Source organism: Bradyrhizobium sp. LMG 9283 (assembly GCF_045571415.1).
Taxonomy (GTDB): Bacteria; Pseudomonadota; Alphaproteobacteria; order Rhizobiales; family Xanthobacteraceae; genus Bradyrhizobium.
Genome location: NZ_CP120691.1, coordinates 1993139 through 2050809, shown reverse-complemented (window position 1 = coordinate 2050809; position 57671 = coordinate 1993139). Strand labels below are relative to the sequence as shown.

The 57671-nt window shown below is 63.5% G+C and carries 49 protein-coding genes and 1 pseudogene (2 of these 50 running past the window's edge); 17 read left to right on the top strand and 33 right to left on the bottom strand.

Going from position 1 to position 57671, the window contains the following annotated elements; genetic code table 11:
• The 9 genes from P6U29_RS09485 to P6U29_RS09445 all read right to left on the bottom strand — a co-directional run.
• Positions 1-2195 carry the 5' portion of an acyl-CoA dehydrogenase gene (locus P6U29_RS09485; RefSeq protein WP_407117349.1) on the bottom strand. 73 nt of this gene lie to the left of the window's left edge, so only the first 2195 of its 2268 coding nucleotides appear in the window; its start codon is at positions 2193-2195; its stop codon lies beyond the left edge, outside the window.
• A gap of 252 nt (positions 2196-2447) precedes the next feature.
• Positions 2448-3071 carry a flavin reductase family protein gene (locus P6U29_RS09480; RefSeq protein WP_407117348.1) on the bottom strand — a complete coding sequence of 208 codons (624 nt, stop codon included), beginning with the start codon at positions 3069-3071 and terminating at the stop codon, positions 2448-2450.
• Positions 3072-3240: 169 nt separating this feature from the next.
• Positions 3241-3840 carry a TetR/AcrR family transcriptional regulator gene (locus P6U29_RS09475; RefSeq protein ID WP_407117347.1) on the bottom strand — a complete coding sequence of 200 codons (600 nt, stop codon included), beginning with the start codon at positions 3838-3840 and terminating at the stop codon, positions 3241-3243.
• Positions 3841-3874: 34 nt separating this feature from the next.
• Positions 3875-7012 (bottom strand): efflux RND transporter permease subunit, encoded by a 3138-nt coding sequence (locus P6U29_RS09470; protein ID WP_407117346.1) that lies wholly within the window; start codon positions 7010-7012, stop codon positions 3875-3877.
• A gap of 178 nt (positions 7013-7190) precedes the next feature.
• The gene (locus P6U29_RS09465; RefSeq protein WP_407117345.1) at positions 7191-8297 is read right to left on the bottom strand and encodes an efflux RND transporter periplasmic adaptor subunit; all 1107 of its coding nucleotides are present in this window, start codon (positions 8295-8297) and stop codon (positions 7191-7193) included.
• Between the two features lie 272 nt (positions 8298-8569).
• The gene (locus P6U29_RS09460) at positions 8570-9907 is read right to left on the bottom strand and encodes an MFS transporter (protein WP_407117344.1); all 1338 of its coding nucleotides are present in this window, start codon (positions 9905-9907) and stop codon (positions 8570-8572) included.
• Between the two features lie 130 nt (positions 9908-10037).
• Positions 10038-11198 carry a winged helix-turn-helix domain-containing protein gene (locus P6U29_RS09455; RefSeq protein WP_407117343.1) on the bottom strand — a complete coding sequence of 387 codons (1161 nt, stop codon included), beginning with the start codon at positions 11196-11198 and terminating at the stop codon, positions 10038-10040.
• 105 nt (positions 11199-11303) lie between these two features.
• Positions 11304-11543: a hypothetical protein gene (locus P6U29_RS09450; RefSeq protein WP_407117342.1), complete on the bottom strand. Its 240-nt coding sequence runs from the start codon at positions 11541-11543 to the stop codon at positions 11304-11306.
• A 126-nt stretch (positions 11544-11669) separates the two neighbouring features.
• The gene (locus P6U29_RS09445) at positions 11670-11906 is read right to left on the bottom strand and encodes a hypothetical protein (protein WP_407117341.1); all 237 of its coding nucleotides are present in this window, start codon (positions 11904-11906) and stop codon (positions 11670-11672) included.
• Between the two features lie 381 nt (positions 11907-12287).
• Here P6U29_RS09445 and P6U29_RS09440 point away from each other — a divergent pair, with 381 nt between their 5' ends.
• Positions 12288-12929 (top strand): OmpA family protein, encoded by a 642-nt coding sequence (locus P6U29_RS09440; protein ID WP_407117340.1) that lies wholly within the window; start codon positions 12288-12290, stop codon positions 12927-12929.
• Between the two features lie 54 nt (positions 12930-12983).
• Here the strand turns inward: P6U29_RS09440 and P6U29_RS09435 are convergent.
• Positions 12984-14402 (bottom strand): annotated as a pseudogene (locus tag P6U29_RS09435) (phospholipid carrier-dependent glycosyltransferase).
• A gap of 51 nt (positions 14403-14453) precedes the next feature.
• Here P6U29_RS09435 and P6U29_RS09430 point away from each other — a divergent pair.
• Positions 14454-15155: a FecR domain-containing protein gene (locus P6U29_RS09430; protein ID WP_407117339.1), complete on the top strand. Its 702-nt coding sequence runs from the start codon at positions 14454-14456 to the stop codon at positions 15153-15155.
• Positions 15156-15157: 2 nt separating this feature from the next.
• On the top strand, positions 15158-16282 hold the full coding sequence (locus P6U29_RS09425; protein WP_407117338.1) for a hypothetical protein: 1125 nt from the start codon (positions 15158-15160) through the stop codon (positions 16280-16282).
• A gap of 175 nt (positions 16283-16457) precedes the next feature.
• On the opposite strand, the gene P6U29_RS09420 is transcribed toward P6U29_RS09425, so the two are convergent.
• The 3 genes from P6U29_RS09420 to P6U29_RS09410 form a co-directional block, all read right to left on the bottom strand.
• Positions 16458-16946 (bottom strand): VOC family protein, encoded by a 489-nt coding sequence (locus tag P6U29_RS09420; RefSeq protein WP_407117337.1) that lies wholly within the window; start codon positions 16944-16946, stop codon positions 16458-16460.
• A gap of 36 nt (positions 16947-16982) precedes the next feature.
• Entirely contained in the window at positions 16983-17411 is a 429-nt protein-coding gene (locus tag P6U29_RS09415; RefSeq protein ID WP_407117336.1) for a VOC family protein, read from the bottom strand.
• 126 nt (positions 17412-17537) lie between these two features.
• Entirely contained in the window at positions 17538-18047 is a 510-nt protein-coding gene (locus P6U29_RS09410) for a cupin domain-containing protein (RefSeq protein WP_407117335.1), read from the bottom strand.
• A 129-nt stretch (positions 18048-18176) separates the two neighbouring features.
• Here P6U29_RS09410 and P6U29_RS09405 point away from each other — a divergent pair, with 129 nt between their 5' ends.
• A complete protein-coding gene (locus P6U29_RS09405) occupies positions 18177-18395 on the top strand; it encodes a CsbD family protein (RefSeq protein WP_407117334.1) in 219 nt (72 codons plus the stop codon).
• A 146-nt stretch (positions 18396-18541) separates the two neighbouring features.
• Here the strand turns inward: P6U29_RS09405 and P6U29_RS09400 are convergent, their stop codons facing one another.
• The 5 genes from P6U29_RS09400 to ggt form a co-directional block, all read right to left on the bottom strand.
• Entirely contained in the window at positions 18542-19006 is a 465-nt protein-coding gene (locus P6U29_RS09400; protein ID WP_407117333.1) for an FKBP-type peptidyl-prolyl cis-trans isomerase, read from the bottom strand.
• A gap of 60 nt (positions 19007-19066) precedes the next feature.
• Positions 19067-21358: a xanthine dehydrogenase family protein molybdopterin-binding subunit gene (locus tag P6U29_RS09395; RefSeq protein WP_407117332.1), complete on the bottom strand. Its 2292-nt coding sequence runs from the start codon at positions 21356-21358 to the stop codon at positions 19067-19069.
• 2 nt (positions 21359-21360) lie between these two features.
• Positions 21361-22377, bottom strand: coding sequence for an FAD binding domain-containing protein (locus P6U29_RS09390; RefSeq protein ID WP_407117331.1), 1017 nt, complete (start codon positions 22375-22377; stop codon positions 21361-21363).
• A 4-nt stretch (positions 22378-22381) separates the two neighbouring features.
• Positions 22382-22996 carry a (2Fe-2S)-binding protein gene (locus P6U29_RS09385; RefSeq protein ID WP_407117330.1) on the bottom strand — a complete coding sequence of 205 codons (615 nt, stop codon included), beginning with the start codon at positions 22994-22996 and terminating at the stop codon, positions 22382-22384.
• A 179-nt stretch (positions 22997-23175) separates the two neighbouring features.
• Complete coding sequence (gene ggt / locus P6U29_RS09380) at positions 23176-24762, bottom strand: gamma-glutamyltransferase (RefSeq protein ID WP_407117329.1); 1587 nt, start codon at positions 24760-24762, stop codon at positions 23176-23178.
• Positions 24763-24956: 194 nt separating this feature from the next.
• On the opposite strand from ggt, the gene P6U29_RS09375 reads away from it, so the two are divergent.
• A complete protein-coding gene (locus tag P6U29_RS09375; RefSeq protein ID WP_407117328.1) occupies positions 24957-25739 on the top strand; it encodes a rhodanese-related sulfurtransferase in 783 nt (260 codons plus the stop codon).
• Positions 25729-25947, top strand: coding sequence for a SlyX family protein (locus P6U29_RS09370; protein WP_407117327.1), 219 nt, complete (start codon positions 25729-25731; stop codon positions 25945-25947). Before P6U29_RS09375 ends, P6U29_RS09370 begins: the two co-directional genes overlap by 11 nt.
• Positions 25948-25953: 6 nt before the next feature.
• Here P6U29_RS09370 and P6U29_RS09365 read toward each other — a convergent pair whose 3' ends face one another.
• Together P6U29_RS09365 and P6U29_RS09360 are read right to left on the bottom strand one after the other, a co-directional pair.
• Positions 25954-27858, bottom strand: coding sequence for a diguanylate cyclase (locus tag P6U29_RS09365; protein WP_407117326.1), 1905 nt, complete (start codon positions 27856-27858; stop codon positions 25954-25956).
• A 175-nt stretch (positions 27859-28033) separates the two neighbouring features.
• Positions 28034-28249 carry a hypothetical protein gene (locus P6U29_RS09360; RefSeq protein ID WP_407117325.1) on the bottom strand — a complete coding sequence of 72 codons (216 nt, stop codon included), beginning with the start codon at positions 28247-28249 and terminating at the stop codon, positions 28034-28036.
• Between the two features lie 110 nt (positions 28250-28359).
• Here P6U29_RS09360 and hemE point away from each other — a divergent pair, with 110 nt between their 5' ends.
• The gene (gene hemE, locus P6U29_RS09355; RefSeq protein WP_407117324.1) at positions 28360-29394 is read left to right on the top strand and encodes a uroporphyrinogen decarboxylase; all 1035 of its coding nucleotides are present in this window, start codon (positions 28360-28362) and stop codon (positions 29392-29394) included.
• 173 nt (positions 29395-29567) lie between these two features.
• Here the strand turns inward: hemE and hemC are convergent, their stop codons facing one another.
• From hemC to P6U29_RS09340, 3 genes are read right to left on the bottom strand one after another with little or no spacing between them, the layout of a single operon-like run.
• Positions 29568-30548 carry a hydroxymethylbilane synthase gene (gene hemC, locus P6U29_RS09350; protein ID WP_407117323.1) on the bottom strand — a complete coding sequence of 327 codons (981 nt, stop codon included), beginning with the start codon at positions 30546-30548 and terminating at the stop codon, positions 29568-29570.
• Between the two features lie 25 nt (positions 30549-30573).
• Positions 30574-32199, bottom strand: coding sequence for a GMC family oxidoreductase (locus P6U29_RS09345; RefSeq protein WP_407117322.1), 1626 nt, complete (start codon positions 32197-32199; stop codon positions 30574-30576).
• A gap of 53 nt (positions 32200-32252) precedes the next feature.
• Positions 32253-32843 (bottom strand): TetR/AcrR family transcriptional regulator, encoded by a 591-nt coding sequence (locus P6U29_RS09340; RefSeq protein WP_407117321.1) that lies wholly within the window; start codon positions 32841-32843, stop codon positions 32253-32255.
• 99 nt (positions 32844-32942) lie between these two features.
• Here P6U29_RS09340 and P6U29_RS09335 point away from each other — a divergent pair, with 99 nt between their 5' ends.
• Positions 32943-33308 carry a nuclear transport factor 2 family protein gene (locus tag P6U29_RS09335; protein ID WP_407117320.1) on the top strand — a complete coding sequence of 122 codons (366 nt, stop codon included), beginning with the start codon at positions 32943-32945 and terminating at the stop codon, positions 33306-33308.
• Between the two features lie 351 nt (positions 33309-33659).
• The gene (locus P6U29_RS09330; protein WP_407117319.1) at positions 33660-35621 is read left to right on the top strand and encodes a putative bifunctional diguanylate cyclase/phosphodiesterase; all 1962 of its coding nucleotides are present in this window, start codon (positions 33660-33662) and stop codon (positions 35619-35621) included.
• A gap of 212 nt (positions 35622-35833) precedes the next feature.
• On the opposite strand, the gene P6U29_RS09325 is transcribed toward P6U29_RS09330, so the two are convergent.
• The 4 genes from P6U29_RS09325 to pgm all read right to left on the bottom strand — a co-directional run bounded on the left by P6U29_RS09325 (position 35834) and on the right by pgm (position 40575).
• Positions 35834-36814 carry a PDR/VanB family oxidoreductase gene (locus P6U29_RS09325; RefSeq protein WP_407117318.1) on the bottom strand — a complete coding sequence of 327 codons (981 nt, stop codon included), beginning with the start codon at positions 36812-36814 and terminating at the stop codon, positions 35834-35836.
• Between the two features lie 11 nt (positions 36815-36825).
• The gene (locus P6U29_RS09320) at positions 36826-37578 is read right to left on the bottom strand and encodes a GntR family transcriptional regulator (RefSeq protein ID WP_407117317.1); all 753 of its coding nucleotides are present in this window, start codon (positions 37576-37578) and stop codon (positions 36826-36828) included.
• A 6-nt stretch (positions 37579-37584) separates the two neighbouring features.
• Positions 37585-38634 (bottom strand): Rieske 2Fe-2S domain-containing protein, encoded by a 1050-nt coding sequence (locus P6U29_RS09315; RefSeq protein ID WP_407117316.1) that lies wholly within the window; start codon positions 38632-38634, stop codon positions 37585-37587.
• Between the two features lie 294 nt (positions 38635-38928).
• Positions 38929-40575: a phosphoglucomutase (alpha-D-glucose-1,6-bisphosphate-dependent) gene (gene pgm / locus P6U29_RS09310; protein ID WP_407117315.1), complete on the bottom strand. Its 1647-nt coding sequence runs from the start codon at positions 40573-40575 to the stop codon at positions 38929-38931.
• Positions 40576-40800: 225 nt separating this feature from the next.
• Here pgm and P6U29_RS09305 point away from each other — a divergent pair, with 225 nt between their 5' ends.
• A complete protein-coding gene (locus P6U29_RS09305; protein WP_407117314.1) occupies positions 40801-41937 on the top strand; it encodes an alpha/beta hydrolase family protein in 1137 nt (378 codons plus the stop codon).
• A gap of 48 nt (positions 41938-41985) precedes the next feature.
• Complete coding sequence (locus P6U29_RS09300; RefSeq protein WP_407117313.1) at positions 41986-42792, top strand: transglycosylase SLT domain-containing protein; 807 nt, start codon at positions 41986-41988, stop codon at positions 42790-42792.
• 10 nt (positions 42793-42802) lie between these two features.
• On the opposite strand, the gene P6U29_RS09295 is transcribed toward P6U29_RS09300, so the two are convergent.
• Positions 42803-43618 carry a response regulator gene (locus tag P6U29_RS09295; protein ID WP_407117312.1) on the bottom strand — a complete coding sequence of 272 codons (816 nt, stop codon included), beginning with the start codon at positions 43616-43618 and terminating at the stop codon, positions 42803-42805.
• Positions 43619-43911: 293 nt separating this feature from the next.
• Here P6U29_RS09295 and P6U29_RS09290 point away from each other — a divergent pair, with 293 nt between their 5' ends.
• Complete coding sequence (locus P6U29_RS09290; protein ID WP_407117311.1) at positions 43912-45072, top strand: acyltransferase family protein; 1161 nt, start codon at positions 43912-43914, stop codon at positions 45070-45072.
• A gap of 72 nt (positions 45073-45144) precedes the next feature.
• Entirely contained in the window at positions 45145-45993 is an 849-nt protein-coding gene (locus P6U29_RS09285) for an MBL fold metallo-hydrolase (protein ID WP_407117310.1), read from the top strand.
• A gap of 55 nt (positions 45994-46048) precedes the next feature.
• Here P6U29_RS09285 and P6U29_RS09280 read toward each other — a convergent pair whose 3' ends face one another.
• The gene (locus tag P6U29_RS09280; protein ID WP_407117309.1) at positions 46049-46939 is read right to left on the bottom strand and encodes an aldose 1-epimerase family protein; all 891 of its coding nucleotides are present in this window, start codon (positions 46937-46939) and stop codon (positions 46049-46051) included.
• A gap of 344 nt (positions 46940-47283) precedes the next feature.
• A complete protein-coding gene (locus P6U29_RS09275; protein WP_407117308.1) occupies positions 47284-48501 on the bottom strand; it encodes an acyltransferase family protein in 1218 nt (405 codons plus the stop codon).
• A 318-nt stretch (positions 48502-48819) separates the two neighbouring features.
• On the opposite strand from P6U29_RS09275, the gene P6U29_RS09270 reads away from it, so the two are divergent.
• The 3 genes from P6U29_RS09270 (at position 48820) to P6U29_RS09260 (ending at position 51649) form a co-directional block, all read left to right on the top strand.
• A complete protein-coding gene (locus P6U29_RS09270) occupies positions 48820-49248 on the top strand; it encodes a hypothetical protein (protein ID WP_407117307.1) in 429 nt (142 codons plus the stop codon).
• Positions 49249-49570: 322 nt separating this feature from the next.
• On the top strand, positions 49571-49861 hold the full coding sequence (locus P6U29_RS09265; RefSeq protein WP_407117306.1) for a hypothetical protein: 291 nt from the start codon (positions 49571-49573) through the stop codon (positions 49859-49861).
• 633 nt (positions 49862-50494) lie between these two features.
• The gene (locus tag P6U29_RS09260) at positions 50495-51649 is read left to right on the top strand and encodes a glycosyltransferase family 2 protein (protein ID WP_407117305.1); all 1155 of its coding nucleotides are present in this window, start codon (positions 50495-50497) and stop codon (positions 51647-51649) included.
• A 54-nt stretch (positions 51650-51703) separates the two neighbouring features.
• Here P6U29_RS09260 and P6U29_RS09255 read toward each other — a convergent pair whose 3' ends face one another.
• The gene (locus tag P6U29_RS09255) at positions 51704-52198 is read right to left on the bottom strand and encodes a thiol-disulfide oxidoreductase DCC family protein (RefSeq protein WP_407117304.1); all 495 of its coding nucleotides are present in this window, start codon (positions 52196-52198) and stop codon (positions 51704-51706) included.
• The gene (locus P6U29_RS09250; protein ID WP_407117303.1) at positions 52152-53792 is read right to left on the bottom strand and encodes a hypothetical protein; all 1641 of its coding nucleotides are present in this window, start codon (positions 53790-53792) and stop codon (positions 52152-52154) included. The genes P6U29_RS09255 and P6U29_RS09250 overlap by 47 nt, the downstream gene beginning before the upstream one ends.
• A 417-nt stretch (positions 53793-54209) precedes the next feature.
• Here P6U29_RS09250 and P6U29_RS09245 point away from each other — a divergent pair, with 417 nt between their 5' ends.
• Positions 54210-55679 (top strand): lipopolysaccharide biosynthesis protein, encoded by a 1470-nt coding sequence (locus tag P6U29_RS09245; protein ID WP_407117302.1) that lies wholly within the window; start codon positions 54210-54212, stop codon positions 55677-55679.
• Here P6U29_RS09245 and P6U29_RS09240 read toward each other — a convergent pair.
• Positions 55666-57671: the end of an Ig-like domain-containing protein gene (locus tag P6U29_RS09240; protein ID WP_407117301.1), read on the bottom strand. It continues 3232 nt past the right edge of the window; the window shows 2006 of its 5238 coding nt (coding positions 3233-5238); the start codon falls outside the window, past its right edge; its stop codon occupies positions 55666-55668. The two genes, P6U29_RS09245 and P6U29_RS09240, sit on opposite strands and share 14 nt — an antisense overlap.

Here is a 57671-nt window from a genome sequence, read left to right as displayed (position 1 = left end):
GACAGCGCATCCGGCGCAAAATCGTCGACTTCGATCACTTTTGTGACGGCTTCGCGGGCGACGGCGAGTTGCTCGCCCTCGGCTTGCGTGATCACGCCTTTTGTGACCGCCTCCTTCCAGTCGCGGATATGCGCGGCACGCAGGCGCTTGGCGATGGCGTCCGTGCTCGCGACCAGCTTGAACGCGCGCTCCAGCCGGGCAAAGCCGCCGTCGTCATCGACATGGGCCAGATCCGGCGTGAGGCGCTCGCGTGCCGCCGACGGCTCCAGCACCAGGCTCGCGCATTGGTGCACGACACGGTCGGAAGGGCCGAGCACGCGGGCACCGAACGGCTGGACCACGAGCTTGAGGAAGATCGCGACAAAGCGGTTGGGCAAATTGGCGAGGATTTCAGCAAGCCGGTTCTCGATGGTCTTGAAGCCGGCCGCCATGCACCATTCCAGCGCGGCAAAATCCTCCTTCTGCCGGCCTTCATCCTGCCAGCGCTTAAGCGCGGCCGAGAGCAGATAGAGTTCGGACAGGATGTCGCCGAAACGGGCCGACAGCATCTCCTTGCGCTTGAGTGCGCCGCCGAGCGTCAGCAGCGCCAGGTCGGCGCAGAGCGCAAAGGCCGCGGAGTAGCGCGAGAGCTGGCGATAGAATGGCGTGGCATCGCCCGCGTCGGGCGCCGGCGCGAATGCGCCAAAGGTCCAGCTGCGGCCGAAGGCGCGGAACAGCGTCCGGAAACTATGGCCAACATGCTTCCAGAACGCCTTGTCGAACGCGGTAAGCCCGCGCTCGCGATCGGTATCCGCCAGTGCATTCATCTCGCCGAGCAGGTAGGGATGCGCGCGGATCGCGCCCTGCCCGAACACGATGAGGTTGCGGGTCAGGATGTTGGCGCCTTCCACCGTGATGCCGACCGGCACGGCGCGATGCAAATTGCCGAGATAGTTTTGCGGACCGTCGATCACGGCCTTGCCGCCATGGATGTCCATGGCGTCGTCGATCGCGGTGCGCATCCGCTCGGTCGCGTGCAGCTTCATGATGCCGGAGATGACGGCGGGATGAACGCCCGCGTTGAGCGCCGCGCACGTGAGCCGCCGCGCTGCATCGAGCTGATAGGCGGTGGCGACGATGCGCGCGAGCGGCTCCTCGACGCCCTCGAACTTGGAGATGGAAATGCCAAACTGCTCGCGGATGCGGGCATAGGCGCCGGTGGTGCGCGCGGCATAGGCGGCGCCGGCGGCCGACAGCGACGGCAGCGAGATGCCGCGGCCGGCGGCGAGCGCGGTCATCAGCATCTTCCAGCCTTGCCCGAGCCGCTCCTTGCCGCCGATGACATAGTCGAGCGGGATGAAGACGTCGCGCCCCCAATTCGGGCCGTTCTGAAACACCTGCATCGACGGCAGATGGCGCTGGCCGATCTCGGCGCCAGGCAGATTGGTCGGGATCAGTGCCACGGTGATGCCGAGCTCTTCCTGATCGCCCACGAGGCGATCGGGATCGTAGGCCTTGAAGGCGAGGCCGAGCAGCGTCGCGATGGGACCGAGCGTGATGTAGCGCTTGTGCCAGTTCAACCTGAGGCCGACGACCTCGCGCCCCTCGAATTCGCCCTTACAGATGATGCCGGTATCAACCATGGAGGCGGCGTCGGAGCCGGCTTCCGGGCTGGTGAGGCCGAAGCAGGGAATGTCGCGGCCATCGGCGAGGCGTGGCAGCCAGCGCTGCTGCTGCTCCCTGGTGCCGAAGCGCATCAGGAGCTCGCCGGGCCCGAGCGAATTCGGCACCATCACGGTGACCGCAGCCGCGATCGAGCGGGTCGAGATCTTGCGCACCACTTCCGAATGCGCGTAGGGCGAGAAGCCGAGCCCGCCGAACTCCTTCGGAATGATCATGCCGAAGAACTTCTCGCGCTTGACGAAGTGCCAGACGTCCTGCGGCAGGTCGCGCCACTCCCAGAAGATTTTCCACTCGTCGAGCATGGCGCAGAGCTCGTCGACGGGACCATTGAGGAAGGCCCGTTCCTCGTCCGTTAGCGTCGCCTGCGGGACCTTCAGCAGCTTCGACCAATCAGGGTTGCCGGTGAAGAGATCGGCATCCCACCAGACGTCGCCCGCCTCCAGCGCCTCGCGCTCGGTGTCGGACATCACCGGCAATACGCCGCGCGCCCAGGAAAAGATCGGTTTTGTCAGGGTGTCGCGGCGGAAGCTCATGGCGGACCTCATGCATCGGCGCGGGTATCGGGCACTTTAGCGGAAACTGGCTAGCGGAGGCGAACATCTCGCCTGCAACATTGACGCGGCCGGGCGGCCGCCTAACGGCCATAACGGCCGGGGCGTGGTAGCGGTTCCGGGAGGAAAATGGGTCGTAACCCGGATGAGCGAAGCGCAATCCGGGAAAATCTATCGCGAGGTGAGAATCCCGGATTTCGCTTCCGCTTCATCCCGGGATACGAGTGCAACCCGCTAATCAGGCCGGATCATCTCGAACATGTTTTCCGGCTTGATCTCGAAATAGTCGCCGCGGCGGCCGGCGCGGACGATGGGGCGGGCGGCCGCGGTCTGGTAGACGCCGTCCTTGATCATGGCCTTGTCGATGTGGACGGCGACGACCTCCCCCAGCGTCAGCCAGGCGTCGGCCTCCTTGCCGTTGGCACCCTTGAGGCGGACGATATCGGAGACCTTGCACTCGAAGGCGACGGGGCTCTCGCCGACGCGCGGCACGTTGACGAGCTTGCCGGGGACGGCGGTCAGGCCCGCTACCTCGAACTCGTCGACCTCAGGTGCGACATGGGCCGCAGTCGCATTCATGTGCTTCGCCAGGTCCATCGTAGCGAGATTCCAGACGAACTCGCCGGTCTGCTGCATGTTCTCGACGGTGTCCTTCCAGTTGGTGGAGGAGAAGCCGATGATCGGCGGCACGTAGCAGAACGCGTTAAAGAAGCTATAAGGCGCGAGATTGACGTGGCCGCTGGCATCGCGCGAGGAGATCCAGCCAATCGGCCGCGGCGCGATGATGGCGTTGAAGGGATCGTGCTTGAGGCCGTGGCCCTTGGAAGGCTCGTAGAAGTACAGGTCTTTGTCGGTCACGTTCTGTTTCCTTCCCGTCATTGCGAGCGGAGCGAAGCAATCCAGCCTATCTCCGCGGAGAGATTCTGGATTGCTTCGCTACGCTCGCAATGACGGCGTGTGTTGATCCGTCCCGGGCCGCTACCGGCGACCGGTCCACGTGGTTATAAGAGGAAACCCGCCCCGCCCGTCAGTGGCGCGGGGACAGACCCGCGATGACGAAATCGATCATCTGGTCGATGGTCGGGCCCGGCTTGGTGGCGCACTGGGCGATCATCTGGGGGTGGAAGAAGCGCATCATCGCGGTGCAGGAACAGAGCGCAGCCAGTTGCAGGTCGGGAGCCTCGAACTCGCCGGAGGCCACGCCTTGCGCGATCATCTGGCCGATCAATCCGGCGATACATTCCATGTGGGTGACGCAGACGTCCCAGTCCTCCTGCATGGCGATCTCGACCATCTCATGCAGCTTATTGTCACCGACATAGCGCTCGGTGTTCATGCGGTTAATGGTCGTGAGCAACTCCCGAAAGCGCGGGATCACCGGACCGGGCCGCGCCACGATCCGCTGCGCCTCGAGCTCGACCTCGCCCATCAGGCCCCGCGCCACCGCCTGATGGATCGCCTTCTTCGATTCGAAGAATCGATACACGTTGGCGGGGCTCATCCTGAGCTCCTTGGCGATGTCGCCGACCGTGGTCTTCTGGTAGCCGATCTGACGGAACAGCCGCTCAGCCACCTCGAGAATACGATCCCGGGTGTCGCCTTCGATATGTTCCGCAACCAGTGTCATCTCTCAGGACTCGTTCGTCAGTACTTCATCTCACTTATTCAGCCGCTTCAGCAAGCGGAATTGCGCGCCGGTCATCGCTCCCATGCTGCGGCGCGGCAGGCTGCTCGGCGGTGCCGGCCTCGTCCAGGCTCTTCCTGAACCACAAGGCGTAAAGACCCGGCAGGTACAGCAGCGTCAGGAAGGTCGCGACGAACAGGCCGCCCATGATGGTGATCGCCATCGGACCCCAGAAGGCCGAGCGCGATAGCGGGATCATGGCGAGGATGGCGGCCAGCGCCGTCAGCACCACCGGACGGGCACGGCGGACGGTCGCTTCCACGATCGCCTCGCGGCGGGTCAGGCCGTGGCTGACGTCGGTCTCTATCTGGTCGACCAGGATGACCGTGTTGCGCATGATCATGCCGGCGAGCGCGATCAGGCCGAGCAGGGCCACGAAGCCGAACGGAGCATTGGCGACATTGAGGCCGAGCGAGGCACCGACGATGCCGAGCGGCGCGGTCAGGAACACCAGGATCAGGCGCGAGAAGCTCTGCAGCTGGATCATGAGCAGCGTCAGCATCACCATGACCATCACCGGGAAGAGGATGAAGATCGAGGCATTGCCCTTGGCGGACTCCTCGAACGCGCCGCCCGGCTCGATCCGGTAGGCCGGCTCGAGATGATCCTTGATCGCCTTCAGCTTCGGCGTGATCTGGTTGGTGACATCAGGGGCCTGCACTCCGTCGACGACGTCGGAGCGTACGGTGATCGCCATGTCGCGGTTACGCCGCCACATGATCGGCTCCTCGTGGGAATACTCGATTCTGGCGATCTGCTGCAGCGGCACGGCGACGCCATTGCGCGAGGTGATGGTGAGATCACCGACACCGCCGAGATCGAGGCGCTCGGAGGGAATCGCACGGGCAACCACGCCGACCTTCTCGATGCCGTCGCGCACGGTGGTGACCTGCGCGCCCGAGATCAGCATCGCGAGCGCCTGCGAGACGTCCTGCGGGGTCAGGCCCATCGCGCGGGCACGATCCTGGTCGACGACCAGCTTGAGATAGGGGGACTGCTCGTTCCAGTCGAGCTGGACGTCCTTGACGCTCTTGTTCTGCCGCATGACGTCGCGGACCTGGTAGGCGATCTCGCGCACCTTGTTCGCGTCGGGGCCGATCACGCGGAACTGGACGGGGAAGCCGACCGGCGGACCGAAGTTGAAGCGGTCGACGCGCACGCGCGCTTCGGAGAGGAAACCGTCAGCTGCCGCGTTCTCGATCTTGGCCTTCACGCGCTCGCGCGCTTCGACTCCCTTGGCGACGATGACGATCTCGGCAAAGGCCTCGTTCGGCAGCTGCGGGTTGAGGCCGAGCCAAAAGCGCGGCGAGCCCTGGCCGACATAGGCGGTGTAGGTCTCGATATCCTTGTCGTCCTTGAGCAGCGTCTCCGCCTTCTTCACCGCCTTCTCGGTGACATTGAAGGCGGTGCCTTCCGGCAGGCGCAACTGCAGGAACAGCTCCGGCCGCTCCGACAGCGGGAAGAACTGCTGCTGGACATGACCGAAGCCGGCGATCGAGGCGACGAAGATGCCGACGGTCGCGACCACCACGGTGATGCGGTGATTGACGCACCATTGCACGATCGCGCGCAGGCCCCGGTACATGCGGGTCTCGTAGACCGCGTGCGGATCGTGGTGGTGGTGGGCCTTCATGTCGGGCAGCAGCTTGACGCCGATATAAGGCGTGAAGATCACCGCGACGAACCAGGAGGCGACCAGCGCGATCGCCACGATCCAGAAGATGCTGCCGGCATATTCGCCGACGGCGGAATTGGCAAAGCCGATGGGGAGGAAGCCAGCGGCCGTGACCAGCGTTCCCGTGAGCATCGGAAACGCAGTTGATTCCCAGGCAAAGGACGCCGCGCGCATGCGATCCCAGCCCTGCTCCATCTTCACCACCATCATCTCGACCGCGATGATGGCGTCGTCGACGAGCAGGCCGAGCGCGATGATCAGCGCGCCGAGCGTGATGCGGTGCAGGTCGAGCGACATCGTGTTCATGACGATGAAGACAATGCCGAGCACCAAGGGCACCGACAGCGCGACCACGATGCCGGTGCGCCAACCGAGCGCCAGGAACGAGACGAACAGCACGATGACGAGCGCTTCCATGAAGGAGTGCACGAACTCGCCGACGGCATGCTCGACCACCTTGGGCTGGTCGGCGATCAGCTTGACGTCGATACCCTGCGGCACCGCTTTCATGAACTCGGCGGTGGCTTTCTCGACCTCCTTGCCGAGATCGAGGATGTTGGCGCCCTTGGCGGTGACGATGCCGATGCCGATCGCGGGCTTGCCTTCCTGGCGCACGACGAAGCTCGGCGGATCGACATAGCCATGGGTGACAGTGGCGATATCGCCGAGACGGAACACGCGGCCGTTGCTCTCGACCGGTGTTTCGGCGACGGCCTTGGCGCCGTCGAGCGCGCCGGTGACGCGCAGCGGAACGCGCTGCGACGACGTCTCGACCGTACCGGCCGGCGTCACGTTGTTCTGCTTGGCGAGCGAATCGAACAGCGCCTGCGGCGTGATGCCGAGGGTCGCGAGCTTGGCATGGCTGAACTCGACGAAGATGCGCTCGTCCTGATTGCCGTAGACGTCGACCTTGGTCACACCAGGCACCTTCAACAGGCGCTGGCGAAAGCCTTCGGAAACCTTCTTGAGCTGAGCATAATCCGCGCCGTCGCCGGTCATCATATAGAGGATGGAATCGACATCGGAGAACTCGTCGTTGACGACAGGTCCGAGGATGCCGGATGGCAGCTGGCCCTGCACGTCGACCAGCTTCTTGCGCAACAGATAGAAGAGATAAGGCACGTCCTTCGGCGGGGTGTTGTCGCGGAAGGTCACCTGGAGCGCGGTGAAGCCGGGCTTGGAATAGGTCTGCACCTTCTCGAAATAGGGCAGCTCCTGGATCTTCTTCTCGATGGGATCGGCGACCTGAGTCTGAATTTCCTGCGCGGTCGCGCCCGGCCACATCACGGAGACGTTGACCACCTTCACCGTGAAGAACGGATCCTCGGCGCGGCCGAGCTTCTCATAAGAGAAGAAGCCGGCAACGCCGAGCACGATCATCAGGAAGAGAACCAGCGTCGGATGGCTGACGGCCCAGGCCGAAAGATTGAAGCGCTTCATCGCACTCTCCGAAAGACGATCCAATTGCCAAAAACGACAGCCGCTTTGCTCAAACCGTCGTCGCGAGGCAGCGAAGCAATCCAGGGGGCTGGGCAGGTTCTGGATCGCTTCGCCGCTTCAGCCTTCGCATTTGCGCTCCGGCCGAAACTCACCTCACACGACGAAACTCGTAAGACGCTTAGAAGGACAGTGACGACACGATCCGCACCCGCTGGCTCGGATCGAGCTTCTGCACGCCGAGAGCGACGATCTTGGCGCCCTCTTCCACGCCGCCCGTGATGACGACGTCGTTGGTCTCGTAGGACTTCACCGTCACCGGCTTCAGCGTGACGGAGCCGTTGTCGTCGACGACGAAGAAGGACGGCTTGTCGCCTTCGTTGAACAGCGCCGACAGCGGCAGCCGGGCGACGCGCTCGGTTGCGGCGTCGGACAGCGTCAGCGTCGCGGTCATGCCGAGCGCGACCTTGTCGTCCGCTTCGGGCAGCGAGAACTTTGCAAGATAGGTACGGGTGGCCGGATCGGCCGCCGGCGCGATCTCGCGCAGCTTCGCTGCGTATTTCTTGTCCGGCTCCGACCAAAGAGTGACGCTGGCGACGCCCGACTTGGCGCGTCCAACCAGCGTCTCAGGGATCGCGACGACCGCTTCCTTCTCGGCAAAGCGGGCGACACGGATCGAAGCCTGGCCCGCGGCAACCACCTGGCCGGGCTCGATCAGCGTTGCGGTGACGACGCCGCGGGCGTCGGCAACGAGCGTCGCGTAGGAAAGGGAATTCTTGGTCAGCTCGACCGAGCGGACAGCGCGATCGAGGCGTGCGCGGGCCTCGTCGGCGGCCGCGCGGCTCGAATCCAGCTGCGCGTCGGTGGTCCAGCCCTTGGCCTTCAGGTCCTTGGCGCGCTGCTCGGCGGCGGCGGCCTGGGCCAACACGCCGGTCGCGGCAGTCTGCTCGGCGACGGCCTGCTCGGCCTGGAGCTTCAGGTCAACCTCGTCGAGGGTGGCGAGCGGCTGGCCGACCTCGACGGTCTGGCCGACTTCGACCAGGCGCTTTGCCACCTTGCCGGCGACGCGGAAGCCGAGATCGCTCTCGATCCGAGGCCTGATGGTGCCAACGAAGCTGCGTTCCGGCGTCTCGGCATCATAATGCGCGGTCGCGACCAGAACTGGCCGCGGCGGCTCCGCCTTTTCGGCGACGGTATCATTGCACCCGGCCAACGCAGCGGCCATCAGGGCCAGCGACACACCCGCCAAGAGCCTGGAATAGCTGGACAAAACCGACCGGACGAACATCGAAGGACACTCCTGCATCTCGATTGAGAGGAATGTCGAATAATCACTGATAAAAGTCAATAATCGTCAGTCATCAGGAAAGCGTGATCGTTAAGGGGTGGTGAGATTTGGGGAGGACCGTTGTTAGGCGGGTGCCATGGTACGGGGCGCACAGGTCGGTAGCCCGAATGGCGCCTAAGCGTAATTCGGGGACTTCGGACCAAGTCGCGGAGAGAGCGGTCCCGGATTTCGCTTCCGCTCCATCCGGGCTACGCAGCGGTGGGGTTTCGCCCTCACCGCCTCTCACTGAACTCGTGCTTGCTGTCGTGCCCGCCGACGAAGACCAAAATGCCGGCGATCAACGGCAGCACCGCGAGGACGAGCAGGCCGGTCGAGGTCTGGCCGGTGGCTTCCTTGACCCAGCCGATCAGATAAGGCCCGCCGAAGCCCGCGAGATTGCCGATCGAGTTGATCAGGGCGATGGCGCCGGCGGCTGCCGTGCCGGACAGCCAGGCGGTCGGCAGGGTCCAGAACACGCCGAAGCAGCAGAACACGCCGACCGCCGCCACCGTCAGCACCACCATCGTGAGGGTGGGATCGGTGAGATAAGAGGAGATGCCGAGCGCGACGGCGGTGAGCAGCAGCGGCGCGCCGACATGCATGACGCGCTCGCGACTCGCATCCGAATGCCGCGCCCACAGGATCATGGCGATGGTGCCGAACAGATAGGGGATCGCGGTGACGAAGCCGGTCTGCGCGTTGGTGAGGCCGAACGCCTTGACGATCTGCGGCAGCCAGAACTGCATGCCGTAGAGCGCGCCGACGAAGCCGAAATAGATCAGGCTGAGCGCGATCACCTTCGGCGAGGACAGGGCTTCGCCCAGCGAGGGATGCTTCACGGCCTGCTTGATGGCGATCTCGGCATCAAGCTTCGCCTTGAGCCAGGCCTTCTGCTCGGAAGAGAGCCAGTCCGCTTTCTCCGGCTTGTCGGTGAGATAAAACCAGGTGACGATGCCGAGCAGCACCGAGGGGATGCCCTCGATGATGAACAGCCACTGCCAGCCCTTCAGGCCCATCATGCCGTCGAGCCCGAGCAAGAGGCCCGAGATCGGCGCGCCGATCACGGTCGAGACCGGCACCGCAATGGCGAAGGCCGCGAGGAAGCGGGCGCGATATTCGGCCGGGTACCAATAGGTGAGATAGAGGATGATGCCGGGGAAGAAGCCGGCCTCGGCGACGCCGAGCAGGAAGCGCAGGACGTAGAAGCTGGTGACACCGCTGACCGCCGCCATCAGCGCCGAGATGATGCCCCAGGTCACCATGATGCGGGCGATCCAGCGGCTCGCGCCGAATTTTTCCAGCGCGAGGTTGCTCGGCACCTCGAAGATGAAGTAGCCGATGAAGAAGATGCCGGCGCCCCAGGAGAAGATCAGCGGCGTGAATTTCAGCTCGGCATTCATGGTCAGCGCAGCGAAGCCGAGATTGACGCGGTCGAGATAGGAGAAGAAGTAGGCCAGCACCAGGAACGGAATCAGGCGCCAGGAGATGGCGCGAATGGTCGAGGTTTCGATGTCGCTCTTGCTGGCGCTCTTGGCGCCGCCGGCGGAACCGGCATAGATGGTCTGGCTCATGGCTTCCCCCCGGGGTTGTTGCTTTTGTGGGCTGAGTGGCGGTTTTGAGCATCGCGGGCAAAGAGTCAATGGAGCGAGCAATGCACGGGGCGCAGCCGGATCAAGCCATTGCGCCGACGCAGAAGGCGTCTCACTCCGCCAATTGAAATCGCTCGAAGCGATCGAGCTCCTCTTCGATCTTCCGCTTGAGCTCCCGGCGTCCCGCCGTCTTCTTGCCCTGCCCGATCCAGGTCCATTTCTGCATCAACAGCTTCTTCGCTTGCCGGTCGGTCTTGAGATCGAGCGCGGCGACTATCTCGTCGCCGACCAGCACGGGCAGCGCGAAGTAGCCGAACTTGCGCTTGGCCTTCGGCACATAGGCTTCGAACAGGTGGTTGTAGCCGAAGATCAGATTGGTGCGTTTGCGCTGGATGATCAGAGGATCGAACGGCGAAAGGATGTGGACGAGATCGGGCGACACCTCATGCGGCTCCAGCGCTGCGAGCGAGGCCCAATGCTCCTGCTTGCCGGCGCCCTCGATCGTAACAGGCACGAGCTCGCCTCGGCGGACGCGCGAGGCGATCAGGCGCGCGACCGGCTTCTTGCGCGGCGCGTCGAGATGGCAGATCGAATCGAGGCTGACCACGCCCTGCGAGCGCAGCGCGCGGTCTAGCAGATAGGCCGTGATCTCCCTAGCCGACGCCGGCTTCGGCGGTCTGTCCCAGCCGAAATGCCGCGCCATCAGCTCATAGGTCTTGAGCATGCCCTGGCGCTCGCTGATGGTCACCGCGCCGGTATAGAAGGCGAGCTGCAACGCCCGCTTCGACGGCTTGCGGCTCTGCCAAAGATGCTCCTTCTCGACGAGCACGTCGTCATCGATGTCGCGGATCGTCAGCGGACCGGCACGCAGCAGCCGCATCACCTTGCGTGTGTCGGCCGGCTTCACCGAAGCGAACCATTTGTGCCCCTCGCGCCGATGCTCGCGCATCGCCGGCAGGAAGAAGCGGAAGTCGCTCGCCGGCACGTAGGAGAGCGCATGCGTCCAGTATTCGAACACGCTCTTGTCGGTGCTCTGGGCTTGGCGCAGATCGGCGCGACTATAGGACGGAATGCGGCTGAACAGGATGTGGTGATGGCACCGCTCGATGACGTTGATGGTGTCGATCTGCACATAGCCGAGATGGGCGACCGCGTCCGCCACGGCCTGCGCGCCCTCGCCGAACGGGCTGCGTTCGTCCAGCCGCTGGGCATGCAGCCAGATCTGCCGGGCCTGTGTCGTGGTGAGTGGAAGTGGTTTCGGCGTGCGGGACATTGCACGTGGTAATGTAGCGGGATTCGCGTTGAGGCAAACAAAGGAGGCAAAGAAAAACCGCGCTGCCATCTGCTGACAGCGCGGTCGGTCAACGTGAGGCTCGAGCTATTTCGCGCCCATCTTCTGCGCCTTCATGTAGTGCTGACAGGCACCGCGCATATTGCCTTTGCTCATCTCGGTGTTGGCTGCAGCCATTTCCTTGGCCATCGCCTGTTTGCCCGGCGAATCCACGGTTCCCATCGCGGTCACCGACTTGCCGATCGCCTCGCCTGTACAGGGCTGCATCTTTGCCGCAGAAGCGGGCGAGGCCGCGAGCGCGGCGAGCAGAACGAGCGAAAGCAACATCTTCATCGAATGTCTCCTCCGTGGAACAAAACCGGCGCCATGCCGGCCAACACAGGAGCCATTCTTCAGCGAGAGGTTAGCAGGGAGAAGACATTTTCGTTGCTGCGCCGCAACGCCAGCCCATTATTAGCGTGCGGCTTTTGGGCGCTCCCCGAGGCTTCCGGTCGCGACATCCGGCTCGCACACGGCCTTGCCACGTCCCTCCGCCTGGCAGCGATAAACGCTCCCGGTGAGGCGGTCGACCAGCCACATGTTCTCCTCGCTCGGCCCTTCGAGCCCGACAAAGCGGGAGGTCAGCCCCGTGATCAGCGTCGACAGCAGGATCGCCACTGCGATCATCGCTGCGCCGATATAGATGGGCATTGAGCTCAGGAACAATGTCCGATCCGGCGGGCCACTGCGATAGAATTGATAGTCACGCTCACTTGGCCTCGGCACTGGACGGAACTCGGCTCCTGTCGCGGACGGGACAAATTGTCGAATGATTGAAGCGTGGTAGGCGGGCTTCTGGACGAATTCTTGTTCGCGGGCGGGCCATGAGGCGACGCCCTTGCGACGAGCGGTGAACGCGCGTTCCGGGAACCCCTCGGGAGCAGTTCGAAGCAAACCGCGAACAAACGAGCCCGACCAAGAGTGACCTCGGCTCGCAGTTTCGAATGTGACCAAGATCACATCAGCGCCGTTGAACCTGCCCTAGGCTCGCAGCATCAAATCGCCATCAGGCGTAACAGCGAGGATACGACAATGACCCGTTTTGATAAGTTTTTTGGACTGAAGGCGATAACCCTCTCCGCAGCCCTGTCGATGACGGCGAGCCTTGCGCTGGCCGGCGACAACAACATCTCCGCCAGCCAGATCGTCGATGCACTGAAGCCGAAGCCGGTGACCCGCGGCCTCTCCGTCGGTCCGCAGGCCGACACGACCGCGCAGGCCAAGGAAGCGACCTTCCTGAACACCGTGCGCAACCGCTCGACCCGGTCGCTCTCGACGGGCGAGCGCGAGCAGATCGCCGAGCTCGCGGCGACCAAGCCGAAGATCGATCTGGAGATCCAGTTCGACTACAACTCGGCCGATATCGCCAAGACATCGGTGGCCTCCGTACAGGCGCTCGGCAAGGCTCTGTCCGATCCGGCCCTCAAGGGCTCGACCTTCGTTGTCGCCGGGCACACCGACGCGATCGGCGGCGAAGAATACAATCAAGGGCTCTCCGAGCGGCGCGCCGACACCATCAAGAAGTACCTGGTGCAGAACTACGGCCTCAACGGCAACGATCTGGTCACCGTCGGCTATGGCAAGACCAAGCTGAAGGATGCTGTCAACGGCGCCGACCCGATCAACCGCCGCGTCCAGGTCGTGAACATGGACACCAAGACTGCGGCGAAGTAACTCGCGGTCGTCGGCCAAAACACGCCGCCTGCCGCTTCCCGGCAGGCGGCGATGTCATATCCAGCTTTGAAACAGCATCAGCCGGTTGAATCCCTTCATCGAGGTGCCGATGAAGGCCGCGGAAATCGGCAGCATGACTGCAAAGCCGGCCGCGGCGACGCCGACATAAGCCCATAGCAGCCAGCGTGGCAGCCCCTCCCGGCGCAGCACATAGACCAGCGCCAGCGACGCTGCGGTCGCAGCCGGAAGATAGTAATAGATGAAACCTAGGGTGCGCGGCAGTAACGCCCAGGCGAGCCAGGGACCGAAATAGAATGCCGCGATCAGGAACGCGTCCGAGCGCCGCGCCACGATGAAATCGCGCAGCACCACGACGAGCGCGAGCAGCGCCGGCCATGCTACCAGCGGATTGCCGAGGAAGACGATTGCGGCAACGTGGTCCTCCGCCGTCTTGTCGAACAGGAACCACACCGGCCGCGCGAGCAACGGCCAGGATGGCCATGCGCTCATATAGGTGTGGCCAGCGATGGCCGTCGTGGTGTTGTCGGCAAAGATCCGCCGCTGCGCCTCGATCAAATCCGCCAGCGACAAGCCGTAAAGCGGCACGAAGGCGGCAAGATAGGCCACCGTCGGCAAGACGGCAAAGCAGAGCGCTATATGATGCGGTTTCAGGCTTGGCCAAAGCTCCGGCCGATACCAATCGTCCGGCTTCGGGTCGGCGAACAGCGTGCGCCAGCCCTGCATCAAGCGGATCACCGCAATGATGACGATGCAGACGCCAAGCGGAAACAGGCCACTCCATTTGCAGGCTGCAGCACAGCCGAACAGGCTGCCCGCGAGCGCAAACATCGCCTGCGGCCGCTCTCTGCGAAAACCATGCATGAAGGCGGCAGTCGCGAGCAGGCCGAAGCCGAGCGCAAAGATGTCCAGCATGGCAATGCGCGCCTGCACATAGACCATCTGGTTGAAACCAGCGATCAGCGCCGCGGCGATCGCGGGCAAACAGCGCGAGGCCGCACAGATAAATCGCGACGATCGCGAGCGCGCCGAACACTGTCGCGGGATAACGCCAGCCAAGTGCGTTGTCGCCGAAGGTTGCGATCGATGCTGCGATCAGCTCCTTGGCCAGCGGCGGATGCATCGGGTTGAGCATCGGCTGCGACATCGCGGGCGCCAGCATCTGCCGCGCCGCCGGCACGTAATGCACCTCGTCGAAGACGAATTTTTCCGGCGTGGTGAGGCCGATCAGCAGCGCCAGATGGGCAGCCAGGAAAATCGCGACAGCAATCACTGCGCTCCGCGACAGCTTTGGAACTGCAGGCGATTCAGGCGTCTTTGATGGTGCTGTCTTGCGTGGCAAATCTGCTTCACCGCGGCGGAAAATAGACTGGCTCTCATCATTGAACGCATTCTGCCGCAACTGTCACTAAGCATGACGCACGTCCCGCGCCGCTTGTGATAATTCCGCCACATCAGAAGCGCGCGCGATCCGGTACGATCAGGGACACATCGATCGGTTGCGAAATGAATTTGCGTTTTTGGCTTTTCCCCGCACTGCTCATGGCCGCAATCTGCGCGGCGCCCGGCGCCAAGGCGCAAACGCGCGTCGGCGAAGCCGTCGTGATCCAGAACGAAGTTGTGCGCGTCGCCGCGACCACGACGCCCATCAATGTCGGCGACAGCATGCTGCGCGACGAGACCGTGCGGACCGGCGCCGACAGCGCGGCGCGTTTCGTGATGGCCGACAGCACCAATCTGTCGCTCGGGCCGAGCGCCACGCTGAAGCTCGACCGCACCGTCTTCAACGACGAACATAGCTATCGCGACGTCGCGATCCGCATGACCACCGGCGCGTTCCGCTTCGTCACCGGGCATTCCGAGAAGACCGCCTACAAGATCACGACGCCGCTCGCGACCATCGGCGTGCGCGGCACCACGCTCGACATTCTCTCGCAACGCGGGCGCTCCGTGGTGGTGCTTCAGGACGGCGCGGCCAGCGTCTGCACGAAGAGCTCCCAGTGCGTGCAACTCACCCAGCCCGGCGACACCGCAATCATCACCTCGACCGGCGGCAAGGTGAGCATCACCAAGAGCAACACACCGCCCTGGACCTTCGCCGCCAACTGCGCGGCGAGCGCCGGGTTGTGCGCGGTCAACCAGTACGCCGGCGCCTCGCCGACCATCACGCCCGCCGTCCAGGACGACGGCGTGCTGTGCGGGCGCTGACGATGGCAATGCCGCGGTTGAAGCGCCTCATCCTCGCCGGCGTAGTTTCCGCCGTGACCGCGCTTGCGTTTGTCGCGTTCGATATTCTTCCGGCGGCAGCCCAGGCGACCTGCGAGATCGAATGCGGTGAGCCGACGCCGACGCCGACCTATTCACCGTCTCCGACACCTTCCCCGTCGCCCAGCCCTTACCCCTCGCCGTCGCCATATCCGTCCCCGAGCCCGACGCCGACCGGAGCGGATTCCAGCGGCAATTCGATCGGCGGCCTCGCCAATCAGCGCTTCAACCAGATGATCACCAACCGGGTGCTCGGCACGGTGCTGCTCGGCGTCAACGAACAGATCAGTTGCAGCGACTGCATCAGCGCATTCGGCTCGGCCGGCTCGTTCTCGGCCGGCATTCACGGCCGCAAGGAGCTGACCAACAATCTGTCGCTGCTCGCCGGCATCGCCTACACGCATTACAATGAGGGCGGCTACAAGATCACGAGCGCACCGATCGGCGCTTTCGCGCTGCGCTATGACTTCACCGATTGGGGCTCGTCGCGCCCCTTCTTCGAGGTCGGCACCATCCTGACGCCATGGGAGAAGGCGCGCTACACGCGCAGCTACGACACCAGTTTCGGCCCGGTCAGCGTGACGAGCTCGACCAACGCCTCGAACTACGCCGTCTACGGCCGCGCCGGCTGGATGAGCCGCCTCTCGCCGCGCGATGAGGTCGCGGCCTCGATCGAGGTGTGGCAGCTCTGGCAACGCGTGTCGGGCTACACCGACAGTGCAGTGGCGTTCAATCCATTCGACGCCAGCATCGCTGATGGCACCGACCGCACCAGCCTCGTCAAGATCGGCGGCCAGTGGACCCATCTTTACGGCAGCAACATCGAGGCCAACATCAACGGCGGCTGGGTGCAGTCGTTCGCCAGCCATAGCGGAATTGTCGCCACGGTGACCGGCAACGGCGTTGTCGTGCCGACCATGGGCAACCAGGGCTGGTTCGAATATGGCGGCCGCCTCGGCTTCCGCGTGCAGAAGGGCTGGATCGTGGACCTGTTCGCAAACGGCACGCTGGGCCCGCAGCCGGTGGGCAACACCATCCACGGCGGCGTGGGGCTGCGGATCAACTACTGATGCGTCTAGGCGCAGTTTCGTAGGGTGGGCAAAGCGGAGCGTGCCCACCGACGCTCGCAATCGGGGATGGATGGTGGGCACGGCGCAAGCGCGCCTTTGCCCGCCCTACGACACGGTCATGCCCTGCGAAGGGGAAGGCGGGCGATGACAGCGAGTATGTGGAGAGATCAAAGCCTCACGCCGCCGACTTGCCCTCGAACGCACGACGCAGGGCTTCAACATCCAGCTTCACCATCTTCATCATGGCCTGCATCGCGCGCGCGGCCGCGGCCTTGTCCGGGCTCGACAGGAAGTCGAACATCACTTTCGGCACCACCTGCCAGGCCACGCCCCAGCGATCCCTGAGCCAGCCGCACTGCTCCTCCTTGCCGCCATGGGCGAGGAACGCATTCCAGACGCTGTCGACCTGGGCCTGATCGTCGCAATGGATCATCAGCGAGATCGCATGGGTGTATTCCATCTTCATGCCGCCGTTGAGCGCGACCAGGGGCTGCCCGGCCACCGTGAACTCGACGACGAGCACCGAGCCTTCCTTGCCGGAGGGCCCGTCCGAAACGTTGCGCTGGACGTGCGTGATCTCTGAATTCGGGACCAGCGAGACGTAGAATTTTGCAGCGTCCTCGGCATCGCCGTTGAACCACATACAGGGCACGAGCTTGGACATCGTGAATACTCCTCTTCAGGTGTTGACGAGCTTGGATCAGGCGTTCGCCATGTCGGGCTGCAGAGGCGCGGCCGAAAGATCCATCCAGTTCACGCCCCACATATGGCCGTCGGGATCTTCGAAGCTGCGCCCGTACATGAAGCTGTATTCGTCCTTCGGGCTGGGGTCGGGCGTCCCGCCCGCAGCCTCGGCCTTGGCGACGATATCGTCGACATCGCTGCGGCTGTCCGCGGACAGGCAGAACAGCACCTGGTTCGCGGTCCTGGCGTCTGCGATCGGCTTCGGCGTGAACTGGCGGAATTTGTCGTGGGTCAGCAGCATGGCGAAAATGGTCTCGGAAAAGACCATGCAGCTCGCGGTCTCGTCGCTGAATTGCGGGTTCTTGACCGCGCCGACCGCCTCATAGAAGGCGGTCGCGCGCTTGAGGTCGGTCACCGGGAGGTTGACGAAGATCATCTTGGGCATTGGAAGCTCCTTGGGCGGGGTTCTGCCCAAGGACGGACGGCCAGGCCGCCATCCGACACCGCTTCCGACAATTTTTGGGACGCCGATCTGCGGGGTTCTGCCGCACCGCCCGCGCCCTGATTGGTCCTACTTCTTCTCGTTGGGATCCCGGTGCACCGGATCGATCCACAGCACGGTCTCGGGCTTCTCGACTGGCTCGATGTCGAGGTTGATCGCCACCGCCTCGCCGTCGCTGCGCACCAGCACGCATTCCAGCACCTCGTCCGGGCTGGCATTGATCTCCTGGTGCGGCACATAGGGCGGGACGAAAATGAAATCGCCGGGACCGGCTTCCGCGGTGAATTGCAGGCTCTCGCCCCAGCGCATCCGCGCCCTCCCCTTCACCACATAGATGACGCTTTCCAGATGGCCGTGATGATGCGCGCCGGTCTTGGCATCCGGCTTGATGCTGACCGTGCCCGCCCACAATTTCTGGGCCCCGACGCGTGCAAAATTGATGGCGGCCGCACGGTCCATGCCTGCCGTCGACGGCACATTCGTGTCGAGCTGGTTGCCCGGAATGACGCGCACACCGTCGTGCTTCCAGCGATCATGATCGTGGTCATGGTGGGAATGCGAGTGGTCATGGCCGGTCATGGGACTTGCTTTCTGTTGGTTCCGCGCGCCGCAAAACTAACCTAAAGGCACAGCCGCAAGCCATACCAAAATCGGAACGCTGGTAGCTGCCGGAGGTTGTCTCGCCGAGCAAAATGGAAGGAGCGTTTTATGGGTAGCACCACCGACAAGATCAAGGGCAATGCCAACGAGGCGATCGGCAGGGCCAAGCAGGGCATCGGCGATGCCACCGGATCCGATCGCATGAAGGGCGAAGGCGCGGTGCAGGAGATCAAGGGCAAGGGTCAGCAGGCCATGGGGGATACCAAGGACGCCGCGAAGGATGCGATGGATCGCGCCGCGGCGGCGGCACGTCGCGCGGCTGAGTGATGCGCGTAGGATTGAAAATGAAAAAGACCGGCCACAAGGCCGATCTTTTTGTTCGATCGTCATCCCGGGGCGATGCAGAGCATCGAACCCGGGATCTCGAGATTCCGGGTTCGGTGCTACGCACCGCCCTGGAATGGGCTGCGCCGTCACTTCACCGCGAGCAATTCCACGTCGAACATCAGCGTCGCGTTCGGCGGGATCACGCCGCCGGCACCGCGGGCGCCGTAGCCGAGCTGCGGCGGGATGATCAGCGTGCGCTTGCCGCCGACCTTCATCGAGGCAACGCCTTCGTCCCAGCCGGCGATGACACGGCCCTTGCCGATCGGGAATTCGAACGGCTCCTTGCGATCGACGGAGGAGTCGAATTTCTTGCCCTTCTGGCCGTTCTCATAGAGCCAGCCGGTATAGTGCATCACGCAGATCTGACCGGGCTGCGGCGAAGCACCGGTGCCGACGGTGGAGTCGATGATCTGCAAGCCTGAAGCTGTTGTCATGGTCTTTCCTGCGGTCTGGGCCGAGGCCGTGGTGGAAACGAAATCGGATACGCCACCAATCACGGTGATCGCGAGCGCCGACATGATAGCGACGAGCATGCGCTGGAAACGCTGCATAAGACACCTTCCATTTGAGGCGGGAGGTGTCTAGCCCAACGCCGTCGCCGTTTCCACCCCTTAGACCTCGATATTTTCCAGCCGCACCGGCAGCTTGCGGATCCGCTGGCCGGTGGCGTGATAGATCGCGTTGCAGATCGCGGCATTGGTGCCGACATTGGCAAGCTCGCCAAGGCCCTTTGCGCCCACCAGGTTGATATGGTCGTCCTGCTCGGAAAGCATGATCACCTCGACGCCGGGTACATCGGCATTCACAGGCACGAGGTAGTCGGCAAGATTGTCGTTGACGTAGCGCGCATTGCGCTCGTCAATCTCGGTGGCCTCCAGCAGCGCCGAGGACATGCCCCAGATCAGGCCGCCCATGAGCTGGCTGCGCGCGGTGCGAGGATTCATGATTCTGCCTGCCGCGAATGCGCCGACCAGGCGGGGGCAGCGGATTTCGTGTGTGAAGCGGTTGACGCGGACCTCGACGAACTCCGCACCGAAGGCGTAGGCGATCTGGTCTTTCATGGCGTGGCCGCCGATCAACCGCACGTGACCCGTGTGCATGGCGTGGAAGGAATCCAGCGGCGCGCCCTCAGGCTTCCACTCGCCATATTCCTCGACGACGCCGACGCCGAGCGCATCGAAGGCCTTGTCGAGATCGAGGGAGCGATCGCCCTTCGCCGCCTGGGTCGACGGCGCCGGGCTGATGCCGACGGTCTCCTTGGCCTTGTCGGCGAGGCTGTCGCTCGGCATCACCGCCTTGAACAGGCGCTGGCGGATCTGGTCGCACACCATCATCACCGCAGAACAGGTGCTGGCGGTCGAGTTCGAACCGCCCGCCACCGGCGCCGGCGGCAGGTCGCTGTCACCGATGAAGACTGCCACCTTCTCGAGCGGCACGCCGAGCCGCTCAGCCGCGGTCTGGGCGATGACGGTATAAGCTCCGGTGCCGATCTCGTGGCCGGCGATCTCGACGCGGGTGCGGCCGTCGCGTTGGAGGCGCACGCGCGCTGCGGACGGCGCCATCTGCGTCGGATAGCAGGTCGCGGCGCAGCCGTAGCCGATCAACCAGTCGCCGTCCGACATCGATTTCGGCTGAGGCGAGCGTTGCGCCCAGCCGAACGCTTTGGCGGCCTCGTCGAAACAAGCCATGAGCGAGCGCGACGTGTAGGGCTTGCCGCTGATCGGCTCGTTCGTCGTATCGTTGACGCGGCGAAGCTCAATCGGGTCCATGTCGAGCTTGACCGCGAGCTCGTCCAGCGCGCTTTCCAGTGCGAACAGATACGGCACCTCCGGAGGTGAGCGCATGAAGCCGGGCGTATTGCGATCGGCGCGCACGATCGAGACCAGACTGTCGACATTCGGGCAGGCATAGAGCCGCGTCGTCGTCTTGGTGCCGCCGACGCAATAGGCGTCGGGACGCGAGGAGACTTCGGCCCCCTCATGCCGCAAAGCGAGCAGCCTGCCGTCCCGGCTCGCACCGAGCTTGATCTCATGCCGCGTCTCGGCGCGATAGGTCGCGATGGTAAAGCCCTGGTCGCGGGTCGGGACCAGCTTGATCGGGCGGTTCAGGCGCTTGGCAATGCCGGCGATGATGGCGGTCCGCGGCGTCATCGAGCCGCGCGAACCAAAACCGCCGCCGACATAGGGATTGACCACACGCACCTTGTCGGCGTCGATGCCGAGCTGCTCGGCCACGCCGTTCTTCAGGCCATAGACATACTGACTGCCCTCGTAGATGACGAGATTGTCGCCCATCCAGGCGCAGCTTATCGTGAACAGCTCCATCGGATTGTGGTGCTGCGTCGGCGTTTCATAGGAAGCGGTGAGCTTGACCTCGGCTGCATCGAAGGCCTTGACGAAGTCGCCGACCTTCGGGTCCTCCTTGAACTGCGAATTCTGGCCCTTCGCAGCCGCCGTGGTTATTCCCGGCGAGTCGAAGCTCGCGCTCGGCGCCGCCGCGGTGTAGCTGACCTTGATGCGATTGGCCGCCTCGCGCGCCGCCTCGTAGCTCTCCGCGATGACCACGGCGATGATCTGGCCGTCATGCGCGATTTCGGCCGACTTCAACGGCTGGATCGTGGTGCCGGCATAGCCGCCGTTGCTGAAGAGTTTGGATTCCTTCAGCTTCGGAGCGTTCTCGTGCGTGACGATGTCGATCACGCCGCGGACGCGCCCGGCATCGTCGAGATCGAAGCGTTCGATGCGGCCCCTGGCGATGGCGCTGGTGACCAGGAATGCGTAGGCCGGATTGTCCAGCGGCATGTCGGAGGCATAGGTCGCCCGCCCCGTGACCTTTGCGGTCGCATCATAGCGCGGCACGGATTGACCCATATTCGCCTTGGGCTCGGGAGCTGCAGCGGTCATGGTCAGATCTCCATCGTTACGGCCTGCTGGAGCGCGCGTGCCACCACGCGCTTGCCGAGCGCGATCTTGAAGCTGTTGTGACGGCGACCGCGGGCGTCCGCAAAAGCGGCATCGGCGACACGCCGTCCCAGCGCTTCGTCGAACTTCTGTCCCTTCAATAGCGCCTCCGCCTCGCGCGCCCGCCACGGCACGGTGGCGACGCCGCCGAGCGCGACGCGCGCGTCCCTGATCGTGCCGTCCCGCACGTCGAGCGCGATTGCGGCCGATGAGAGTGCGAATTCGTAAGATTGCCGGTCGCGTGCCTTGAGATACACCGAGCGCGGCCAGCGTCCGGAAATGGAAAACGCCGAGATCAGCTCGCCGGGCTGAAGCGCGGTCTCGATCTCAGGCGTGTCGCCGGGCGCCTTGTGCAACTGGGCGAACGGCATGCTGCGCGTACCGGCCTTGCCCGTGATCTCGACGGTCGCATCCAGCGCGATCAGCGCCTGGGCAAAATCACCAGGATAGGTCGCGATGCACTGATCGGAGGTACCTAGCACCGCATGCATGCGATTGACGCCGTCCATTGCGGCACAGCCAGACCCAGGATTGCGCTTATTGCAGTTCTCATAGGAGACATCGCGGAAGTAATTGCAACGCGTCCGCTGCATCACGTTGCCGCCGAGCGTCGCCATGTTGCGCAGTTGGGCGCTGGCGGCGAGCTTCAGCGAATCCGCGATCACCGGATAACTGCGCTGGATCTCGGCGTGCGCGGCGACGTCGGACATCTTTGCGAGCGCGCCGAGCCGCAAGGCATCACTGCCTGGCTCGATCGCCGACCAGGCGTGCGCCAGCGGATTGATATCGACGATCGTGGTGGGCCGCATCACGTCGAGCTTCATCAAATCGATCAGCGTGGTGCCGCCGGCAAGCGGTTGCGCCGTCGCTTTCGTCAACGGATTGTTGGCGGCCGCTGCGGCGCCGAGCGCCTGCACGGCCATATTCGAGTCTGATGCTCTCTGATACAAGAACGGTCGCATGCGCCTAACCTCTCATGATCTCGGGCGCGGCCTGCTTCACGGCGGCGACGATGTTGGGATAGGCAGCGCAGCGGCAGATGTTGCCGCTCATATATTCGCGGATGTCGGCCTCGTTTCCCGCATGCCCCTCCTTCACGCAGGCCACGGCAGACATGATCTGACCGGGCGTGCAGTAGCCGCACTGGAATGCGTCGTTGTCGATGAAGGCCTGCTGCATCGGATGCAGCCGGTCGTCGGTGGCGAGGCCCTCGATCGTCGTGATCTCCTGCCCTTCGACGGCGACCGCCAACGTCAGGCACGATACCACCCGGCGATCATCGATCAGCACCGTGCACGCGCCGCACTGGCCGTGGTCGCAACCCTTCTTGCTGCCGGTGAGCTTGAGATGTTCACGCAGCGCATCGAGCACCGTGGTGCGTGCGTCGAGGCGCAAGTGCTTGTCCTTGCCGTTCACACGCAGCGTCACCTCAACGGGAAGCGACGGATCCTGCGCGACGGGCGCGTTCGCATCCTGCGCGGCCGCTCGCGCCGTCATTGGAACCAGCACACTTCCGGCAGCACCGGCCATAAAGGCGCGCCGATCGAATCCGGATGGTCGGGAACTTGATTTGTCGGACATGGCCGGCCTCCGCCGCTATCTAGAAAAGCAGCGCACGCCTGCACCGCTCATCGCCCCATAACTTGGAGCAATGAGTGCAGTTCCGAACGAGAAAAGGCGGCGCAGCAAATGCCGCGCCGCCCGTCGTCAACTTTTCCTGATCTCGCGCGTCCTGATCTCGCGCGCGGAACCACGCGAGCTTAATAGCCGAGTGCGCAGCCGTCCTTACGCGGATCGGAGCCGCCAGTGAGCGTGCCCTTGTCCCAGTCGATCCAAATCGCCTGAGCACCGCCGAGCGGGCCGACCACGCTGGTGGTCTTGTGGCCGAGCTTCTTCAAACCTTCGACAATCGCCGCCGGCACGCTGTCCTCGAGCTGGTACTGGCCCTCGTAGTGCAGGCCGCGCGGCATATCGATCGCCTCCTGCACGTCGCAGCCGTAATCGAGGATGTTGGTCAGCAGATGAGTCTGGCCGGTCGGCTGGTACTGGCCGCCCATCACCGCGAACGACATCGCCGAACGGCCGCCCTTGGTGAGCAGGCCCGGCATGATCGTGTGCAGCGGGCGCTTGCCACCTTCGATGCAGTTGGGATGACCGGGCTGGATGCGGAAGCCGCCGGCGCGGTTCTGGAACAAGACGCCGGTCTTGTTCGAGACGATCGCCGAGCCGAAGGAATGCGCGACCGAGTTGATGAACGAGCAGACGTTGCGGTCCTTGTCCACCACCGTGATGTAGATGGTCGAGGGGTTCATCGGGGGGGCGACGTTCGGCAGGTCGAGCATGCCGTCCATCCGGATCTTGCTCATGTACTCGTTGGCAAAGCCCTTCTCGAGCATCTCGGCGACATTGATCTTCATGTGCTCGGGAGAAGCGACGTGCATCTCGCGATTCATGTAGGCGATGCGCGCGGCTTCCGCCTCGAGATGGAAGCGCTCGACGCTCACGGGCGCGTACTTGGTCAGGTCGAAGCGCGACAGGATGTTGAGCATCAAGAGCGCGGTGACGCCCGGGCCGTTCGGCGGGCACTGCCAGACGTCGTAGCCCTTGTACATGATGCCGATCGGCGTGGTCACTTCCGTCGTGTGAGCGGCAAAGTCGTCGAGCGTGTGCAGGCCGCCGATGCCGCGCAGTGTCTCGACCATATCCTCCGCGATCTCGCCCTTGTAGAAGGCGTCGCGGCCGTCCTTGGCGATCGCGCGCAGCGTCTTGCCGAGTTCGACCTGGCGGATGACGTCGCCGGTCACCGGCGGCTTGCCGCCCGGCAGCAGGTAGCGCACGGTGTTGGTGCCGTTCTTCAGCTTCTCGAACTGGTTCTTCCAGTCAAAGGCGATGCGGGGCGCCACGACATAGCCCTCCTCAGCCGCCTTGATCGCGGGCTGGAGCAGCCGGTCGAAACCGAACTTGCCGTGATCGCGCAGCACGGTCGCGAAGGCGTCGATGACGCCGGGGATCGAGACCGCATGCGCCGAGGTCAGCGGCACGGCGTTGATCTTGCGCTCGAGATACCAGTCGGCATTCGCCGCCTTCGGCGCGCGGCCGGAGCCGTTATAGGCGACGATCTTGCCCTCCCCCCGCGGCTGGATCAGCGCAAAGCAGTCGCCGCCGATGCCAGTCGATTGCGGCTCGATCACGCCGAGCAGGGCCGAGCCGGCAACCGCCGCATCCACCGCGGTGCCGCCCTCACGGAGCACCTCGATCGCAGCGAGCGACGCCTGCGGATGCGAGGTCGCCACCATCGCATTGGTGGCATGGACCGTGGACCTGCCGGGGAAATGAAAGTTTCTCATCGAATGCCTTGCTCTCTTGGCCGTCGGCGCGGGTGCGCGCCATCTCAAAAACCAGGTCTACATGACACATTCCCGCCCGGCGGGGCAATGCTGGCATACCAGGCAAATGGCTGCCATCCGCTGGGCGTATGGATTTTCGAAGCAAGCCGCCGTGCGGGTTTTCCGGAGGGCCGCCGCCTGCTAAACGAGCCGCCATGTCTGATCAGAATTCGGCCACCAAGGTCGCGGCCTTCTATCAATTCGTCGCCCTCCCCGATTACCGCGAGCTGCGCGAGCCGTTGCGCGCGTTCTGCGCTGGCCTTCATCTGAAGGGCAGCGTGTTGCTGGCGCAGGAGGGCGTCAACGGCACGGTCGCCGGTACGCCGGAGGCGATCGATGCCTTCGCCCGTGAACTCGCACACGGCGACATGTTCGGCGGCCGGCTCGACAATCTCGAATTGAAATTCTCGACTGCGGAAGCGATGCCGTTCGGACGGCTCAAGGTGCGGCTCAAGAAGGAGATCGTCACGCTCGGCGACGAGACTGCCGATCCGACCCGCCAGGTGGGCACCTATGTCGATGCCGCCGAGTGGAACGCGCTGATTGCGACGCCCGACACGCTGCTGCTCGACACCCGCAACGCCTTCGAAGTGGCCATGGGGACATTCGAGGGCGCGGTCGACCCTGGCATCAAGAGCTTTGGCCAGTTCAAAGACTTTGCCGCAGTTGAGCTTGATCCTGCAAAGCACCGCAGGATCGCGATGTTCTGCACCGGCGGCATCCGCTGCGAGAAGGCGAGCGCGCATCTGCTCGCGCGCGGCTTTGCCGAGGTCTATCACCTCAAGGGCGGCATCCTCAAATATCTCGAGGAGGTGCCGGAGGCGGAGAGCCGCTGGCGCGGCGAATGCTTCGTGTTCGACGAGCGCGTGGCGCTCGGCCATGGCTTGCGCGAACGAGGCCTGCGCGAACAGGAATTGGGGCACGGCCGTGACGAATGAGATCAAGACGCTGAGCGAGCGCATCGACACGCTGGAGACGCGCCTCGCCTACCAGGACGACACGATCGAGACGTTGAACCAGACCATCACCGCACAGTGGAAGCAGATCGACGCGCTGACGCGGCAGATCGCCCAGCTCAATGAGCGGCTCCAGGAGGCCGAGGCAAACGCGCCGGGACCTGCCAACGAGCGTCCACCGCATTATTGAGCGGTGTTACTGGCCGGACGCCTTGGGCAGCAGGTTCATGACCTCGCCAGACATCACCAGGCGGTCGCGGCCTGCATCCTTTGCGGCGTAGAGCGCCCGGTCGGCGGCCTCCACCAGTGTAGCGACTCCTGCGGTTCGCTCCAGCACCGGCCGGCAGGCGGCGCCGCCGAGCGAAGCCGTGACGCAGCCGGTCGCATGATTGCTGGCATGAACGAGGCCGGCCTCGTGAATCGCATTGCGGATCCGTTCGCCAACCATCGCGCAGCCCGCGGCGTCGATGTTCGGCAGCAGCACGGCGAATTCCTCGCCGCCATAGCGCGCCGCCAGATCGCCGGCACGCTGCGTTTCGGCCGCGATGATCTTTGCGATCCGGCGCAGGCAGGCATCGCCCGCGGGATGGCCGTATTCATCGTTGTAGGCCTTGAAGTGGTCCACATCGATCATCAGCAGACCAAGGCTGGAGCGGTCGCGATAGGCCCGCGCCCATTCCTCCTTCAACCGCTCGTCGAAGCGGCGGCGATTGGCAAGGCCGGTGAGGCTGTCCTCGATCGCAAGCGTCTCGAGCCTGGTTTCCAGCTTCTTGTGCTCGGTGATGTCGCGGGAGATCGCGACCACACCGTCGATGCGGCCATTGTCCTTGCGCGTCACCCGCATGGTCGATTCCAGCCAGATTTCGCCGTTCTCCCGGTGCGAGTTGCGGTAGGTGAGGCGCGCCTCCTCCTTCTCGCCACGCTTCATGGTGTCGACGATCGCCTGGACCTCCGGCAGATCCTCCGGATTGATACCGGCAAGCGCCGGCGTGCCGATCAGCTGATCGGGGCGCCAACCGACGATGCGGACCGAGGAGGGCGAGACATAGCGCAGCCGCTCGTCGAGCCCGATGCGCGTCACCATGTCACTGGAGCCTTCGGCGAGCAGGCGGAAATGCGCCTCCTTCTCGGCCAGCGCGACGGCCATGCGCTGGCCCCGCTGCAACTGCCGCACCAGCACGCCGCCGATGACAGCGATCAGCATCACCAGCGCGAGCACGTAGAGCATGCGGGAAATTGCCGCGGCGCGCCAGGGCGCGAGCAATTCGTCCTTGTCGACGGTGGCGAGCAGCAGGAGCGGGAAACGGCTGCTGCGATTGAAGAAGCTGACGCGTTCGGCGCCGTCCAGCGGCGACTTGAAATGATAGACTCCGCTCGGCCGTTGCAGGCTTGGATCGCTAAACAGCGGGGCGTCGGCAACGCTGCGGCCGACGAACTTGTCGTTGCGCGGATTGCGCGCGACGATCAGGCCGTCGCCGTGCATCAGCGCCACGGAGCTGTTGCGGCCGATCTCGAATTGCTCGTAGAAGTGCGCGAGGTATCGGGAGCTGATGGTCGCGAGCACCACGCCACCGAAGCTGCCGTCCGGCTTGTTGAAGCGGCGCGACAGGGTGACGACCCATTCGCCGTCGATCAGGCTCTTCACGGGACGGCCGACAAGGGCCTCGCGCTTCGGCGAGAGCTGGTGATATCGGAAGAACGCATCGTCGCTGAAGGTCGAGCCGATCGTACCGGGCGAGGTCAGCCAGTTGCCCTGATCGTCGATGATGGCAAGGCTGTGGATACGCGCGATCGCCCTTCTGCGCGCTTCCAGGAGGTTGCCGAGCTTGGCGATCGTGGCCGGTCCAGTGCCATCCATCTCCAACCGGCTGACCACGCCGACCACACCGGAATCCAGGAGATCGAGGCTGTCCTCGGCATGCTGGGTCAGCGAACGGGCGACGTTCGCCATCTCCGTCTCGGCGGCCTTGAGCACCGCGTCGCGTGCCGCCCACTCGCGCCAACCGCTGACGCCGAGGATGGTCGTGCAGGTCAGCACGACGAAAGCCGCCGCGCGCAGCGGCAGGCGGCTCCATCCAGCTCGTTGGGTAGCAGCACTCATGCGGCAGGCTTCTCCGATCGTTCGGAAACTCTGCCGCTTCTGTTATTGAAGTCTGAAACCGCCGCCGCAATACGCGGTGATCTCCGCGGTTTCCAGTAGTCTTACGGGCGCAACGATCGCCGCATCGCTAACAAGAGATTAGCAAGCCTATCGGAATCCGGCGCGCGTGACGCCGCTAGCTGAAGATGGCCTTAACCCTCTCCCAGAGCGAGGGATGGTCAGCATCCGCATCGGCCTTCGAGGGCGTCGGCTGCGCGGCGCTTACGGGATCTGAAGCCGGGAACGTATCCTTCAGCCCGGCGTCGAGCTTGGCGTTGCGATCGGCAGCGAGCGCCTCGCGCAGATCTTCGGCGTGCTTGTCGTGCGGGGCGGGATTGAATGTCTCAGCCATGAGATCCTCCTCCATTCGCCGGTCAACGCGGCGCATTTGCCTCGGTTCCCCTGTTCCGCTCGGACCTTTGGCGGTGTATCAGGAACCTCAAATCTAGATCAGGACCGTTCGTGCCCAAGTCTGCGAAAAAGCCTTTCATCGATGTGCTCTCCGGCGAGCGCCAGACCATCCCGCCCGTCTGGATGATGCGTCAGGCCGGGCGCTACCTTCCGGAATATCGCGAGGTGCGCGCCAAGGCCGGCGGCTTCCTCGATCTCTGCTTCAATCCGGAGCTTGCCGCCGAGGTCACGCTGCAGCCGATCCGAAGGTTCGGTTTCGACGCGGCGATCATCTTCTCGGACATCCTGGTGATCCCCTATGCGCTCGGACGCTCGGTGCGGTTCGAGGTCGGCGAAGGCCCGCGGCTCGAGCCGCTCGACGATCCGGCCAAGGTCGCGACGCTGGCGCCGCGCGCCGATCTCGGCAAGCTTCAACCGGTGTTCGACGCGCTGAAGATCGTGCGTGGCGCGCTTGCTCCCGAGGTCGCGCTGATCGGCTTCTGCGGAGCGCCATGGACGGTGGCGACCTACATGGTCGCTGGCCACGGCACGCCGGATCAGGCGCCGGCCCGGATGATGGCGTACCGGCATCCCGAAGCGTTTTCCAAAATCATCGACGTGCTGGTCGACAGCTCGATCGAATATCTGCTGGCGCAGCTCGCCGCCGGTGCCGACGCGTTGCAGATCTTCGACACCTGGGCCGGCGTGCTGCCGCCAACCGAGTTCGCGCGCTGGTCGACCGAACCGACGCGGCGCATCGTGGAGGGCGTGCGCGCGAAGGTGCCGGATGCGAAGATCGTCGGCTTTCCGCGCGGGGCCGGCGCGCTGCTGCCCGCTTACGTCGAGGCAACCGGCGTCAACGGCGTCAGTATCGACTGGACCGCGGAGCCGGCCTTCATCCGCGAGCGCGTGCAGAGCAAGGTCGCGGTGCAGGGCAATCTCGATCCCTTGGTGCTGATCACGGGCGGCGCCGCGCTCGACGGCGCGGTCGACGACGTGCTGGCCAATTTTGCCCAAGGGCGGCTGATCTTCAACCTCGGTCACGGCATCCAGCCGGAGACGCCGATCGCCCATGTCGAGCAGATGATCAAGCGGGTGCGGGGGTGATCTTTCCGCCTCTCAGGAGGCGGAAACAAAAAAGTGCGAAAACAACCCCATGCACAGTAGGCAAGTCATTGAAAAATCTGGGCCGCTATGGTGCGGCGCACGAGCGCCTTTGACACGTCGGGCAAAACAGGCGCAGAATCGTACAATGGTCGGTTGTGCTCTCGCCGCAAGGCTCAGCGCGGCCGACTGCGCTCGATGATCTCCGCCGCCCCCTTCGCCAGCAAATCGAGTCCCACCGCACGGCCGAGCTCACGCGGGCGATCGGCCGGCCCGGTGCGCGAGGCTTCGATGATGGTGTTGCCGGAGAGGTCGAGCACGGAGGCGGTGAGCGACATCTGACCGCCGGCGATGGTCGAGTAGCTCGCCACAGGCGAATTGCAGTGACCGTTGAGCACCCACAGCACCTCACGCTCGGCATCCGCAGAGGCGTGCGCCAAGGGATCGTCGATCGATGACAGGATCTGTCGGGTCTGCCAGTCCTGCGCCGCGCATTCGACTGCGACGATGCCCTGCCCTGCCGCCGGCAGCATCTCCGCCGCAGTGAATTCGTACGCGATGCGGCCGGCAAGTCCGACGCGGTCGAGGCCCGAACGCGCCATGATCAACGCATCCGCCGGCCCCACGGCGCCGCCATCCGGCAGGCGCTGCTTCTCGCCATTGTCGAGTTTTCGCACGCGGGTGTCGGCGGCCCCGCGGAAATGGATCACTTCCACCTCCGGGAACAACCGCCGCGCATAGGCCGCTCGGCGCACCGCGTTGGTCCCGATCTTGAAACCCCTGCCGCGCGCCTGGCGCAGCGTCTCCAGCGTCACACCGTCGCGCAGCACCAGCGCATCGCCAGGCGGATCGCGCGACAGCGTGGCGCCGATGACGAGGCCAGGCGTGTCCTCGTTGCCCGGCATGTCCTTCAGCGAATGCATCGCCGCCTGCAATTCGCCCGACAGCACGGCGGCGCGGATCTGCGCCACGAAGGCACCACCCTTGCCGCCGTGCGGCAAGAGCTTGCTGGTCTGATCGAGATCGCCCGTGGTGTCGCACTTGACGATCTCGACGTCGAGACCGGGCACGGCGGCGGTCAGACGGCGCGCGATCTCTTCCGTCTGCGCCAGCGCCATGGCGCTCTTGCGTGTGCCGATCTTGAATCGAGTAGCCAAGCCCTGGTCCTTTCGCGATGGGGATCTACCGCGCATCCTCCAATATCATGTCGGAGGCCTTTTCGGCGATCATGATGATCGGCGCGTTGGTGTTCCCCGACACCAGGTCCGGCATGATCGAGCCGTCGACGACGCGAAGGCCCTCGAGCCCCCTCACCTTCAACCGCTGATCGACCACCGCAAGCGCGTCGTTGCCCATACGACAGGTCGAGGTCGGATGGTAGATGGTGCTGCCGCGCTCGCGGCAATAATCCAGGATCTCGGCATCCGTGGATACCTTCGCCCCGGGGTCGTACTCGCTGATCACGAACGGCTTCAGCGCCGGCGCGTTCAGGATCTTGCGCAGGATCTTGATGCCTTCGACGTTGGTGGTGCGGTCGGTCTCGGTTGACATGTAGTTGATGCGGATCTCCGGTGGCACGGTCGGGTCCGCGCTCTTGATGCGCAAGGTCCCGCGGCTCTCGGGACGGAGCTGGCACACCGAGGCGGTGAAGCCGGAGAAATCGTGCAGCTTCTCGCCCATCTTGTCGGTCGAGAACGGCAGGAAATGCACCTGGATGTCTGGCGAAGCCAGCCGCGGACTGGTTTTGAAGAACGCACCCGCCGTACCGGCCGCGATCGTCAACCAGCCCTTCCGGAACAGCGCATAGCGCGCGCCGGCCATGGTGCGACGAAGCGGATGATTGATGGTGTCGTTCAGCGTGACCTTCTGCGAGCACCGCATCACGATGCGGACTTGCATGTGGTCCTGAAGGTCGTGACCGACGCCCGGTGCGTCCAGCACCACCTCGAGGCCGTGCTTGCGCAGGAGATCGCCAGGGCCGACGCCGGAGAGCTGGAGCAGCTGCGGCGAGTTGTAGGCCCCGCTCGACAGCACGATCTCGTTGCGCGCCCGCGCGCGGCGCAAGGCAGCACCTTGCTGGTACTCGACACCGACGGCGCGGCGCCTCTCGAACAGGATGCGCTGGGCGAGCGCGCCCGTCTCGATCTTGAGGTTGCTGCGCGTCTTCGCGGGGCCGAGATAGGCCACCGCCGTCGAGGCGCGCCGGCCGTTGCGCGTCGTGGTCTGGAACAGACCGACGCCTTCCTGCGTCGCACCATTGAAGTCGGGATTGTAGGGCAGACCGGTCTCGACGGCGGCATCGATGAAAGCCTTCGACAAAGGATCGGTCACGATCATATTGGAGACCGGCAGCGGTCCGCCCGTGCCGTGATAGTGATCGGCGCCGCGCGACTGGTTCTCGGCCTTCTTGAAATAGGGCAGCACATCGTCATAACCCCAGCCCGTGTTGCCGAGCTGGCGCCAGCGGTCATAGTCCTCGTGCTGACCACGGACATAGAGCAGGCCGTTTATCGAGCTCGATCCGCCCAGCGTCTTGCCGCGCGGCTGGAACACCTGGCGGCCCTTCAATTCGGGCTCCGGCTCGGTCTGGTACATCCAGTTGACGGTCTTTTCCTTGAACAGCTTTCCGTAGCCGAGCGGGACGTGGATCCAGATGTTGGAGTCCTTCGGGCCTGCCTCGAGCAGGAGCACGCTGTGCTTGCCGCTCGCAGAGAGCCTGTTGGCCAGCACGCAACCGGCGGAGCCGGCGCCGACGATGATGTAGTCGAACTCGGGATCGCTGGGTGCGAGAGAGGAATTTGCGTTCATGCGCTACTGTTCTTCTTGTTGTGTTGGCGTTTCCGTTGACGTCAGTAGCACAATCATTGCTTGACGCGCAGCGCCTCGACCAGCGACTTGAACGCACGGGCATATTCCGCGCCTGCCGTTGCGATATCGGCACGGCCAGCGCAGGCGACCGCGGCCTCCGTCACCGCGCCGAGCAGCAGTCGCGCCAAGGGCTCGACCGGCTGCCGGGCGATCAGGCCGGCCTCCATCGCTGCGGAGAGCGCGCGCGGCATCTTGCCGCCGAAGTGCTGCGCATCGATCTCGCGCCAGCGCTCCCAGCCGAGCACGGCCGGACCGTCGCGCAGGATGATCTGGCCGGTCGGGCCCTTGGCGGTCGCGGCAAAGTAATGCTGGGTGCCGGCGACCATCGCGGCGAGCACGTCCTTTTCGGTGCGCGCTGTGCTGTCGATCTCGATCACGAGGTCGCGCGAGACCAGGTCGAACACGGCCTCGAACACCGCCTCCTTGGTCTTGAAGTGATGATAGACCGCGCCCTTTGCGATGCGGGCGGCCTCGGCGATCTCGTCCATGGTGCTGGCGGCGAAGCCGTGCGTGCCGAACAGGCGGCGCGCCGCCGTGAGGATCGCTTCAGTGGTCGCCGCGCGCCGTTCCGCCTGTTTCGCCATGTGTCTCGTCTAGTCCATTCGGCCATCGGCAGCCAGTTGACTTTCCGACTACCGGTCGGTATTTACCGACTTACAGTCGGTTTTATCGTGAGGTGCGCCATGCCGAGCCGCGAGGTCGTCGAAGCCTTTGCCAAGCGCCTGGAGGACGGGGACTTCGTCGGCGCGATCGAGCAGTTCTGCACGCCTGATGCCGTGACCTACGAGAACAACGCCGCTCCGACGGTCGGCCGCGACAAGCTCGTCGCCAAGGAGCGCGGCGTGCTGGCGGCCACCAATGAGGTCAAGGCCGAGCGGATCGGGCCGAGCCTGATCGAGGGCGACCACGTCGCGACCCGCTGGAGATTCAGTTTCACGAATGCCGAAGGGGTGACGCGGACGCTCGACGAGATCGCCTGGCAGACCTGGCGGGGCGATCAGTTGATCGAGGAGCGGTTCTACTACGATCCGAAGCAATTGGGGCGGTGAACCTCCACGATCGCTGGAGGCAATCGATGGGCATCAAAGCTTGAAGCGCTGAAGCCTCCCAGGCGTCATGGCCGGGCTTGTCCCGGCCATCCACGTCTAGCCACGCGCGTCGCAGAACGTGGATGCCCGGGACAAGCCCGGGCATGACGACCTCGTGGATGCTACGATGTGAGAGCCCTCGTAACACCGCGGACGCGCATTTGTATCGATTTGTTATCGATACGTGGGCTTTGCCACCTGGAAGTGATCGCGGGGATCGCCACCAGGCGTGGAAAATTCATAGTTCGTCAAAGGTTTGCAGCGAATTCTGCGGATCGAGCTGGACGAACGGCCCTGCTGCTAGGCTCTGGAATGCGGACTCAACTGACCACCTATTTCGCGCGGCTATTCGCCGGCGATCTCTCGGCGTTCGGCGGTCCCGCAACGGACGAAGCCGTGGCGGGCAACATCCGTGCCGAACAGATGTCGCTGGTGCTCGGCTATTCGGTCGGCATCATGCTCGCCAACGCCTGCAACGCGATCGTGCTCGCCATCGCGCTGTGGCAGTCGCCGGACAGGATGCCTGCCCTGATCTGGGCGGCGGCTGTCGCCGGCGCCGCGATCGGATTTGGCCTGCAATCCCACAGGGCGCGCCGCATCACCAAGCCGCAATTCGTCTCGCGCAGAGCCATGCACCGGCTGGTGCGCAACGCCTTCATCCTTGGCTCCGCCTGGGGCATCGTCCCGGTCGCCTTCTTCGCCAATGCTTCGACCGGTGGTCAGCTCGTCATCACCTGCCTGTGCTCGGGCATGCTGGCCGGCGGCGCGCTGGCCTTCGCCACGATCCCGATCGCGGCCATCACCTTCACGGCCCCGATCTTCGTCGGCATCGCGATTTGCCTCGGCAGGAACGGCGACCTGGCCTTCCTGCTGATCGCCTTTCTCGTCGTGGTCTATGGCAGCGTGCTGCTGCGCAGCGTGTTCGTCAATTCGTTCGCGTTCGCGCGGCGCGTGATACGGCAGATCGAGGCGGAGCGCACGGTGCGCCAGGACCCGCTGACGCAGCTGCCCAATCGCTTCGCCTTCAACGAGACGCTCGACGCCGCGCTGAAGCGACTCGCCTTGTCAGGCGAGGAGTTCGCAGTGCTCTTGCTCGACCTCGACCGCTTCAAGGAGGTCAACGACAAGTTCGGCCATCCTGCCGGCGACGAGTTTTTGGTGCAGGTCGCAGGCCGCCTGCAACGCTGCACGCGCGCAGCCGAGCACGTCGCGCGCATCGGCGGCGACGAGTTTGCACTCGTGATGGCCAATCTGGCGCGGCCGGAGGATGCGCTCGAAATCGCCGAACGATTCGTCGCGGTCTTCACTGAACCGTTCCAGATCGAAGGCCGGCAGATCGCCGGCGCGACCAGCATTGGCATCGTGCTGGCGCCACGCGACGGCAGCACGCAGCTCGACGTCATGAAGAATGCCGATGCCGCGCTCTATCGCGCCAAGAAAGCGGGACCCGGCACGATCCGCTTTTTCGAGGCCAGCGACGACAGGGTGTCACGCGACCGCAAGGCGCTGCAGTCAGACCTCCGAGGTGCGATCGCGCGAAACGAGCTGTTCCTGGTGTTCCAGCCGTTCCTCGATCTCCGCGACAACCGGATCACCGGCTTCGAGGCGCTGTTGCGCTGGCAGCATCCTTCGCGCGGACTAGTGCCGCCGAGTGAATTCATACCAATCGCGGAGGAGACCGGGCTGATCCACGAGATCGGCGAATGGGTGATCCGCCGCGCCTGCGCGACCGTGGCGCAATGGCCGGAAGAGATCAGGGTCGCCGTGAATTTCTCCGCGGCGCAGTTCCACAACACGGGCATCCTCCAGATCATCGTGCAGGCGCTCGCCGATGCCAAGATCGCCCCGCACCGGCTCGAGATCGAGATCACGGAATCGATGCTGCTGTCGAAATACGGCTCGGCCGAGACGGTCCTGAACGCGCTGCTGGAGCTCGGCGTCACCTTGGCGCTCGACGATTTCGGCACCGGCTTCTCCTCACTGACATACCTGCGCAAGCTGCCGTTCAGCCGCATCAAGATCGACCAGTCCTTCATCCGCGACATGCTGATGCAGCCGGACTGCGCCGCGATCGTGAAGTCAGTGATTTCGCTCGCGCGCGACCTCAACATCGGCGTGGTGGCAGAGGGCGTCGAGACCGCCGACCAGCTCGAATATCTGCGCCAGATCAGTTGCGACGAGGTGCAGGGCTATCTCGTCAGCCGGCCGGTGGCGGCGGATGGCGTGCTGGCGCTGCTGGATACGAAGAACCTTCGGGCGATTTACGCCGCGTAGGTGCGATGGCTTGGGATTCGTGTTGCCACGAAAGCCGGTGCGCTCCCTCCCCCGCCTGCGGGGGAGGGTTGGGGAGAGGGTATTTCCACAGAGGGATTCCCCCAGAGGACAGAGCCCTCACCCGGCGCTTCGCGCCGACCTCTCCCGCAAGCGGGAGAGGTGGAGACCGCGGCGCCGCCCTTTTCATCCCAATAGTATCGGCCCCGGCTCGATCAGATCGCGTCCGCCCGCAGCAGCGTGTCCACGGTGATTGTCCCCCGCGCGCGGGAGACGCAGGCGCAGATCTTCTGGTTGCTCTGCTTCTGATGGTCGCTGAAGAAGACGTCGCGATGATCGATCTCGCCGTCGACCGCGACCACGTCGATGGCGCAGAGGCCGCATTCGCCGCGTTTGCAGTCGTACATCACGTCATGGCCGCTGGCGTTGAGCACGTCCAGCATCGAGCGCTCGCGCGGGATCTCGAGCTCGATGTTCGAGTCCTTCAACCGCACGCGAAAGGTCTCGGTCGGCAGCGTGCCGCTGGAGCCGAAGGTCTCGTAGCGGAGATCGGGCAGTGGATGGCCGGCGCCGCTCCAGGCATGGCGCGCAGCATCAAGCATGCGCATCGGGCCACAGAACAGGGTCAGCGTTCCTCGCGGCAGTGAAGCAAACAGGGCGTCGAGATCGAGCCGGTTGCCTTCGTCGCTGGCATGAACGACGAGGCGGTCACCAAGCATCGCGGCGAGATCGTCGAGATAGGCGGCCTCACGGCGCGAGCGCACGGCATAGTGCAGCGTGACATCCACCCCGCGCCGCGCCAGTGCCTGCGCCGCGCCGAGGATCGGGGTGATGCCGATGCCGCCGGCGATCAGGCAGTAGTTTTCGCGCGCCCAGTCCACAGCAAGCAGCGAGGCGGGCTGGGTGATGTCGAGCCGCGCGCCGGGTGCGAGCTGCCACATGTAGCGCGAGCCGCCGCGGGAATCCTCAGCGCGGCGCACCGCGATCTTGAAGCCATGCGAAGAGGCTTCGCCGACCAGCGAATAAGACCGCGTCTCCGGCAGGCCGTCGATGGTGAGGCTGACATTGATGTGGCTGCCGACCGGATAGGACGTGACGTCGAACTGATCCGGCCTGATCAGAAATTCGCGGATGCCGGGCGCGAGATCGCGCGTCGAGACGAGTGTCGCCGGAATCCAGGTTTCGATGAAGCGCATGGTGACTGCCCTCAATCGGTTGCGGTCTTGATCAGCGCGAGCGCCGGCAAGAGGTCGAGATGGGTGCGGTTGCGCAGCGCGAGCCGCAAGTTTCGCACCGCGAGCCGGGCATGCTCGCGCATAATGGCCTCAGCGCGCGCGCCTTCGCGGTTCTCGATGGCGTCGATCACGACGCGATGGTGCTCCTGGGCGATGATCAGGATCTGCTGCGCCTCGGGCAGCGCCGACTGCGCCATCACGAAGCCGCTTGGCGATGCGAACGGCAGCGCGGAGGCGCGGTCGATCTGGCGGATCAGGGGCGGGCTGCGCGACAATTCCGTGAGCAGCGCGTGGAAGCGCGCATTCAGCGTGACATAGGACGAGAAGGCATCGACCGAGATCGGCACCTGGCGGAGCAATTCGTCGATTGCGGAAAGGCACTCCTTCAGCGGTTCAAGCTCGCGCGCGGAGACGCCGCGCTCGGCGGCGAAGCGCGCGGCGAGGCCCTCCAGCGTGCCGCGCAGTTCGATGGAATCGGAGATGTCGCGCTCGGAAAACGCCTTCACCATGAAGCCGCCGGAGGGGATGGCTTCCAGCAGGCCCTCCTCCTCCAGCCGCACCAGCGCCATGCGCACCGGCGTGCGCGAGGCGCCTGTTGTCTCCACCGCCTGAAGCTCGGAGATGCGCTCGCCCGGGCGCAAGGTGCCCGACAGGATCTGATCGCGCAGCGCGAGCTGCGCCTTCACGGTCTGCGAGATGGAGCGATCGACTTCACGCTCGGCCATGACCTGCTACTCCGCGGCCTGGAGGTGGGTCGGCGCGTTTTCCTTCGCCACCATGCGGTCGATCAGCTTGCGCGACCACATCGCGCCGGCGTCGATGTTGAGGTTGTAGAAGATGCGGTCGGGGTTCTCGTCCATCGCGCGCTGCTGCGCTTCGAGGATCAGCTCGTCCTCACGGAAGATGCCGGAGACGCCCTCGCGGATCTCGGTGGTGATGCGCTGCTCACTGATTCGATAATTGCGCACGAAAGCCCAGAAGTAATGGCAGGTCTTCTCGGTCTCCGGCGTGATGGTGTTGAGCACGAAGCCGTTGACGCCCTGTGAGCGGTCGCCTTCCGGCGCGCCGGTGCCCGTCGGCGCCACGCCGACGTCGATGGCGATGGTGCACGGCGCTTCGAAACGGATGATCTGCCAGCGGTCGACGAGGCCGGGCTTGCCGAGCTGCTTGGCCCAGAACGGCGGAGCCTCGATGCCGCGCATCCAGCGCGTCACCGTGACCGTCTTCTCGCCATGGGTGACGTCGAAGGGTGCTTCCGCGACCGCATCATTGCCGATCGAGGAGCCGTGCACAAACGTCTCGTGGGTGAGATCCATGAGATTGTCGAGCACGAGGCGGTAGTCGCAATTGACACGGATGGTCTTGCCATCGCCGGCCCAGGCGGGATCGTCGTTCCAGTGCATGTCGGGCACGAGCGCGGGATCGGCGAGCGCAGGATCGCCCATCCAGAGCCAGATGTAGCGGTGGCGCTCGACCACGGGATAGGCGCGCACGCAGGCCGACGGGTTGATGGTCTCCTGCGAGGGCATGAAGGTGCAGCGCCCCTGCGCATTGTATTTCAGGCCATGATAGCCGCAGACGACGGTGTCGCCCTCGAGCCGGCCCTTGGACAGCGGCACCAGGCGATGCCAGCAGGCATCCTCCAGCGCGGCCACCGAGCCGTCGGCCTTCCGATACATCACGACATGCTTGCCGCAGATCGTCCGCGGCAACAGCGCCGGCTTCACCTCGGCGTCCCAGGCGGCGGCGTACCAGGCGTTCATGGGGAAGGGTTTTGTCATCGGTCTCACTCCCACAGCTTATGTATGCGCTATGTATACAATAGCGGATGAGCGGAGGCACTTCAAGCCCAGGATGCTGTATCTAATTACCGATAACCGATGTGATGTATACATCCATAACCGCGGGTCATCCTCCGCGAAGGCGAGGAATCCAGTACCCAGCGGCGGACATCGGGTTCAAACAACTGAAGCCGCGGCGTGCTCGATCACCCGCTTTCGCGCGTGATGACAGCGGAGAATGCGGCGAGCGCTCCCGTCGGAGCGGCAAGCCCAAAGTGCTCGGCCTCGACGCGCTTACGCCGCGAACACCTTCGCCAGGCCGGCCTTGGCTTCTTCTTGAATTCGCGTCAGGTGATCGGGGCTGCGGAAGCTTTCGGCGTAGATCTTGTAGACATCCTCCGTCCCCGACGGCCTTGCGGCGAACCAGCCGAAATCGGTTTCGACCTTGATGCCGCCGAACGGCTGGCCGTTGCCAGGCGCCTTGCTCAGCGTTGAGCGCACCGGATCGCCGGCGAGCTCCTTGAGGCCGAGTTGCTCGGGTGTGACGGACTTCAGGATGTTCCTTTGCGGCCCGGTCGCGGCAACGTCGATGCGCGCGTAATGGGGCATGCCGAACTCGGCGGTGAGATCGCCAAAGAGCTGGCTGGGATCGCGACCGGTCTTCGCCATGATCTCGGCAGCCAACAGGCCGAGAATGACGCCGTCCTTGTCGGTGGTCCACACCGTGCCGTCGCGGCGCAGGAACGAGGCCCCCGCACTCTCCTCGCCGCCGAAGCCGAAGCCGCCGGTGAGCAGGCCGTCGACGAACCATTTGAAGCCGACCGGCGTCTCGACCAGCTTGCGACCGAGCTTCTTGGCGACGCGATCGATGATCGAGCTCGACACCACGGTCTTGCCGATCGCGGCGTCCTTGCCCCAATTCGGGCGATGCGCAAACAGATAGGAGATCGCGGTCGCCAGGTAATGGTTCGGATTCATCAACCCACCGGTGCGGGTGACGATGCCGTGGCGGTCGGCGTCGGTGTCGTTGGCAAAGGCGACGTCGAAGCGGTCGCGCATGCCGATCAGGCTCGCCATCGCGTAAGGCGAGGAGCAGTCCATGCGGATCTTGCCGTCCCAGTCCACCGTCATGAAGCGGAAGGTCGGGTCGATCGCCTCGTTCACGACGGTGGCGTTCAGGCCGTAGCGCTCGATGATCGGATGCCAGTAGTGCACGGCGGCACCGCCGAGCGGATCGATGCCGATATTGACGCCGGCGGATTTGACGAGATCGAGATCGACGACATTGCCGAGATCGGCGACGAAAGGCGTGACGAAGTCATAGGTGTGGACATTCGAAGCCTTCCGCGCCTTGGCATAGTCGATGCGCTTCACGTCCTCGAGGCCGCCGGCGAGATAGGCGTTGGCGCACTTCTCGACGACGCCGGTCACGTCCGTATCGGCCGGGCCGCCATGCGGCGGATTGTATTTGTAGCCGCCGTCTTCGGGCGGATTGTGGGAGGGCGTGATGACGACGCCGTCGGCGAGGCCGCTCGTGCGGCCCTTGTTGTAGGTGAGGATGGCGTGCGAGATGACGGGCGTCGGCGTGTAGCCGCCATCCTTGTCGATCATGATTTCGACGCCGTTGGCAGCGAACACCTCGACGGCGCTGACCAGCGCCGGCTCGGCCAGCGCGTGGGTATCGATGCCGATGAAGAGCGGGCCGGTCAGTCCCTTTTCTCTTCTGTAATCACAAATCGCCTGCGTGGTCGCGAGGATGTGGCCTTCGTTGAACGTGTTCTTGAACGAGGTGCCGCGATGGCCCGACGTGCCGAACGCCACGCGCTGCGCGGGGTCCGACGCATCCGGCTTGCCCGCGAAATAGGCCGTCACCAGCCGCGGAATGTTGGTGAGCGCGTCCGGCGAAGCCTGCTTGCCCGCCGCGGGATGAACATCAGCCACTGAAATATCCTCGTCCTGTCGCAACAGAGATCACGGAGTACCATAGCATCGGCCCGGGCCGCGCCAAGGGCACAACACGCGCGGCGGGGAAGGCGTTCCTTGGGGATTACCGTAGCCCGCATGAGCGCAGCGACATGCGGGACCATCTACCCCGGATGTCGCTTCGCTCATCCGGGCTACAGGACATGCTATGCTTCCCGCCATCGAGGCCCGTCGAATCATCCTATGGCTCTGTCACGCAAGCTGCTTCTGCTGATCGCCGGCCTCGTCGCGGCGGTGGCGCCGGCGCGGGCAGCGGAATTCTACACCGAGGACCTTCGCATCCCCATGGCGGAGGCGGGGCCGCAGGGGCTGGAGGCGTTCCTGGTGCGCCCGACGGGAACGAAGCGCTATCCGCTGGCGCTGCTCAGCCACGGCTCGCCGCGCAAGTTCGAGGACCGCGCGACCATGTCGGCACACAAATATTACGGCATCGCGCTGGAATATGCCCGGCGCGGCTTTGCCGCGCTGATCGTGATGCGGCGTGGCTACGGCACCTCGCCCGGCGGACGCGTCGACACCGTCGGCGGTTGCGCGAAGGCCGCGTACCTGCCGGCGGCTGCGGTCGCCGTTGCCGATCTGCGCGCCGCGATCGATGCGATGGCGCACCGGGCCGACGTGACGACGTCAGGCATGATCGCGGCCGGCCATTCCGCCGGCGGCCTCGCCACAGTCGCGCTGAGCGCGCAGGCCCCGCCCGGTCTCGCCGCCGCGATCAGCTTCGCCGGCGGCCGCGGCTCGCGCGACGACGACGATGTCTGCAATCCGGATGGGCTGGTGCAGGCCTTCACCACCTTCGGCAAGACCTCGCGCGTGCCGATGCTGTGGGTCTATGCGACCAACGATTCGTATTTCGGTCCCGACCTCGCGCGCCGCCTCCATGACGGCTTTCGCACCGGTGGCGGCAACGCCAGCTTCATCGCAGCGCCGCCTTACGGCGACGACGGCCACTATCTCTATTCGGTCGCGGGCCGTCCGCAATGGACCCCGTATCTCGACGCCTTCCTGCGCGAGCGGGGGCTCGGCCATGACATCCTGAGACTGCCCGATCCGCTGCCGCCGCCGCACCAACTCAACGAGGCCGCGCGGGCCGAGTTCGCGCGCTATCTCGCAAGCATGCTGCCGCACAAGGCTTTTGCGGTGTCGCCGAACGGCGGTTACGGCTGGCGCGCGGGTCGCGCCACAGCCGACGACGCCCGGCGCGACTCGCTCGCGGCCTGCATGAAATGGTCGCCCGCCTGCACGCTCTATGCGGTCGATGACCAGCTGGCGGAGCCTTCGCAAGCAAGATCCACCGATCAGAGCGCGCGCGCGCGACAGTGACCTCGCGCCAGCGGCCGGTTTGTTAACTCCGGAGCGCTATGACAAACCATGCTGTGGGATCGGGCACGCTTCATTCTGGGCGCGATGTGGAGACACGTCGCGGTCGTCCTGCTTGTGTCGGCCCCGATCAGCGCACATGCCAGCGACGGCGATATCGACGGGTCGCACACGACCTCGACGATCGCGAACGCCAGGACGGAGCTCGGCGCCGGCGAAACGCCGTCGTCCCGGGCCATGATCCGGAAGATCATCGAGCGGGAAACCAAAAGCACCGGTTTGCCGGCCGATATCGCCGAAGCGGTCGTCTTCGTCGAAAGCGGCTATAACCCGGCGATCATCGGCAACGCTGGCGAAATCGGCCTGATGCAGGTGCGCCCCGAGACGGCGGCGATGCTGGGCTTCCGCGGGAGCAATGCGGAATTGGCCGAGCCTGATATCAATATCCATTACGGGGTGCTTTATCTCAGCCGGGCCTGGCATCTGGCGGGCGGCGACCTCTGTCGCGCCCTGATCAAATACCGGGCAGGTCATGGCGAAGAGGAGATGACCGCGCGGTCGCAGGTCTATTGTAACCGAGCCCGCAACCGTCTCGTCGCCATGAACGCCCCATCGGCAGGGACCGAAGCTGCGGCTGCTCCGGATTCGGGGCCCCCGGTCGCGGCTGTGGCTGTGGCTGCAGCTCCGGCCAAACCGGCGAGCCGCCCGAAGATGGCCGTGCAGCCCAAAGCCGTTTATGCCCGCTATCGTCAAGGCACCGCGGCCGCCAGCCGCGCCTATTGGGCCGCCCACGAGGCCCGCATCAGCCAGATCAAGGCGCGCATCGAAGCACGATGGAAGCGCGTCGCATCGCGCTGACGACGATGTCCTACAGCCGCTCACTGAGCGCGAGCTTGTAGCCGACCCCGGTGACGGTCGCGATCACGGGCGTGCCGCTGCCGACGAGCTTGCGGCGCAGCCGCGCCACCAGCGCATCGACCGTGCGGATGTCGACTTCGGCCTGACGGTTGCTGACGACCTCGATCAGATAGTCGCGGCTGAGCGGCCTGCCGTCCACCCCGACGAGCGCCGCGAGCAGATCGAATTCGGCGCGCGTCAGCGCCACCGGCTTACCATCGCTGCCGAGCAATTCGCGCCGGGTCAGGTCGATGATCCAGTCGCCGAACGCGATCGAACTGTGGTTGCGCGCCGCCTTGCGGTCGATCGAGCGCCGCCGCAGCACGCTGCGCGCACGCGCGAGCAGATCGCGCAAGTTGATCGGCTTGGTGACGTAGTGGTCGCCGGCGACCTCGAGACCAAGGATGCGATCGACGTCGGTGTCGCGCCGCGTCACGAAGATGATGCCCGCATTGCTGGCGGCCTGGATCTCCTTGGCGAGCTCGAAGCCGTCGCCGTCGGGCAGCTGCACGTCGAGGAAGACGAGATCGGTGCGCGAGCGCAGCGCCTGACGGCATTCCGCGCAGGAGCCGGCGCCGACCACGTCGAAATTGTTCTCGCTGAAATAGCCGACCAGCATGGTCCGCGTCACCGGATCGTCCTCGACCACGATCAGCCGCTCGCGGCCAGCCGGACGCAACTCCTGACGTGCGGAAGCGACCACGGTCTTGGGCGTCCCGTGTGCCTGCGGCCCGAGCTGCGAATTCAAGTCGCCGCGCAGCGCGCTGTCTTGTGAACGGACATTCACGGCTTGTTCGAGCCCCCGAAATTGCCTGCCGCGATACTAGGCGGGCTGTGATGCGCAAACAATATTGGTCATGGTCTCGAAGCATTAAGTATGAACTGGCGCACAATTCTCATTCCGCGCATCCTTGCGCGGACGGCCGCTCAAGCGGCTTCGCGCCAGCCCAAGGCCGCCGATCGCGCGCATCCGGCTTTGGATTGAGCCGCGGTTAACGTAAAGAAGGGCTTCGGCTTCGGAAAACCCGGTCGCGCCTCTATTGTCCCGCCTGCAAAACACGAAACAACGGAGCAGGCGTGATGCAGGGGCAGGCCCGGCTGGCTGCCGGTCGAACCGAGCAAGGCACGGCGCCTTTCGGACGTTCGCACACGCTCGACGTCCTGCGCGGTCTCGCCATTGCCGGCGTGATGGCGATTCACGTATCGCAGTCATTTCCGTCCAACATCCGCGCCGTCGATTTTGCCTTCATGTGCGGCTGGACCGGCGTCAACGTGTTCTATTTCGTCAGTGCCATGACGATGTGCCTGATGTGGACGCAGCGCAGCGAGGAAACGAATCCGGCCGGCAAATTCTACATCCGGCGTGCCTTGCGCATCGCGCCGCTGTTCTGGCTCGCGATCCCGGCCTACCTCGTCATCAACGGCACGGGACCGAGCGACAACGCGCCCAACGGCATCGGCGCCCTTCAAGTGATCTTGACCGCGACGTTCCTGCACGGCTTCTGGCCGGACAGCGTCAACAGCGTCGTGCCCGGCGACTGGTCGATCGCGGCGGAAATGACGTTCTATCTCATCTTCCCGCTTCTGATCACCGCGTTCGGATCGCGCCGCCATCTCTATCTCGCGCTGGCGATCGCACTGCACCTGGTCAATGTCTGCCTGTTCAAGCCGTGGGCCTTGGCGCTGTTCTCCGTCTATTACGGCCCCGCCCACGAGGCCTTCGTCTGGACCACGCTGCACATCAGCTTCCTGAACCAGCTTCCGGTCTTCCTGGTTGGATGCGCGCTGTTCTTTTCGCTGCGCGACGGTTTCGCCAGGTCCGACGCCGCCATCGTTGCCGTCTTCATCGCGCTGTCCTTCGTCGCCGACCGCGCGACCGGCTCGCATGAGTTCAACTATCTAATGATCAACCTCGTGCTCGGCGCGCTGGTGGCGGGCTGCATCCGCCTCGCGATCCGCTCACGGCCGCTCGAGGCGCTGGGCCGCAACTCCTATTCGATGTATCTGTCGCACTTTGCGGTGATCCATGGCGTGCGCCAGGTCTGGCCGCTCGCGGATGGACTGGTCTCGCTGCTCATCGCCTATGTCGTCACCGCCACTTTGAGCTATCTCGTCGCTCGCGCGACCTGGCATTTGATCGAACGGCGCGCCCAGGATCTGGCGCACCGTTTGACCTCCGCGGCACCGGACCGATCAAGTGTCCGGCCGACCCTCGCCGCCAACGCGGCCGGTCTGCCCTGACCACCAGCTCCGGCTTGCATTGTCGCCGCCTCCGAATCTAGTGTGAAGACTCTTCGCGCTGGAGGTGGCGTCATGGAGGTCATACTGCTCGGCACCGGCGGCCCGCGCCCGGACCCGCGCCGCATGGCGACCACCACGCTGATCAGGCTCGGCGACGAGAATATCCTGTTCGACGCCGGACGCGGCGTCGTGGTGCAGCTCAGCAAGGCCGGCGTGCCGCTCGGCGCCATCAACACGGTCTTTCTCACGCACCACCACTTCGACCACATCGGCGACCTCTACGACGTAATGCTGAATTCATGGATGCACGGGCGCAAGAACGAGCTGCGCGTCTATGGACCGCCGGATACCGAGCGGCTCGTCAGCACGCTGATCACCCAGGTCTACGACAAGGACATCACGTGGCGGGACAAGGGCGAACCCAGCTTCGGCGGCTGGAAGCCTGTCGACGCAACGGACATCGTGCCGGGTCCCGTTCTCGACACCGGGCGCTGGAAGATCAGCGCCGAACTGGTCTCGCATGGCGATGGCCTCGACATGCCGCCGGCCTTCCTCGCGCGCTGGATGTGTCTCGGCTACCGCCTCGAAGCGGAGGGCAAGGTCATCGCCATTTCCGGCGACACCGTCCCCTGCCCCGGACTCGAACGGCTCGCTGAGGGAGCCGACCTGCTGGTCCAGTGCTGCTTCCTCGCCACGCCGGAGATCAACAACGAGCATTTGCGCCGGCTTGCGAAATACACGATCGCCTGTGGCGACACGGTCGGCAAGGTCGCGGCCAAGGCCGGCGTCAAGAAGCTCGCGCTGACCCACCACCGGCCGCGCACCGACGATGCCATGTTGAACGCGCTGCTTGAGGATGTCAGGCGGGACTATGCGGGGCCGGTCGTGCTCGGTGAGGATCTCACGCGTATCGAGGTCTGAGCATCATCGAAGCACGCGCGCCGCAACTAATCATGCGTGCGGAAGCTGTTCGGCGTCAGGACGATCCGACCTCGATCCGGTAGGATAACTCTTCTTCAGCGCCCGGCGCGATATGCATCAGCCCCGGCTTGTCGGTGAACTCGCCTTGGAAGCCGGCGGGACTGGCATAGCCGCGCCAGGGCTCGATGCAGAGGAACGGCGCGCCTGAAGGTTTCGACCAGACACCGAGCTCGCGAAAGCCGCGCCATGACATTTTCAACCAGGGGCCCGTCGATGCACCCTGCCCCGCGGCATAGCGGACCGAAGTGCTCTCGAGCCGGTCGAAGATGATGGCGTCGCCGGTGAACAGGGATTCGGATAAGGGAAGCGACGTGCCTTTGACCGGGCTCGGCTCCACTGCCGAGCGCAGCAGTCCACCGTCGAGACGGCGGACCGGAGATGACTCTGCGCGTGCGAAGGTCAGCGCATAGCTCTCTTTTGTCGCGCCGGGCTGGAGCGGCCAATTGAAGGCGGGATGGCCGCCGACCGATGCCGGCAATGTCTCCTTGCCGGTGTTGGCGATCGTGAGGGTCAGATCGAGGCCGGAATCATCGATCGCATAGGCAGCGGTGAGCCGGAACGGGAACGGATAGAGTGCGCGCGTCGCCTCATTGTCATCGAGCACCAGGGTGCAGCGACTCTCGCCGCGTTCTGCCCACACAAAGCGGCTGTCGCGGGCAAAGCCGTGCTGGGTCATCCGATACGTCTTGCCTTGGTGCCGCAATTCGTCATTGGCAAGACGCCCGACGATCGGAAACAGCAGCGGCGCGTGACGCGGCCATTCCGGACCCGCCTGCCAAACGAATTCGATGCCGCCTCCGTCCTTGAGCGAGCACAGCTCGGCTCCGTGCGCCTTGATGGCCGCGCTGAGCCGGCCGCTTCGAATGGAGTGGGTTTCATCGCTCATGCGCGACATCTACACCGCGGTCTGATACGCAGCAAGGCGGCGCCAGCGGAGGCGTGACCGTCATCGATGGCGCTTGCTTGTACAGATCGTTGAAACGTAACAGAGAATTTGGTGTGGACCATCGCCAGCTCGACACCGCGGCTACGCGCAGCAACTCGCATGATCAGCGCCTAGGTTGTCACACCGTCGGACGTTCGGAGCAGTCGCGCTAGGCCGAATACAAAAGTAAGCCGCCGAGGTCCGCAACGCCCTCGACTTTGCCGCAGGACTGAGGCGCAGCCGCGAACTCGAGCACCGAACATACCTTCGACCCGCAGTCCCAGATGTCCCAGCAGGGCGTCCTGTCAGGACGATGCGACCGGTTTAGACTCAGCACGACGGGATACCCCAGCGCCGGTGAGCCCGTCGGAATTGGAGTTGCGCAACAGGAACAACGACCTCCAATCGCCTTGATGGCCAAATTCGATATAACGATAGCTCAGCGCACTTAGCAGGATCGTTATTGCAAGATACGGAAATGAAAGTCGAAGCGTGTCTTGCAACGGAGACGTATCGGGCGGGATCATTTCAACCATGATGATCGAATGCCACGCATAGATGCTGTAGCACATGCATCCGACGACTTGAATTGGCCACGCCTCGAACAAGCGATTTGCGGACCATGCCCCGCACAACACCGCCAGCAGCACCATGGAAAACCCGGCGCAAAAGATCGTGGCGTAGAGAATGCTCACAGCCCAGGGGCCGTTATCCTTTAGATATATTGCGGCAATCATCAGCAGCAGTCCGGGCAGCAGCCCGCGCGACTGAAATCTCCTGAGTGAAACGCTGTCTCTGGACTTGACGTAAAGATCGCAAACCAACATTCCGAAAATGAACTGGTAACACGACCCAAATATTCCGCCCACAAACGGGCGAAACATCCCAATTCGATCCACCACGATAAGATGCCCAGCCACCACGAAAGCTGAGCAGATGACGACACTCAACAGCAACAGTCTTCCAAGGCCGAAGCGCGCGATCAGAAGAATCAGCAGCGGAAACAAAAGGCTGAACCAGATCTCAACGCCTACGGACCACAATACGGGATTGGATGGGGGCATAAACCCGTGCGGCACAAAAATGAAAAGCGTAGATAACAGTCCGCCGAGCTCCAGATACCACGCATGCGATCCAGCGGGCGACTTGGCATGGAGTGCAACCGTCACGAGGACAACCGTATAGTAAAGTGGAAGCAACCGGGCTGCGCGATGCCAATAGAAATGCGGGAAGTCGGCGAGCCGATCGATGACTCGCTTCTTTGTGCGATAGGGCAGGTACAGAACGAATCCGGAGAGCACAAAAAAGATGTTTACGCCCAAGAAGCCGTGCTTCGCGACAATGGCCAGGAGACCATTCGGATCAAGTTCGCCGGGAAACGCCGGCGCGCTGGATGTGAACGGAACAAGCAAGTGAAAGAGGATCACCATCAAGATGGCGAGTCCGCGAAAACCGTTGACGGCCCCGATCTTCTGCGCGCGACTATCGGCTATGATGGTGGAACCTGGGGATTGTAACGACAAGACGGCGATCTCGGTATTCGTGGTTTCCTGTTTGCGATGTTCGCTACGTTGAGCGAGCTGTCAATCGATCGCTGTCGCATCACTCACGACACGTGCGATGCCAAATCGAAGGCGCATTGACCAGCAAATAGGCAAGTCACCGGATCGCGGGGATGCAGCGAATATCTCGTATCGCTCACGACGCGTCAGAAGCGCTCCTGAGAGCGAGCGCAGCCCGACACGGATACGGCGAACGACGTGCCTTCAAATCGTCAATTACGGCATCTATCAACTACAGGATATAGACGGTAGCAGGTTAACTCTGAGGCGGAATTATGAGTGGGCGCGCATAGTTTGATGGTTGGGCTCCTCATCATATTTGTTCTGCTCGCGATTGGCTTCGCGGCCGGTTACGGCACGCGTGAGCTGATCTCTCGTAAGCGGCACGCCGAGTACTTGAACTTGCAGCCCTACGTTTCGCCCGCGCTCAGAACCAGGCGACCATCTTCGGATGAAAGCACCAGGACGCGATACGCCGCACCTCAACCCGCAATGACTGAGCAGACGAACCATGACATGCCTCAGTCGTTTAAACCCGTATCCATTCGGGAGCCGAAGCCAGTGAAATCCGGGCCTTCCGGCGCAAGTTTGCGTCTGATCGAGCCGCATTCCTCTGAGCCCGATACCGGATCTTTGCAGTCCGCGGATATTGAGCAGAGCCTCGAAGAACTGGTCGGCCTCCTGCTGCGTAAAAGCCAGGGGAGCTAGGACCGGCCTCCTCTGAGGCGTCTTGGTCACAAGCCTCTTACCGCATTTGCGTGTCGGCCTGTTGCCGATGTCGACCACCCGGGTGGAAAAGTAACTGGAACCGAAAAGCACCAAGTTGCCAGCAGGAGAACTCCGGAATCCAAGAGCCGGGTCGACGACCGAGCACGTTTTACGACGGAACTGCCCGCCCGCAGCGCAGCGGCAGGCGCACCAAAGATTGGCCGCGGCCGCGTAAAAGTGGTATGTTTTTAGCGGTTCTGTGGCTACAATACGGCCCGTCATGCGTCGGAACATCTCTGGTGCAAGAGCAGGAGGGCAGGTCTTGGTCGTGCTGATGATCGCAAGCGCCGTAGCGGGTGTTCTTCTGGGGCGTTTTCTTCGCGCATACGCCCTTATTCCCGCAACGACGCTGATCTTGGTTGCAGCGTGGTATTTGGGTCTTGAGCAGGGTTTCGCCACGGGCGCGATAGCATTCGTCGCCAGCGCGGTAATTTTGCAAGTCGTCTATTGCGCGAGCCTGCTGATCTACCTGCTCATCGCGAACCTCTCGGTGCTCGACCAAGTGCAGTCGGAGGCATCACCGCAGATGCCTGAATCGCAAATCGCAGCCTAGTCAGCCCCCTATCATGAGCGGCCAGCGAGCATGTTGTCGCATGGTCCGTGCATTGTGACATCCTCCTTTAGAAGCTCCGCATCTGCTTAATTGCCATGCAGATCATGCCGCAGGGCCGCATTCCTGCCGTTGTGCTTGTGAGCCGTTTCGTTTACGCGGCCTGATCCCGTGCACGAGTGATGCTCCGCAAGAAACCCTTGGCCACAACCCTAATCTGCTCTCAACGGGTCGGCAGATCTCCTGCACCCAACTGAATACGCGTATGATGCGTGGCGGAGGCTCCTTCCTTTGACTTTGATTTCGGCTCGTTGAAACCGCAGCGGAATGGCTGTGTTGCACAAAGGCCAAATGCTTTTGGATGACACGAATCCGCGACAAGCTGGTGCGACACTTCACTTTATGACTTTATGCTCAAGACGTTTGGGAATGAATGGCAATGCAATCTATTTGGAACCGACGCGAAGCCGCCGGCCGATAGTCCTCGATTGCAAAGAAGAAGCGCACATTTGTAGCTCGCCACGAGCTTATGAGGCGAGATCAACCTGCTGGGACAATGTGACCGTCCATGGCACCTATATTCGCCGTCTTTATCGTGGATAATGCAGATGTGATCGGTTGGCTGGAAAATCTAAAATGGAATTGCTGGCGAGAGCAGCGGCGGGCGGCAACCGCGCGCGGAACGCGTTACAAAGATCGATCGTAAGGGGTCAAGCGGCTGTCGCACTTTTGACGCCAACGCGATCACGGGCCAAGCAGCGTCCCGATCCAGTCATTCACCGGATTGATAGCCGGCCGCTCGATTTCGGCGCCGATGAGATCGTGGCTGTCGGCAAGCTCCGCAACGAGATGCTGCGGTTACCCGATTTCCTGCGCCATCATCGCCAGCTCGGGGTCGGACGTTTCCTCGCGATCGATGACCGTTCGGATGACGGCACGCGAGCATTCCTGCTCGATCAGCCGGATGTTCACGTGTTCGAGATCCGGGAGCCCTTTGCGGAATCAAGTGGTGGCGCGCGTTGGACCAGCGCCGTGCTCGACCAATTCGCGCCGGGACGGTGGGCGCTGACGCTCGACGCAGACGAACTCTTTGTCTATCCCGGTTGCGAAAATTTTGATCTTCGATGGCTATGCCGATATCTGGAGAGCACCGGCGCAGATTGCATGACTGCGGAGATGGTCGATATGTATCCACGCTGGCTCGGCGCGGAGCGCTACAAAGCCGGTGAGAGCCTCGTCGCGTTCTGCCCCTACTTCGATTCAGATACCTATGTGAAGCGCCGTCGGCGCGGCTTTCCGACCAACTACCTGGTGGGCGGTGCGCGAGCGAGGTTGTTTTATGACGAACCGATGCCGCCGAAGATCGCTCTTTACGACGCACTTGTACAGTTGCTTGAGCCGTACGGGCTGGCGCGGCTGCTGCCTGCAGTTAACATCACGCGCTGGCAGCCACCGCTGCTCACTAAAGTGCCGCTCGCGCGCTGGTTGCCCGGGCGTCGCTATATCGCCGCCGGTCACCTGATGGCCCCACCAGGCAAGCCAGGCGATGTCACAGGCGCCCTGCTCCATTTCAAATTTCTCCACGACTTCACCGACAAGGTCGCAATCGCGGTCCGTGAGGGCAATTACTATCTCGGATCGGTCGAGTATCAGCGTTACGCGGAGCGGCTCGATCAGAATCCGTCATTCGAGCTCATCTATCCGAGAAGCCTGCTCTACCAATCATCCGACGATCTTGTCCGTTGCGGTCTGATGCGTCTCTCTCCGGCCTATCAGGCCGCGACGCGATAACCTGACTCACCGCTTCTTGTACACAGGAGGCGCGCTGGAGCCTTCCTCCAAACGTCATCGGACCTCGTCGTTGTGCTTGATGTTTTCGTCGGAAGGACCGACCGGTATCCGTTGTTCCGGAGCATTGATCTCATCGATCAGCTTGCGGCCGAGAAGCCGAAGGAGAAGCTTCCTTCCGCGCACCAGTGCCGGATAAAGTGCCCTTGCGAGGCGTGGCCGGGAGAACACGAGCCGATTAAGGCGATTGAAGACAGTCGCCTCCCCGGCAAGCGTTGCCAGCAGATGCATTGCATCGGCCCCATAGTAGTGCCGCCCACGCCAACGAACCACCATGCCTTCATTGAGATCGAGGTTGCGGGCGCGGATATCGCCTACGATTGGATGCTCCGAACGCGCGTCGATCAGGTGAATGCGCTGCCCACGCTCCCGTAACTGGTACAGCAGAACATAGCGGCTGCATAAGGGGCATTCGCCGTCATATACCACCCAGATATCGTCATCACTATGGGTCAATTCGATAATCCGTTCGCTTCCGAACGTCGCGCACAAGCTTGCCCTCCGCCAGACCGAGGCATACTGAGTCCACCACATAGTGATAGGCGACAATATCGTCCATGGTCAGCTTGTTGAATTCGCCATACAGCCATGGATTGGACAGCATGTGGTGCGGATAGGCATAAAAGCTGTTGCTGTCCTTCACCCAGGGATAGACACGGAAAAAGCGATCCGTCTCGCGGACCAGTTTTTCCACGGCCTCCATGGCTACGCCTGTGTCCTGACGCGGAAGGATCTCCGGGCCGCAGGTGGTCGCGTCATGCCAAGTCGCAAGATCGTGGTTGTTGCCGCCAACGCGAGCCCGGAAATGATTCTCAGGGATGTACATGGTTCCGGTCCCGATCATGTACGAGTAGATGCCGAAATAAGTGGAAGGCGCGAGAACCTGGCGACCATCGCGGGTCTCGACGAAAAGCCGCGGGCTTGCCAGCTTCGGCCCGTCCAGCCATCCGAGATGATTGGTGTAGAAGAAGAATCGGCCGCAGATGACGGTCACGACCATCACAACCTTCATCGCCGGGGTGAATCCATCACGCGGCAGCGTGCGCGCCGCGGCCACGATGAACAGGTTGAGCGCAATCCAGAAGAAGAACAGAGCCCCGAGCGTGAAGTACACGCCGATGTGGAAGATGTCGAACAGCAGGCAGAAGAACGACAGCGCGCGCGTCGAGATGGCAGCCAGGGGTGACAGGAGCTGGGCACCCAGCACGAAGACGTTGAAGATCAGCTGGTTGCTCGCGATCGCGTCCCAGATCGTCTGCAACGCGCCCGGCCATAGGCCGAGCGGGGCGTCGCCGCGTTCGAGTCCCATCAGGATTGAGGTTTGCGTGGGATTTGCGAGCAGCCAGGTCCATGGCTTCTCGCCACCAGCCTGCAGCTTTGAGATTCCCGACCAGAAATAGCTGCCGAGATGCGCCCCGACGGCGCACGCCCAAATCAAGCCATAGGCGCGATCGCGAAGCTGCTTCACGTTATCTGCGGAAGCGAACAAAGCTCGCAGCCACGGCACGCGATCCATCACCCAGGCGCTGGTGAGGACGATCGTGCCGAGCACGCCAAGGACGGCGAAGTTACCGACGTCGAGCATCCCGAGATAATCGGTCTCAGTCACGAAGATGCCGGACACGACGCTCACCATTTCGCGCCATGCATGATAGAAGTAGAACAGCGGCACCAGAAATGAAGGACGCCAGATCGCGGCTATTCCTGCCACAACCGCAAGCACCGCACCGTAGCGGAAGAACAGTGTTTTGTCGCTCGAACCGAACAGGATGTTGGGAGGCCCGGCGAAGGGCCCCAATGAATCGAACAGCAACTGCACGAAGATCGTCATTCCGATCGCGAAGGCGGTGATCCGCAATGGCGGCGAGAAATCACGGTAGCGAATGGAGCTGAAGGCGAGCGCGCCGGCAAATGCCAAGCAAACCAGCACCAGAGCGTAAATGTCAGACCAGCGCGCGAGATGCGTGACGGCCCGCCGCGAAATCGCAGAAAGAATGACGGCTACTGCAAGAAGGAAGAGAGGTCCCGCAAGCGACGCGACGCCAGACCGCGCTCCTTGCTGTGATGCAACGGTATACAAGGTCATCCCGTCTCGGACCTCCGGAGCTTCGCCATCGAGATCAACCGAACATTATAGAATCACGAGCGGTCTGCAAACATCGCAAGCGCAGCTTGCCCTTCTCGCGAGTGCTCACAAAATCATCTCACGGGAACCTCAGCACTGCGAATTGAAATATGACAAACTGCGGGCATTGATGGGACCCAGAAGGCTCCGCATTGACATTGGTGATGGTCAGGCCATCGTTTGAAAATCAGTTTCGACCAGGCTCGCTCATGTACGCGATTCCACATCGCCCGATCACGTCTTCCGTTCGTGTCAAGGCCAAGCTAAAAGCCGGAGACGATCGGAACCGCCATCGTTCGGCGCGTTGGATTTCCCACGGAATTTGCTGGTAGGCGCAAGACCGCGCAAGAACTGTTTGAGATCGCGGGGGTGAGCTCGTTGGACAAAGACAGCAAGTCACGGGCCGTAACCAACATCCTCATAACGGGCGGGTCCCAGGCCTGGAAACTGTCGGCCGGTTTTGTCTTGACGATATTCTCGACGCGAAATCTTGCCCCGTCCGACTTCGGCCTGCTGGCCATGTCTGCGACCGCTGCAACGTTCCTCGGGCTCATCAAGGACGTCGGCGTTGGACAGGCCATCATTCAACGCACGGAAATTGCCAAGGGCCAGATCGATGCGCTGTTCTGGCTATCGGTGCTCGCTTCCGCGGCATCTGGTCTCGTTCTGGCGTTGAGCGCGCATCCGGTTGCGCTGTTTTACGGCGATATGAGGCTTCAACAGCTCATGATCGCAATTGCAGGCCTAAGCTTCATTGCTGGCCTTGCGACCGTTCCGGCAGCGCTACTTGCCAGAGAGTCCCGGTTCAAGACCCTGGCAATCCTGGATGTCGCTGCGACAACCGCTTCCGTTGTCGCCGGGATTGTCGCCGTAATCATGTTGAGAGACTATTGGGCACTTTATCTGTCCACGCTTGTTCTCACGCTCATTTCGACAGTCGGGATCTGGGTCTATTCTGGCTATCGCCCCGGATATGCCAGTCTGGATAGCGAGACGCGGCACATGGCGCGCTTTGGCCTGCACGTGTCAGGGTTCAACCTCGTCAACTATCTCTCGAGAAATGCGGACAACATTCTCATCGGCAAATTTCGAGGCGGCGACGAACTCGGCCTGTACGATCGGGCCTATAAGCTGTTGCTCCTGCCGATCGTCCAATTACACAACCCCATCGGCCAGGTGATTGTCCCGCTGCTTTCGCGGCTTCGGTTCGATAAGGAGAGATATCTCAGCACCTACAACGATGCCCTTTCCATGGTTATGCTCATATGTCAGCCGGGCATCGTCTTCGCAATCCTGCTCTCGGAGCCGCTCTTCAGAATTCTCCTCGGGGAGCATTGGGTGGGTGCAGCGCCGATTTTTTCTTGGCTTGGCGTTGCGGGCTTGATCCAGGTCGCAACCGCGACGGCAGCTTGGCTGTTCCTCAGTCAAGGCCGTGGCCAGGAGTACTTCAGGCTCGGCGTTTGGACCGCCCTGATCAACGTGACCTCATTCCTCGTCGGTCTTCCCTGGGGCGCACTGGGAATCGCGGCGGCGTATACGCTGGTGAACTGCACCGTCGTGCTGCCGCTTTACGCGATGTCAATCGGTCGTCATGGCCCGGTGACGACGAGAAGCCTGGTCAAGACGACCGTCCCACATTGGATCGGTTGTGGCGTTGCGGCGGCCGTCACAAGGATTTCGATCATCTCATTGCTGGATGGAAACTCTTTCGCTGGGTTAGTTACGCTGCTGGCGCTTGCCTATGCATCATATCTCCTCCCCATGACCTTCTTCGCGCGGAAACGGGAACTTGCGAAACGCGTATTACGCAACGCTTTTCGAAAGGCAAAGACCTTCAGCGAAGGATGAAGTCATGCAACTCCAGCAGATGGACATCAATCGGGGCTACCGCGTGAACGGCGTCGACCTGATGAAGATTGGAGGCAACATCTGGATAAGTGGTGGCCACGAGGAGTCTTGCCTTGGCCGATTCATGAAAAGCCTCGTTGCTTAACCCATATACGGTGGGGATAGCGGACTGCTCGAACACGAACCCGTCGTCTCCCGGGCGCGCGGAGCCGACGGCCGGTGCGGTAGGAAGAGGCTGCGACGGCGCAACCGCCGAAAAATCAAAGCCGGCCTTCGGAGGATCGATGATCAGCGTGCCCCCGGATCCGTCGCTCGAGAGATTGAAGGTGGAGTTGGTGTAGTCGCCAACAAGCGAGATATGTGCTGTGTGATTTTGAGCATCGACCACGGTCAACACGCCACCGGCTGTATCGCCGGAAAAGGACGCCAACGTTCCCGCCCCATACGCGATGTCCTTCAGGTCGATATGATTGGAATTGGACGCGGTGCCGTCACCCGTCAGACCGATGAGCGTTCCCGTAAATTGCGACGCGTGGTCCAACACCAGATTGCCGGTCGACGCCTTGAAGGTGATCGACCCGGAAGCGGCGCCGGACAATTCGAGCGTGGCGCCGGGGTCGACCGTCGCGGCCTGTGACATATTACCCAGATTCAATACGACATTTCCGGAGATCTTGAGGACGGTCGATGACGTATTGATTACACCATCGCCATTGAGGTCCTGATAGAAAGTCGTCTCGACCGCTTTAAGAGCAGGGTCAGTCGGGACCACCTTGTTCAGGAGGTTCGATACATAGTTGCCATTGCTGTCCGTGGTCCACACACAGAGTTCGCCGGTGGCCGGAATCTTCCAGGCCACATCATAGCCGCTGGTCGTTTGCTCCACGCCCACCGGCGTCCAAGCGCCGAACTGTCCCGACACAACCGCTACGCCACCGTACTTCAAGGTCGGTCCCGCGCCGCTGGCCATCGCGTCGAGCAAGTAATTCGAGCCGACCAGAACCAGGCTGGTTGAGCCGGACGCCTCGATTGTCGTACCTGAAACCTTCTGGGGCGTTGGTGGAAGACCAATCACGCCATCACCGTTGAGATCCTGGTGAAAGAGGGTCTCGCTCGACTCAAGAGCCGGGTCGGTGCCGGACACCTTGTTCAGATAGTTGGATACGAAATTGCCGTTGCTGTCGGTGCTCCAGACCGCGAACTGGCCGGTCGAGGGGATCTTCCACGCGACGAGATAGCCGTTCGACGACGCTTCCGCAGCCACTGGCACCCATGCGCCAAGCTGCCCCGCGACAACCGCCGTTCCGCCATTCTTCAAGATCACCGATGAGCCGGCCGTCGAAAGGTAGAAGTTGCTTCCCGACTTGATAAGCGATGTCGTGCCGGCCGCTTCGATCACCGTACCGACGGCGGAGCTGAAAGCGTTCGAAAGCTGGCTCAAATTGCCGGCGATGTCGGTGGCGGTCGCGGTGAAGCTGTGTTGCCCTGCCGTGAGCGATCCGGTGGTGATGCTCCAGGCCCCACTCGTCGCGGCGATGCCCGTGCCGAGCAAGGTCGAGCCTTCGTACAGCCGGACAGCGCTTCCGGCTTCTGCCGTGCCGGACACGATTATCGCGCTCGAAGCTCCAGGTGCGCCCGAGGTCAGGATAGGTGCAACCGGGGCACGCGTATCGACCGTGACGTTCAACGCGCCGGAGAAAGCGCTGACGTTGCCGGCGGCGTCCGCGGTCTTGCCGGTAAAGGTGTGATTACCGTCCGCCAAGGTTGCGGTGGCAAAGGACCAGGCTCCGTTGGTGTCGGCGATCGCCGTTCCGATCATCGTCGCGCCGTCGAAGACCTGCACCGTGCTCCCGGCGTCCGCGGTTCCAGTCAAATTCACGTGGTTGACATTGGTGACGCCATCGCCGGCAACGTTGCTGTCTGGCGAGAACGACGCGAGCTTGGGCACGTTCGGCGCGACCGTATCGATGGTGACATTCACCCCGGCTGAGA

What these genes read in the sequence shown, in the direction of transcription:
- P6U29_RS09475 (WP_407117347.1), bottom strand. Translation starts at nt 3,840, where the DNA reads ATGACACTGGTTGCGGAACATATCGAAGGCGACACCCGGGATCGTATT.
- P6U29_RS09470 (WP_407117346.1), bottom strand. Translation starts at nt 7,012, where the DNA reads ATGAAGCGCTTCAATCTTTCGGCCTGGGCCGTCAGCCATCCGACGCTG.
- P6U29_RS09465 (WP_407117345.1), bottom strand. Translation starts at nt 8,297, where the DNA reads ATGTTCGTCCGGTCGGTTTTGTCCAGCTATTCCAGGCTCTTGGCGGGT.
- P6U29_RS09460 (WP_407117344.1), bottom strand. Translation starts at nt 9,907, where the DNA reads ATGAGCCAGACCATCTATGCCGGTTCCGCCGGCGGCGCCAAGAGCGCC.
- P6U29_RS09455 (WP_407117343.1), bottom strand. Translation starts at nt 11,198, where the DNA reads ATGTCCCGCACGCCGAAACCACTTCCACTCACCACGACACAGGCCCGG.
- P6U29_RS09450 (WP_407117342.1), bottom strand. Translation starts at nt 11,543, where the DNA reads ATGTTGCTTTCGCTCGTTCTGCTCGCCGCGCTCGCGGCCTCGCCCGCT.
- P6U29_RS09445 (WP_407117341.1), bottom strand. Translation starts at nt 11,906, where the DNA reads ATGCCCATCTATATCGGCGCAGCGATGATCGCAGTGGCGATCCTGCTG.
- P6U29_RS09440 (WP_407117340.1), top strand. Translation starts at nt 12,288, where the DNA reads ATGACCCGTTTTGATAAGTTTTTTGGACTGAAGGCGATAACCCTCTCC.
- P6U29_RS09430 (WP_407117339.1), top strand. Translation starts at nt 14,454, where the DNA reads ATGAATTTGCGTTTTTGGCTTTTCCCCGCACTGCTCATGGCCGCAATC.
- P6U29_RS09425 (WP_407117338.1), top strand. Translation starts at nt 15,158, where the DNA reads ATGGCAATGCCGCGGTTGAAGCGCCTCATCCTCGCCGGCGTAGTTTCC.
- P6U29_RS09420 (WP_407117337.1), bottom strand. Translation starts at nt 16,946, where the DNA reads ATGTCCAAGCTCGTGCCCTGTATGTGGTTCAACGGCGATGCCGAGGAC.
- P6U29_RS09415 (WP_407117336.1), bottom strand. Translation starts at nt 17,411, where the DNA reads ATGCCCAAGATGATCTTCGTCAACCTCCCGGTGACCGACCTCAAGCGC.
- P6U29_RS09410 (WP_407117335.1), bottom strand. Translation starts at nt 18,047, where the DNA reads ATGACCGGCCATGACCACTCGCATTCCCACCATGACCACGATCATGAT.
- P6U29_RS09405 (WP_407117334.1), top strand. Translation starts at nt 18,177, where the DNA reads ATGGGTAGCACCACCGACAAGATCAAGGGCAATGCCAACGAGGCGATC.
- P6U29_RS09400 (WP_407117333.1), bottom strand. Translation starts at nt 19,006, where the DNA reads ATGCAGCGTTTCCAGCGCATGCTCGTCGCTATCATGTCGGCGCTCGCG.
- P6U29_RS09395 (WP_407117332.1), bottom strand. Translation starts at nt 21,358, where the DNA reads ATGACCGCTGCAGCTCCCGAGCCCAAGGCGAATATGGGTCAATCCGTG.
- P6U29_RS09390 (WP_407117331.1), bottom strand. Translation starts at nt 22,377, where the DNA reads ATGCGACCGTTCTTGTATCAGAGAGCATCAGACTCGAATATGGCCGTG.
- P6U29_RS09385 (WP_407117330.1), bottom strand. Translation starts at nt 22,996, where the DNA reads ATGTCCGACAAATCAAGTTCCCGACCATCCGGATTCGATCGGCGCGCC.
- ggt (WP_407117329.1), bottom strand. Translation starts at nt 24,762, where the DNA reads ATGAGAAACTTTCATTTCCCCGGCAGGTCCACGGTCCATGCCACCAAT.
- P6U29_RS09375 (WP_407117328.1), top strand. Translation starts at nt 24,957, where the DNA reads ATGTCTGATCAGAATTCGGCCACCAAGGTCGCGGCCTTCTATCAATTC.
- P6U29_RS09365 (WP_407117326.1), bottom strand. Translation starts at nt 27,858, where the DNA reads ATGAGTGCTGCTACCCAACGAGCTGGATGGAGCCGCCTGCCGCTGCGC.
- P6U29_RS09360 (WP_407117325.1), bottom strand. Translation starts at nt 28,249, where the DNA reads ATGGCTGAGACATTCAATCCCGCCCCGCACGACAAGCACGCCGAAGAT.
- P6U29_RS09345 (WP_407117322.1), bottom strand. Translation starts at nt 32,199, where the DNA reads ATGAACGCAAATTCCTCTCTCGCACCCAGCGATCCCGAGTTCGACTAC.
- P6U29_RS09340 (WP_407117321.1), bottom strand. Translation starts at nt 32,843, where the DNA reads ATGGCGAAACAGGCGGAACGGCGCGCGGCGACCACTGAAGCGATCCTC.
- P6U29_RS09335 (WP_407117320.1), top strand. Translation starts at nt 32,943, where the DNA reads ATGCCGAGCCGCGAGGTCGTCGAAGCCTTTGCCAAGCGCCTGGAGGAC.
- P6U29_RS09330 (WP_407117319.1), top strand. Translation starts at nt 33,660, where the DNA reads ATGCGGACTCAACTGACCACCTATTTCGCGCGGCTATTCGCCGGCGAT.
- P6U29_RS09325 (WP_407117318.1), bottom strand. Translation starts at nt 36,814, where the DNA reads ATGCGCTTCATCGAAACCTGGATTCCGGCGACACTCGTCTCGACGCGC.
- P6U29_RS09320 (WP_407117317.1), bottom strand. Translation starts at nt 37,578, where the DNA reads ATGGCCGAGCGTGAAGTCGATCGCTCCATCTCGCAGACCGTGAAGGCG.
- P6U29_RS09315 (WP_407117316.1), bottom strand. Translation starts at nt 38,634, where the DNA reads ATGACAAAACCCTTCCCCATGAACGCCTGGTACGCCGCCGCCTGGGAC.
- P6U29_RS09305 (WP_407117314.1), top strand. Translation starts at nt 40,801, where the DNA reads ATGGCTCTGTCACGCAAGCTGCTTCTGCTGATCGCCGGCCTCGTCGCG.
- P6U29_RS09300 (WP_407117313.1), top strand. Translation starts at nt 41,986, where the DNA reads ATGCTGTGGGATCGGGCACGCTTCATTCTGGGCGCGATGTGGAGACAC.
- P6U29_RS09290 (WP_407117311.1), top strand. Translation starts at nt 43,912, where the DNA reads ATGCAGGGGCAGGCCCGGCTGGCTGCCGGTCGAACCGAGCAAGGCACG.
- P6U29_RS09285 (WP_407117310.1), top strand. Translation starts at nt 45,145, where the DNA reads ATGGAGGTCATACTGCTCGGCACCGGCGGCCCGCGCCCGGACCCGCGC.
- P6U29_RS09280 (WP_407117309.1), bottom strand. Translation starts at nt 46,939, where the DNA reads ATGAGCGATGAAACCCACTCCATTCGAAGCGGCCGGCTCAGCGCGGCC.
- P6U29_RS09260 (WP_407117305.1), top strand. Translation starts at nt 50,495, where the DNA reads ATGGAATTGCTGGCGAGAGCAGCGGCGGGCGGCAACCGCGCGCGGAAC.
- P6U29_RS09250 (WP_407117303.1), bottom strand. Translation starts at nt 53,792, where the DNA reads ATGACCTTGTATACCGTTGCATCACAGCAAGGAGCGCGGTCTGGCGTC.